This window comes from Bradyrhizobium nitroreducens (assembly GCF_002776695.1).
GTDB classification, from domain to species: Bacteria; Pseudomonadota; Alphaproteobacteria; order Rhizobiales; family Xanthobacteraceae; genus Bradyrhizobium; species Bradyrhizobium nitroreducens.
The window spans coordinates 4,042,030-4,099,700 of sequence record NZ_LFJC01000003.1 but is presented as its reverse complement, the minus strand read 5'-3'; the positions used below and the strand labels follow the sequence as shown (position 1 = coordinate 4,099,700).

Below are 57,671 nucleotides of genomic sequence, written 5' to 3'. Positions count from 1 at the left end.
TGCTCTACTTCACCTATCTGATCGCCTCGCATCGCGGTCTGCCGAACGTGCTGGTGATCATGACTGCGTTGATCGCGCTCTACGGCTTCGTCACTCGCCGCACCGTGATCGGCCGGCAGGTCTATGCGGTGGGCGGCAACGCCAAGGCGGCAAAACTGTCGGGCATCAAGACCGAGCGGCTGACGTTCCTGACCTTCGTCAACATGGGCGTGCTCGCCGCGCTGGCCGGCCTCGTCTTCGCCGCGCGCCTGAACACCGCGACGCCGAAGGCGGGTCTGGGCTTCGAGCTCGACGTCATCGCCGCCTGCTTCATCGGCGGTGCCTCGGCCTATGGCGGAGTCGGGCGCGTCGGCGGCGCCGTGGTCGGCGCCATGATCATGGGCGTGATGAACAACGGCATGTCCATCCTCGGCATCGGCATCGACTATCAGCAGGTCATCAAGGGCCTGGTGCTGCTGGGGGCGGTGTGCATCGACGTATATAATCAGCGGCGCTAGCCACGTCGGCGGTGCCATAGAGTGGGCAAAGGCGCCACGCGACGTGCCCACCATTCATCTCTGATCGAGAGAGAGACGTGGGCACGCGTCCGCCTGCGGCGACCGTTTTGCGCACCCTACGGCAGCGGTGTTTGGGTCGTGAACAGCACCGTTGCGATCGCGACGGAGAGGGTCACCGCCGATACGGTGGCCACGGTCGACAGCACCCCCATTCGCCGGAGCGCAATGGCGAACACAATGATGATGGGGGTCGCCGTCAGCAGCCCGATTTGTGCATCGCTCATCTCATCGCTCACCCTTTTGCGGAACCGCCGGATGCATCAACCTTATGACGGCGGGGCGGTCGAGACGTTGCGATAGCACAAACGCGCCCTCGGCCGGTTGCACTATTTGTCCGGCGACAAAGTCGCAATCGCGCCGGTGAGATATCTGTTCGGTGTCTCGAGTTGGAATTCAGATGTCGGCGACGGATTGCGAGCAACAGGGCACCGGCTGGGGAATCCTGGAAGATCTTCCCGGCGATCCCATGATCTGGGTGCTCATCTTCAGCGAGCTCGCCGCCTTCGGCCTGTTCCTCGGTGCTTTCGTCATCGCTCGCGCGCTTCATCCGGCTGTCTTTGCCTCCGGTCAGGCCACGCTTGACGCGCATCTGGCGGGAATCAACACCATCGTGCTCGTGACCAGCGGCTGGGCCGCTGCGCGGGCGACGGCTGCTGCACGGGCAGGCGAGAGGGGGCGTGCGCGGGGCTGGTTGTTCGGCGCCATGGCTCTCGGCGGCGTCTTCATCGCGGTCAAGCTGACCGAATATGCCGGCGAGATCGGATTAGGAAACGGCCTGGAGACCAGCCCGTTCTTCACGCTGTACTTCCTCCTCACCGGCTTCCATCTCCTGCATGTCGGCCTCGGCATCGTCATCCTGGCCGTAGTTTCCCGGGGCGCCCGGGCCGAGAGCGTCGAGACCGGGACCGCTTTCTGGCACATGGTCGATCTGCTCTGGATCGTCATGTTTCCCATCATCTATCTGGTGCACCCGTGAGTCCGGATCGTCTCGACATCGCCTGGCTTACCTTGATCGGCCTTGCGCTCGCGACCCTTCTGGTTCCCTCGCTGGTGTCGCGCCCCTTGTTCGCCAATGCCTTGCTGCTGACATTCGCCGCCCTCAAGGGCCGCCGTATCGTGCTCGATTTCCTCGATCTTCGCGCCGCGCCGGCGCTTTGGCGCGGTCTCGTCAGCGCCTGGGTTGTCATCGTGGTGCTGTTCGCCTGGCTCGCATCCGCCATCATCGCCCTGATCTGACCGGCGGTTGTACATCGTCGCGCTCGTTGCGCTTCGTCAAAGAGCACTTCCCGGCGATCGTCAATAAATCGCATCACAGAATTTCTCGACTCAAACCGGAAAGGATTGGCAATGGCTGAACGCCTGACCAAGTCGGCCGCCCGAAATGTGTTCTACGGCGGTTCGGCCTTCTTCTTCGCCATCTTCATAGGGCTGACGGCGCACAGCCATTACTACATGGCCACGACATCCACGGACGCCACGACGCTGACGTCGTCGGTCGCCCGCGGCAAGCATGTCTGGGAGAAGAACTCCTGCATCAACTGCCACACGCTGCTGGGCGAGGGCGCCTATTTCGCCCCCGAGGTCGGCAACGTCTGGGACCGCTGGGGCGGCAAGGAGGATCCGGCCGCTGCTCGCGAGACGCTGAAGGCCTGGATGCAGTCGCAGCCCTCGGGCGCAGAGGGCCGGCGGCAGATGCCGCAGTTCAACCTGACCGACCAGGAGCTCAACGACCTCGCTGACTTCCTGCAATGGGCCAGCACGATCAAGCGTCAGAGCTGGCCGCCGAACAAGGCCGGCTGAGCATGCTGCTTTCTTCTTCTCAAGACAGAGAGAACTCGAGATGAAATATCAAACCCAGAAAGTCGCGATGCTGTATTTCTACGGCGCGCTGACCTTGTTCCTGGCCCAGGTCCTGTTTGGCCTTCTCGCCGGAACCATCTACGTCCTGCCCAATACCCTGTCGGTCATTCTGCCGTTCAACATCGTCCGGATGATCCACACCAACGCGCTGATCGTCTGGTCGCTGATCGGATTCATGGGGGCGACCTACTATCTGCTCCCGGAAGAGACCGAGAACGAGCTCTACAGCCCGCTGCTGGCGAAGATCCAGTTCTGGATGTTCTTCGGCGCAGCCGGCGTCGCAGTGGTCGGCTACCTCTTCCACTATCACGAGGGCCGCGAGTTCCTCGAGCAGCCCTTCATCATCAAGGTCGGCATCGTCGTCGTCTGTCTGATGTTCCTGTTCAACGTCACGATGACGGCGCTGAAGGGGCGCAAGACCACGATCACCAACATTCTGCTGTTCGGTCTGTGGGGCGTTGCGATCTTCTTCCTGTTCGCCTTCTACAACCCGGCGAACCTTGCCGTCGACAAGATGTACTGGTGGTACGTCGTCCATCTCTGGGTCGAGGGCGTCTGGGAGCTGATCATGGCCTCCGTGCTCGCCTATCTCATGATCAAGCTCAACGGTATCGATCGTGAGGTCGTCGAGAAGTGGCTCTACGTCATCATTGGGCTAGCGCTGTTCTCCGGCATTCTCGGCACCGGTCACCACTTCTACTGGATCGGCGCGCCCGGCTATTGGCAGTGGATCGGCTCGCTGTTCTCCACGCTCGAAGTCGCGCCGTTCTTCACCATGGTGATCTTCACGGTGCAGATGACCTGGAAGGCCGGCCGCAAGCATCCGAACCGCGCCGCGCTGTTGTGGTCGGTCGGCTGCTCCGTGATGGCGTTCCTCGGCGCCGGCGTGTGGGGCTTCCTGCACACGCTGTCCTCGGTGAACTACTACACCCACGGCACCCAGGTCACCGCCGCGCACGGCCATCTCGCCTTCTTCGGCGCCTATGTGATGCTGAACCTGTCGGTGATGGCCTATGCGATCCCGCAGCTCAAGGGACGTGCGCCCTATAACCAGTGGCTCTCGATGACCAGCTTCTGGATCATGTGCACGGCGATGATGACCATGACCTTCGCGCTGACCTTCGCCGGCGTGGTCCAGGTCCATCTGCAGCGCGTCCTCGGCCAGAGCTACATGGACGTGCAGGACCAGCTCGCGATGTTCTATTGGGTCCGCCTCGGCTCCGGTGTGTTCGTTGCGATCTCCGCGCTGATGTTCGTCTGGGCCGTGCTGGTGCCGGGCCGCGAGAAGCAGGCGACCATTTCTGCCGCACTGCAGCCGGCCGAGTGAACGAGAAAGGGCGGCCGCGGTTCGCCGCGGCCGCCTCCTTCCTGGAAAGTCCGGAGAGACATCATGAAAGCTGCCCTTCACACGGTCACCTCGGCGCCGGAGCTGCCGGCCTATGTTCCGTCCGGAAACGAATGCGAGCTCTTCGAGCATGCCTGGCGGCGGCGTCTGCCGGTGTTGCTCAAGGGGCCGACCGGCTGCGGCAAGACGCGCTTCGTCGCGCATATGGCGGCGCGGCTGGGACTGCCGCTTCACACCGTCGCCTGTCACGACGATCTCACCGCCGCCGATCTCACCGGCCGCTATCTGCTCAGGGGCGGCGATACCGTGTGGACCGATGGTCCGCTGACGCGCGCCGTGCGCGAAGGCGGCATCTGCTATCTCGACGAGGTCGTGGAGGCCCGCAAGGACGTCACCGTCGTGCTGCATCCGCTAACCGATGATCGCCGCATCCTGCCGCTGGAGCGCACCGGCGAGGAGCTGGTGGCGCCTGATAGCTTCATGCTCGTCGTCTCCTACAATCCCGGCTACCAGACGCTGCTGAAGGCGTTGAAGCCCTCGACGCGCCAGCGCTTCGTCGCCATCGAGTTCGATTTCCTGCCGCCAGAGCAGGAGATCGGCGTCGTGTCCGCCGAAAGCGGGCTGTCGCCGGAGCGCGTGCGGCCGCTGGTGGGGCTGGCTGGGCGGCTGCGCGCGCTCAAGGGCCACGATCTGGAAGAGGGCGTCTCGACCCGGCTCGTGGTCTATTGCGCGACCCTGATTGCCGCCGGCACGCCGATCGCCGATGCGGTGCTGGCCGGCATGATCGAGCCGCTCACCGACGACGCCGACGTGAAGGCGGCGCTGCTGGACGTCGCGCGCGCCGTCATCGGGTGAGGCCGCGGTCATGCTCGACTTCCTCGAACTGGAGGAGACGGTCGGCCGTGCTTGGCACAGGATGGTCGGCGGCACCGCGAGCTATCCGGTCCACGACGATCATGCCGTCGCTCTGACCGACATGAGGGGCCGGCTCGCGGTGATGTTCCGCGCGCTCGGCGGCGAGACGGGGGTGCAGATCGCGAGCGCAAGCGCGCGAAAATCGGGACACCGTCTCGGCTGGAGGCAGCGCATCGGCCTTGGTGACGAGCGATTGGAGCAGCCGGGCCGCGACGCCGCGACCATCTTCCTTCCCGATCGCATCTCGATCTTTCCCGACCGCGCGTTGAACGCGGCGCTCTATCGCTGGCTTGCGGCGTGGTTCGCCGCCGCGCCGATCGAGACGATGACGGAAGCCGATCCGCTGCGGCGGGATCTTCTGGTGTTGCGCCGGGCGAGCGAGACGGCGGTCTGGGTGCTCACGCAATTTCCCGGCCTCGTCGCCGACTACGCGCAGCTGGCCGCAGCAACCGCCGAGGCCAGGCCTCGTCGTCCCTTGCCGCGCATCGAGCAGGAGGTCGAGCAGATCGTGCTGGCCCTGCTCGGAGCCGGCGGGGCGCCTGCCGGCAAGCTGTGGCCGGCGATGATGGGAACAGCCCCGCTGCCCGAAAAGGCGCCGCCGGGTTATCATTCGATCCTGCCGTGTCCGCTCTGGGGGGATTGCTGGACGCGCGAGCTCTCGCCCGCCCATGCCGGCGAGGACGAGTGCGCGCCGGGCGCGGAAGCCGCGGCCGATGATAATCGCAAGCGCTTTGCCGTCCGCGAGCGCGAGGACAATGCCAACCGACGCGATCCTTTCGTGCTCAACCGTTTCGAGAAGATTCTCGCGATGGCCGAGATGGTCAATGTCGACCGTCCCGCCGACGACAGCGAGGACGAGGATGCGCAGAAGGCCGCCGACGATCTCGAGGAGATCACGCTCAGCCGCCGCACCGGCAAGCCGGCGAGCCGGTTCAAGTTCGATCTCGACCTGCCGCCGGAAGCCCTCGACACCTCGAGGCTGAATGCGGACCTCACTTATCCCGAATGGGACTATCGCAGCGGCTCCTATCTGCCGGATCATTGCCGCGTGCTCGCGGCGGGGGCCTCCGAGCAGGGCGAGAGCTGGACGCCTGACGACGCCACGCGACGGCATATCCGCCAGGTGCGCCGTCGCTTCGAGGTGCTGCGGCCGCGCCACGAACTGATGCGCGCCCAGGCCGACGGACACGATCTCGACCTCGACGCGCTGGTGCGCGCGCAATGCGACCGTCGCGCCGGCAGCGGCGGCAGCGGTCTCGATCGCATCCATGTCGCGATGCGCCCGCAAGGGCACGATCTCGCCGTCACGCTGCTGGTCGACGTCTCGCTGTCGACGGATGCCTGGGTCGACGGCTACCGCGTGCTCGACGTCGAGAAGGAGGCACTGCTGGTGCTCGCCCACGGGCTTTCGGCCTGCGGTGACCACCACAGCATCCTGACCTTCACCTCGCGCCGGCGCTCCTGGGTGCGGCTCGAAACCGTCAAGGCGTTCGGCGAGCCGATGAGCGCGACGGTGGAACGCCGCATCGGTGCGTTGAAGCCCGGTTATTACACGCGCATCGGCACGGCGGTGCGCCATGCCGCGGCCGAACTCGCCCGCCAGCCGCAGCGCAAGAAGCTGCTGATCGTCCTCACCGACGGCAAGCCGAACGACGTCGATCATTACGAGGGCCGCTTCGCGGTCGAGGACACCCGCAAGTCGGTCCAGGAGGCGCGCCGCCTCGGCATCGCCGCCTTCGGCGTCACGGTGGACGCGACAGCACAATCCTACTTCCCGACCCTGTTTGGTCGCGGCGGCTACGCCATCGTCGGCAACATCAAGCGGCTGCCCGCCGCGCTGCCGGCGATCTACCGGCAGGTCGCCCACTAATCCAGGCGCACCGCGGCGTCCGGTCGTTCTGTGAACTATTGCTCATAACTTGAGTATATGATCGTATGTCCGGATGGGCGATAGCCAGCCGAGACCCGATCTGATCATCTTCGATTGCGACGGCGTGCTCGTCGACAGCGAGCTGTTGAGCTGCCGCTGCTTGTCCGAGGTGCTGACTGAGCACGACATTGCGCTGAGCCTGGAGCAGGCGCTCGAGCTCTTTCTCGGCCGCAGCACCAAGGCGATCGAGCAGCATTTTCGCGATTTGGGCCGGATCGTGCCGGACGGCCTTCTGCCGCGCCTGAAGTCGCGGGTGCTGTCGACATTCGCGGCGTCGCTCGAGCCGATTCCCGGCATTGCCGGCGTGATGTCCGGTCTGTCCGTGCCGTTCTGCGTGGCCTCGTCCAGCGACCTCGACCGCGTCGCGCTCTCCCTCGAGGTCACCGGCCTGCGTGCGCATTTCGGCGAGCGGCTCTACACCGCGCAAATGGTCAGGCATGGCAAGCCGGCGCCAGACCTCTTTCTCCTCGCGGCGGAGAAGATGGGGGCGCGACCTGCGCGCACGCTGGTGATAGAGGACAGCGTCAGCGGGGTGCAGGCCGGCAAGGCGGCCGGCATGACCGTCTGGGGATTTGTCGGCGGCAGCCATTACCGCGGACGCGACGGAGAGGCTATATTGTCGAGCGCGGGGGCGGACCGGGTCTTCGCGCGCATGAGCGATTTCTGGGAGGCGTGAGGCCCGCATGGCCGCCGACAACGACAAGTCGCGACTCGACGATGCCGCGCGCGCCGGCTGGCTCTATTTCATCGCCGGTCACACCCAGGACGAGATTGCAAGGATGCTGCAGGTCTCGCGCGCCTCGGCGCAGCGGCTGGTGTCGTTGTGCCTCGCCGAGCGCCTCATCACGTTCCGGCTCGAACATCCCATCGCCGCCTGCATGGAACTTGCAGCGCGTCTGAAGGAGCGTTTCGACCTCGTCCATTGCGAAGTGGTGCCGGCCGATCCGGCGGCTCCTCAGGCCACGGCAGGCATCGCCGAACGCTGCGCCAATCTGCTCGATGCGACGCTGCGCTCGGAAACGCCCGTGATCGTCGCGCTCGGCACCGGCCGGGCGGTGCGCGCGGCCGTCGAGCGCGTCACGCCGATCGATCGACCCAATCACCAGATCGTCTCGCTGGTCGGCAATATCTCCGCCGATGGTTCGGCGAGCTTCTACGACACCGTCGGCCGGCTCGCGGACCGCACGGGCGCACGGCACTATCCGATGCCGCTGCCGTTCCTGATGTCGTCCGAGGACGAGCGCAACAAGATGGTCCGCATCGAGCCGATCGCCAAGGTGAGGGCGGTCGCGGCCAAGGCGGATTTGCGCCTCGTCGGCATCGGCCAGATGGACCAGAAGGCGCAGGTTCACATCGACGGCTTCGTCACGCGCGACGAATTGTTCGAGATGATGCGGCTGGGCGCCATCGGCGAGATCACCGGTTGGGCCTATGATTCCAAGGGGCGCCTCCTCAAGGCCGGCACCAACAAGCGCCTCACCAGCATTCCGCCGGAAGTACCGGCGAAGACCACGACGATCGGCGCTGCCGTCGGCGCCGCCAAGGTCGTGGCGATTGCGGCGGCGTTGAGCGGAGGCCTGATCAACGGCCTGATCACTGACGAGACGACGGCAAGGGCGATTTTGGAGCGGTAGGGCCGGCGCGTTTCGAGCGTCAGCGAGGCATACGATCTCGCCACTCGCTCCGCTGTCATCGTCCGCCTTGTGCGCAGCTGCGCACTGGGGCGGACGATCCAGTACGCCGCGGCCACGCTTGAGGCAAACCTATAGACGTCACGGAGTACTGGGTGCCCCGCTTTCGCGGAGCACGACAGTGTGGGCGGGGCGACACCTCCCACCCCCTCCCGCATTGCAGCACTCATAAGTTGCTGGAACGGCCCCGCGCCTGCTTGACAAGTTCGGTCCCTCCATTGAACATACGCCCAACGCGTGGGCATATGCCCAAAACGCGAGTTGAGGGGAGGTCACCGTGAAACACGTCCTGGGCGCCGTCTGCGGCGCGTCTGCACTTTTGCTGGCCGTCCCCGCGATGGCCGAAACGACCCTGACGATCGCCACCGTCAACAACGGCGACATGATCCGCATGCAGGGGCTGACGAGCGAATTCACCAAGAAGAACCCTGACATCACAGTGAAGTGGGTAACGCTGGAGGAGAACGTGCTGCGTCAGCGCGTCACCACCGACATCGCCACCAAGGGCGGTCAGTTCGACGTGCTCACCATCGGCACCTATGAGGTGCCGATCTGGGCCAAGAAGGGCTGGCTGGTGCCGCTCGCCAATCTCGGCGCCGATTACGACGTTGCCGACCTCCTGCCCAGGATCAAGGACGCGGTCTCTGCCGACGGCAAGCTCTACGCCGCGCCGTTCTATGGCGAGAGTTCGATGGTGATGTACCGTACCGACCTGTTCGAGAAGGCCGGAATGAAGATGCCGGAAAAGCCGACCTGGGACTTCGTCATCGACGCCGCCAAGAAGCTCACCGACAAGGGCGCCGGCACCTACGGCATCTGCCTGCGCGGCAAGGCCGGCTGGGGCGAGAACATGGCGTTCCTCTCGGCCATGGCCAATTCCTACGGCGCGCGCTGGTTCGACGAGAAGTGGGAGCCGCAGTTCAACACGCCGGAATGGAAGACGACGCTCACGACCTACGTCAACCTGATGAAGGAAGCAGGACCTCCCGGTGCAAGCTCGAACGGCTTCAACGAGAATCTCGCGCTGTTCAACGCCGGCAAGTGCGCGATGTGGATCGACGCGACGGTGGCGGCGTCCTTCGTCACCAACCCCAAGGATTCCAAGGTTGCCGACAAGGTCGGCTTTGCCCTCGCGCCCAACACCGGGCTCGGCAAGAACGCCAACTGGCTTTGGGCCTGGAACCTCGCAATCCCCGCCGGCTCCAAGAAGGCGGAAGCGGCCGAGAAGTTCATCGCCTGGGCGACCAGCAAGGACTACACCAAGCTCGTGGCGTCCAAGGACGGCTGGGCCAACGTGCCGCCGGGCACGCGCACCTCGCTCTACCAGAACCCCGACTATCTGAAGGTCGCGCCGTTCGCCAAGCTGACGCTGGCCTCGATCGACGCCGCCGATCCGAACAAGCCGACGGTCAAGCCGGTGCCCTATGTCGGCGTGCAATACGCTGCGATCCCCGAATTCCAGGGCATCGGCACCCAGGTCGGCCAGCAATTCTCCGCGGCACTTGCGGGCTCGATGACGGTCGATGCCGCGCTCACGGCGGCGCAATCGGCGACCGAGCGCGAGATGAAGCGCGCCGGCTACATCAAGTGAACCCGAGCTCGGCCTCCTGAGTTCCGACTTGCGGCCATCCAGAGCTATGGATGGCCGCCTTCTTCCCGCCAGCGGAGAAGCATTGATGGCAACCCGGCAGACGCAGTTTCTGGCGCGCGCGCTCCTGACGCCGGCCGTCGGGCTGCTGTTCATCTGGATGATCGTCCCGCTGGCGCTGACGATCTACTTCTCGACGCTGCATTACAGCCTGCTCGATCCCGGCTCGGAATCGTTCGTGGGCCTTGAGAATTTCCGCTACTTCCTCACCGATCCCGCCTTCCTCGCATCGCTCCAGAATACGCTGGTGCTGGTCGGCTCCGTGCTGGCGCTGACGATCCTGCTCGGCATTCCCCTGGCGCTCCTGATGGACCAGCCCGTGATCGGTCGCAATTTCGTGCGGCTGATGGTGATCGCGCCGTTCTTCGTGATGCCGACGGTCAGCGCGCTGGTCTGGAAGAATTTGTTGATGCACCCGGTGTCCGGCCTGTTCGCCTGGCTCGCCAAGCTGCTCGGGATGACGCCGATCGACTGGTTCACCGACGCGCCGCTGCTCGCGGTGATCCTGATCGTCGCCTGGCAATGGCTGCCGTTCGCGACGCTCATCCTGCTCACCGCGCTGCAGTCGCTCGACGAGGAGCAGAAGGAAGCGGCCGAGATGGACGGCGCCAGCGCGCTCTCGACCTTCATCTACATCACGCTGCCGCACCTGGCGCGTCCCATCACCGTGGTGATCCTGATCGAGACCATCTTCCTGCTGACGGTGTTCGCCGAGATCTTCGTCACCACCGGCGGCGGACCCGGCCTGCAGACCACCAACATCGCCTTCCTGATCTATTCGCAGGCTCTGATCCAGTTCGACGTCGGCAGCGCCTCGGCGGGCGGCCTCGTCGCGGTCGTGATCGCCAATATCGTCGCCTTCTTCCTCGTCCGCATCGTCGGCCGCAATCTGGAGGCTTGACACATGGCACGGATGGCGACGACGCGGCGGGTGGTGGTCTCGACGATCGGGGCGTGGTTCTTCGGCTTCCTGATCTTCTTCCCGATCCTCTGGATGGTGCTGACGAGCTTCAAGACCGAACTCGAGGCCTTCGCCATCCCGCCGTCCTTCCTGTTCTTCCATTGGACCACGGAAAACTATGCCACCGTGCAGGAGCGCAGCGACTATCTCCTGCACGCGATGAACTCGATCATCATCGCCGGCGGCTCGACCTTGATTGCGCTCCTGATCGCGATCCCCGCGGCGTGGTCGATGGCGTTCTCGCCAACAAAGCGCACCAAGGACGTCCTGCTCTGGATGCTCTCGACCAAGATGATGCCGCCGGTCGGTGTGCTGGTGCCGATCTATTTGATCTACAAGACGTTCGGTCTGCTCGATTCCCGCATCGGCCTCGTCTTCATCCTGTGCCTCGGCAATTTGCCGATCGTGATCTGGATGCTGTTCACCTATTTCAAGGAGATCCCGCGCGACATCCTCGAAGCCGCGCGCATGGACGGTGCCACCATCGGGCGCGAGCTGGTCTACGTGTTGACGCCGATGGCGATCCCGGGGCTGGCCTCCACGCTGCTGCTGAACCTGATCCTCGCCTGGAACGAGGCGTTCTGGACGCTGAACCTGTCGACCTCGAACGCAGCGCCGCTCACCACGTTCATCGCATCCTATTCCAGCCCTGAAGGGCTGTTCTGGGCAAAACTGTCGGCGGCGTCCACGCTGGCGATCGCGCCCATTCTCGTCCTCGGTTGGTTCAGCCAGAAGCAGCTCGTGCGCGGGCTCACCTTTGGCGCGGTGAAGTAGAGGGGCTGCCGGATCATGGGTCAGATCACACTTCAGGGCGTGCAGAAATCCTTCGGCCCCGTGCACATCATCAAGGGTGCCGACCTCGACATCGCCGACGGCTCTTTCGTCGTGTTCGTCGGTCCTTCCGGTTGCGGCAAGACCACCTTGCTGCGGCTGATCGCCGGGCTCGAAGACGTCACCGGCGGCAGCATCCTGATCGACGGCAAGAACGTGGTCGACACCCCGCCGGCCAAGCGTGGCCTCTCGATGGTGTTCCAGTCCTACGCGCTCTATCCACATATGAGTGTGCGCGGCAATATCGGATTTGGCCTTAAGATGGCCGGTCTGCCGAAGGACGAGATCAACCGCAAGGTCGAGGCAGCCGCCGCGACGCTGAACCTCTCGCCGTATCTCGACCGCAAGCCGCGCGAGCTCTCCGGTGGCCAACGCCAGCGCGTCGCGATCGGGCGCGCCATCGTCCGCGAGCCCAAGGGATTCCTGTTCGACGAGCCGCTCTCCAATCTCGACGCCGCGCTGCGCGTGCAGATGCGCATCGAGGTGACGCGGCTGCAGAAGCAGCTCGGCACCACCGCCATCTATGTCACCCACGACCAGGTCGAGGCCATGACCATGGCCGACAAGATCGTCGTGCTCAATGCCGGCAAGATCGAGCAGTACGGCTCGCCGCTGGAGCTCTACGAACGCCCGAACAACCTCTTCGTCGCCGGATTCATCGGCTCCCCGAAGATGAACTTCGTCACCGGCGAGCTTGCCCAGCAGCAGGGCGCGGCTACCATCGGCGTGCGGCCGGAGCATCTGAAGATCGAACGCGACGGTACCGGCGGCTGGGTAGGCACGATCGCAGTCGCCGAGCATCTGGGCAGCGACACCTTCCTCTATGTCGATGCCGGTCCGCTTGGGATGCTGACCGCACGCTATGTCGGCGAGCTGAGCCTGCATGCCGGCGACCGCGTGTCGCTGGTGCCGGACCCCGCGCGCATCCACCGCTTCGACGCAAGCGGCAACGCGCTTCGGAACTAACAAGTAACGGGAATACGATCATGTACCTGGAAAAATTCAAGCTGACCGGCAAGACCGCGTTCATCACCGGCGGCGGGCAGGGCATTGGGCTGGCCTGCGCCGAAGCGCTGGCTGAAGCCGGCGCCAGGGTCATCATCGGCGATCGCGACGGCAAGGTCGCCGACGGCGCCAAGGCGACGTTGAAGGCGAAGGGCATCGACATCGAGACCGCGATCATGGATGTGACCGACACCAGGCGTGTGGCGGAGGTCGCGAACGATCTCGTCGCCCGCCACGGCAGGGTCGACATTCTCGTCAACAACGCAGGTATCGCCCGCAGCGAAACCCCGGCCGAGACCGTCACCGACGAGCACTGGCTCAACGTCATCGACGTCAATCTCAACGGCACCTTCTGGTGCTGCCGCGAATTCGGCAAGCACATGCTGAAGGCCGGAAGCGGCGCCATCGTCAATGTCGGCTCGATGTCCGGATTCATCGTCAACAAGCCGCAGGAGCAGTGCTTCTACAACGCCTCCAAGGCGGGAGTGCACCACCTCACCAAATCACTGGCTGCCGAATGGGGCGCGCGCGGCATCCGCGTCAACGCGGTGGCGCCGACCTATATCGAAACGCCGCTCAACGCCTTCGTGAAGAGCAATCCGAAGATGTACGACGCCTGGATCGGCGGAACCCCGATGGCGCGGATGGGGCAGGTCGAGGAGATCGCCTCCGTCGTGCTGTTCCTCTCGTCCGAGGCTGCGAGCCTGATGACCGGCAGCATCGTGCTGGTGGATGGCGGCTACACTTGCTGGTAGGCTCACCGTCAAAACTGACGGAAAGCGACCGGGAGTGACAATGCCGCGAGCGTATATCGGCGTCGACGTGGGGACCACGAGCGCGCGGGCAGGGGTGTTTGACGAGGCTGGAACCCTGCTTGCGACCGCGCGACATCCGATCCGGATCTGGCACGAGCCCGGTGATATCGTCGAGCAATCCTCGCAGGACATCTGGGACGCCTGCGTCAGATCAGTGCGGGCAGCGTTGGCGGAAGCCGCGATCGCGCCCGACAGCGTCGGCGGCATCGGGTTCGACGCCACCTGCTCCCTCGTGGTGCTCGACCGGCAGGGCGAGCCACTCACGGTCAGTACATCCGGCGACAAGCAGCGCAATGTCATCGTCTGGATGGACCACCGCGCCACCGCCGAGGCGCGGCTGATCAACGAGACCGAGGATGCGGTGCTGCGCTATGTCGGCGGTTCGATCTCGCCCGAGATGGAGACGCCGAAGCTGCTATGGCTCAAGCGGCACCTTCGTGCGAGCTTCGACGCGGCCGGCCACTTCTTCGATCTGGCGGATTACCTGACCTGGCGCGCGACCGGCTCGCTGCAGCGTTCGACCTGCACCGTCACCTGCAAATGGAACTATCTCGCCCACGATGCCGGCGGCTGGAGCGCGCAATTCTTCAAGCGCATCGGCCTGTCTGACTTCGTCAACGAGACATACGCCCGCATCGGCACCGAGATCGTCGCCCCTGGAACGCGGCTCGGCAACGGTCTCACCCGCACCGCCGCGGCCGAGCTGGGCCTGACACCGGGAATGCCGGTCGGCGCCTCCTTGATCGACGCCCATGCCGGCGGCATCGGTGCGATCGGCGGGCGCGACGGCTCGGGCGGGGCGAGCGATGTCTGCGACCGCCTCGCCTATATCATGGGTACGTCGGCCTGCATCATGGCGACGACGAAAGAGCCGTGCTTCGTCCCGGGCGTTTGGGGCCCCTATTACTCCGGCATGGTCCCGGACTTCTGGCTCAACGAGGGCGGCCAGTCCGCGGCAGGTGCGGCGATCGACCATCTCCTCAAGTCGCATTCGGGCTTTGCCGAGGCGAGCGCGGCGGCGCGGAGCGAGAGCGTCGATCTCATCGAATTCCTCGAGCGCCGTATCATCGCGCGCGCAGGCAGCGCCAGCCGTGCCGCGCTGCTCGCCCGTGACGTCCATGTCCTCCCAGAGTTCATCGGCAACCGCTCGCCTTATGCCGATCCGGATACCCGGGCGGTGATCGCAGGCCTCGATCTCGACACCGATATCGCCTCGATGGAGCGGTTGTTCGTCGCCGGCCTGTGCGGGCTGGCCTATGGGCTCGCCGAGGTGATCGAGGCCTTTGCCGCGCATGGTGTCCGCTCCAGCCTCATGATCATGGGAGGCGGTGCGAGCCGCAGCCCGCTGGTGCGGCAGATCATGGCGGATACGACGGGCCTCACCGTCGCGCTGCCGCAGACGAAAGAGCCGGTGCTGCTGGGTGCCGCCATGCTCGGGGCGGTGGCCGGCGGCGCCTATGCTTCGATCGGAGAGACCATGGCCAAGATGTCGGTGCTGGGGCGGAAAAGCGAGCCGACCACGCCTGATATGGCCGCGTTTCACACGCGCAAGCGCGAGGTCTACAAGCTGCTGCGCGAGGTCGATCGCCGCAGCCGTGTGGCGATGGGCGACATCGCGAGAGGTTGAAAACGAATGCTGATATCCTGCGGCGATGCACTGATCGATTTCGTGCCGACGCGAAACGCCGACGGACGCGAGGCTGTGATGCCCGCGGTCGGCGGCTCCTGCCTCAATGTCGCGATCGGCATGGCGCGGCTCGGCGCGCCGACCGGATTCGTCGGCGGCATCTCGACCGATCTGTTCGGACGGATGATCGCCGATCATGCCGTAGCTTCCAACGTCGACCTCGATCTCGCTACCCGCAGCGATCACCAGACCACGCTCGCCTTCGTCCGCATCGTCGCGGGGGAGTCGCACTATGCCTTCTACGATGCCGAGACCGCGACGCGGAACTGGACTTACCGGCGCGGGACGATTCCGTTTGCCGACATCGAGGCCGTCCATGTCGGGTCCACCACGCTGGTCAACGACCAGGGCGCGGCCGAGACCAAGGCGCTGATCGCGGATGCGCGCGCGGCCTCGACGATCTCCTTCGATCCGAACTGCCGCCCCAACCTCGTCAAGGACAAGGCGGCCTATCAGGCGCGCATGGCCGAGTTCGCCGGGTACGCCGATCTCGTCAAGATGTCGGATGTCGACTTTGCCTATCTCTTCGGCGACGAGCCCTATCAGCAGCGCGCAGGCACATTGCAGCGGCAGGGCACCAGCCTCGTCGTCATCACCCGCGGCAGCAATGGCGCCGTCGCGTGGCACGCGGGGGCCGGGCAGGTTGAGGTCGTCGCGCCCAAGGTCGAGGTCGCCGACACCATCGGCGCAGGCGACAGCTTTCAGGCGGCGCTGCTGTTTGCCCTGCACAAGCAGGGGCGTCTTGCGCGCGAGCGGCTCAAGGACATCAGTGCCGACGAGCTTCGCCGCGCGCTGTCCTTTGCCGCCAATTGCGCCGGCCTGACCTGCACGCGCCCGGGCGCCGATCCGCCCTGGAGCCACGAGATCAATTGGAGCTGGTAGCGCCGCCTCACAGCCGCGCGACGGCCTTCTCGGCGCATTTGAGAAACCTGGAGATCAGCGCGCTCTGGGAATCCCGCCGCCAGCACACCGCGATATCGATGGAATCAGCTGCATCGCGCAGTGGCCTGAACACGATGCCGCGTGGCGCGCCGAGCCTGGCGCAGGCCGGCACGATCGCAAGACCTTCGCCAGCGAGGACGAGGCTCATCGCCGAATGCACGGTCTCCACGCGGCTCACGACCGGCATCACGACCTGATGGCGTCGCAGCAGGGCTGCGACTGCGGAGGAGGCGGGATCCTGCTCCGGCGGTGGCAACGCGATCAGCGGGCGGCCCTGCAACCGCGCCATCGGCACGGCGGCGAGACGCGCAAGCGGGGAGCGGATCGGCATCGCCAGCATGAGCGGCTGCGAACCGATCCGCGCCACCTGGATCTCGGGATGGTTGATGGCCGGCATGCACAGTGCAACCGTGACGCTGCGGTCGAGCAACCGGGCCTCGCGCGTCGAGGCGCTGAGCTCGGCGAACTCCAGGTCGACACCGGGCACCGAGCGGCGCAGCTCGGGAATGAGCCGCGGCAACATCGCATTTGCCAGCACGAACATGTAGCCGACCGAGAGTCGCCCGCGCTTGCCGGCGGCGACCGCGCGCGCGGCTTCGACGCCGTCGGCGGCCAGCGCCATCGCCTCGCTCGCGCGCGTCAGCAGCGCCTGGCCCGCCTCGGTCAGATCCATGCCGCGGGTGCCGCGGCGGAACAGCGGCGCGCCGATCTCGGCCTCGAGCTTGCGGATCTGGACGGACAAAGGAGGCTGCGCCATGCGCAGCCGTTCGGCGGCCTTGCCGATGCTGCGCGCCTCGGCCACGGCGACGAAATAGCGGAGCCGGCGAAGATCCATTGGCATACCGAAAACGTATGGGTTGGCGACCAAAATCGTATTGGACGGCGAGTTAACAAAACTGTCATTCTCGCTGTCAATGTCTTCGGGCCAACGGCGGCCCGCTTCGGAGCGATGTGACGATGAACGGCGATCCCTGTCTCTTGTCCGCAACAGAGCTGCGTGGCCTCATTGCGGCAAAGCGCATTTCGCCCGTCGAGATCGTCCGTGCCGTGCTCGACCGCGCCGAGGCGCTCCAAGGCAAGCTGAACTGTTTCATCACGCTCTGCGGCGAGCAAGCGATGGCACAGGCTCATGCCGCCGAGCGCAAGATGATGGCGGGCGAGGAGCTCGGCCTGCTCCACGGCATCCCCGTCACCGTCAAGGACATCGTCAACACCAAGGGCGTCAGGACCACTTTCGGTGCCGTCCCCTACAAGGACAATGTGCCGAACGAGGACGCCGTTGCGGTGGCGCGGCTGCGCGGCGCGGGTGCGATCCTGATCGGCAAGACCACGACGCCCGAATTCGGCAGCAAGTGCCTGACGGATTCGCCGCTGTTCGGCCGCACCCGCAATGCCTGGGACGCCTGCCGCTCTTCCGGCGGCTCCAGCGGCGGCGCGGCCGTGGCGGTGGCGAGCGGCATCGCGCCGCTGGCGATCGCGACCGACGGCGGTGGCTCGACGCGGATTCCCGCCGCCTGCAATGGCGTAGTCGGCCTGAAACAGAGCAACGGCGTGATCCCGCACAGCCAGGCACTGGATGTGTTCGGCAACCAGACCTATGTCACGCCGACGACCCGCACCGTCGCCGACACCGCCCTGATGATGCAGGCGATGGCCGGGGAAGATGCTTGCGATCCCTGGTCGATCGGCGTGCCCGCGCCTGATTTCATTGCGACCGCTGCCCCGCGCGGCGACCTGCGCGGGCTGAGGATCCTGTATTGCCTGACACCGCCGGGCCGGCCGGTATCGGCCGAAGTCGCCGCCAATTTCAGGGCGAGCCTTGACCGGCTGGCTGGCCTTGGCGCCGAGCTCGAGGAATTTTCCGGAGAGGGGTTCGACATCGAGCCGATCTGGCGTGCGATCAATCACACCGTCTGGCGCACGCGCTTTGCAAAGCTCGCGGCCGAGCACAAGGACGAGCTGAGCGAGGCCTTCCTCAAGCAGCTCGCGCTCGCGACCGAAGTGAGCGGCGTCGACTACCAGGAGGCGATGTTCGCGCGCACGGCGCTGTTCCGCCGCGTGCAATCGCTGCTTGCGCGCGGGCACGTCCTGGCGATGCCGACGCTGACACGCACCGCGCTGCCGATCAGCCAGGACCTGTTTGGCAGCATCGAGATCGACGGGCGGCATTTCGACAGCGTCCGGCCGCACTGGTTCCCCTGGACCATGCCGTTCAACATGACCGGCCATCCCGCAATCAGCCTTCCCTCGGGCTTTGCCCGCGACGGCCTGCCGATCGGGCTACAACTGGTCGGCCGCTTCCGGGGTGATGCGGAATTGCTGCGTGTCAGCGCGCTGTTCGAGGCCTCCGCGGGCCTTCTGTCCCGCTGGCCGGAATGACGACATGCCCCCGCAGCAAAGAGCTTGCATCGGTCGTCCGGACATGTTGATCGTGCCGCGGATGAGCTTTGAGCCCGAGCGCGCATGAGCGTATTTGTCCTCCGACGATTGGTGACCTTGCTGGCGACGCTGGTCGGCGCATCGCTGATCATTTTCCTGGTGCTGGACGCGCTTCCCGGCAATGCTGCGCAGATGCTGATGGGCGCCGATGCCTCGCCGGACGCGGTGCGCGCCCTCACGGTCAAGCTCGGGCTCGACCAGCCGCTGGCGGTTCGTTACCTGCAATGGATCAAGGGCCTTCTCATCGGCGATCTCGGCAACTCCTACGTCTACGGCACGCCAGTCGCCGGCCTGATTGCCGAGCGGCTGGCACTGACCGTTCCGCTCGCCATCATGGCCATGACTGTTACGGTGACGCTGGCGCTCTCGGCCGGCATCTACACCGCCGCCAACCACAACAGGCTCGGCGACGTCGGCGTGATGTCACTGACGCAGGTCGGCATCGCGCTGCCGAACTTCTGGTTCGCGATCCTGCTGGTGCTGCTGTTCGCGGTGCGGCTGCAATGGCTCTCCGCGGGCGGCTTTGCCGGCTGGGAGGACGGCGTCTGGCTCGGCGTGAGGTCGCTGCTGCTTCCTGCCATCTCGCTCGCGGTGGTGCAGGCCGCGATCCTCGCGCGCGTCACGCGTTCGGCGGTGCTCGAAGTGCTGCGCGAGGATTTTGTCCGCACCGCGCGCGCGAAGGGGCTCGGCAAGCGCGAGGTGCTGTGGAGCCACGTGCTGCGCAATGCCATGATCCCGGTGATGACGGTGATGGGGCTGCAATTCGCCAATCTGCTCGCCGGCACCATCGTGATCGAGAACGTGTTCTATTTGCCGGGCCTCGGCCGGCTGATCTTCCAGTCGATCGCCAATCGCGACCTGATCGTCGTGCGCAACTGCGTGATGCTGCTCGCGACCATGGTCGTCATCGTCAATTTCGTGGTCGACGTGCTCTATGCCTTCATCGATCCTCGCATCAAGGTCCACGATCTGTGAGCGCGCCCCTGACCACGCCGGTTGAATTGCCCGTGGCAACGCGCCGTGCGCCGGCCCGCACGTTCTGGGGCCGCGCGCTGCGTCACCGCAGTTTCGTGCTCGGCGGCACGCTGAGCTTCCTGGTGCTCGCCTCGGCCCTGCTGTCGCTGGTCTGGACGCCCTGGTCGCCTTACGAGATCGATATCGCCTCGAAACTGCGGCCGCCGTCGGCGGCGCATTGGCTCGGCACCGATTCCTTCGGTCGCGACATCGTCTCGCTGCTGCTCGCCGGTGCCCGTTCCACCATCATGGTCGGTGTCATCGCCGTCAGCATCGGTCTCAGCTTCGGCGTCACGCTCGGCCTGATCGCCTCGGCCCGGCGCGGCTGGACCGAAGAGATCATCATGCGCTTCTCCGACTTCACCTTCGCCTTTCCGGCCGTGCTCTCCGCGATCATGCTCGCCGCGGTCGTCGGGCCCGGCATGGTCACCTCGATCGTCGCAATCGGCATCTTCCAGATCCCGACGCTGACCCGGCTGACGCGCGGTTCGGCGAATGCGATCTGGGCGCGCGAGTTCGTGCTGGCCGCGCGCGCGGCAGGCAAGGGCGCCTTCCGCATCACCATCGAGCACGTGCTGCCAAATATCCTGTCGATCCTGATCGTGCAGGTCACGATCCAGTTCGCGCTCGCCATCCTCGCCGAAGCCGCTTTGTCCTATCTCGGCCTCGGCACGCAGCCGCCGCAGCCGTCCTGGGGACGGATGCTGAACGATGCGCAGACGCTGCTGTTCCAGTCGCCGATGCTCGCGGTCTATCCGGGCGCTGCGATCGCGATCGCGGTGCTCGGCCTCAATCTGCTCGGGGACGGACTGCGCGATCTGCTCGATCCCCGGCTGGCGCGGGAGCGATGATCATGACGAGTCCCGCAACCGCGCCGCTGATCGAAGTCGCCAATCTCGGCGTCCGTCTCAACACCAGCCGCGGGCCGGCGCAGGCCGTGCGCGGCGTCAGTTTTGCGCTCAAGCGCGGCGAGACGCTCGGGCTCGTCGGTGAATCCGGCTGCGGCAAGTCCGTCACCGCGATGTCCCTGATGGGCCTGTTGCCGGACAGCGCCGTGGTTACCGGCAGCATCAAGCTCGATGGCGGCGAACTCGCCGGGCTGCCCGATGCGGATTATTGCCGCCTGCGCGGCAACCGCATCAGCATGATCTTCCAGGAGCCGATGACCGCGCTCAACCCGATGCACACGATCGGTCACCAGGTTGCCGAGCCGCTGCGGCGGCACAGGAAGCATTCGGCGGCGCAGGCGCGGAAAGAGGCGATCGCCTTGCTCGACCGCGTCGGGCTACCCGACCCGGCGCGGCGCGTCGACGCCTATCCGCACCAGTTTTCCGGCGGCCAGCGCCAGCGCATCACCATCGCGATGGCGCTCGCCTGCGAGCCCGACCTGCTGATCGCGGACGAGCCGACCACCGCGCTCGACGTCACCATTCAGGGCCAGATCCTCGACCTGATCGCCGATCTCGTCGAGGAGCGCGGCATGTCGATGATCCTGATCTCGCACGATCTCGGCGTCATCGCCGAGAACGTTCAGCGCATGATGGTGATGTATGGCGGCACCGTCGTCGAGAGCGGCCCGACCGACGAGGTGTTCCGCCGCATGGGCCATCCCTACACGCAAGGCCTGTTCCGCGCCCGGCCGAAGCTCGGCGCGCGCAAGGGCACGCGACTGAAGACGATCGCAGGCACCGTGCCGGAGCTTGCCGATCTGCCGTCCGGCTGCACCTTCTCCGAGCGCTGTCCGCTCGCGATCGATGCGTGCCGCGCCGCGCTTCCGCCGATGGTGGACGTCGGACCCGGGCACTTCGTGCGCTGCATCAGGACTGACGTCTCCATGGCCGCGAACGTCGGAGCGTTATCTGCATGAGCATCGCGCCTCTTCTCGACGTCAGGGATCTCGATCAACGTTATGCGCTGCCGCGCGAGAGCCTGTTCCGTCCGCCCGGCCAGGTACGCGCGCTCAACGGCGTCAGCGTACAGGTCCTGGCCGGCAAGAGCCTCGGCATCGTCGGCGAGTCCGGTTCGGGCAAGTCGACCTTCGCGCGGGTGGTGATGGCGCTGGAGCGGCCGACCTCGGGGCAGGTCCAGCTGCTTGGCCGCGATCTCAACCGCCTCCAGGCCGACGAACTGCGCCGTGCCCGGCGCGATTTCCAGATGGTGTTCCAGGATCCCTATGGCTCGCTCGATCCGCGCCAGACCATCGCGCGCATCGTCGCCGAGCCGCTGACCGTGCTGGAAGGCGCCGACCGCGCCACGTTCCGCGAACGCGTCTCGGCAGTGCTGCGCCAGGTCGGCTTGCGCGATGCGGACATGGACAAGTATCCGCACGAGTTCTCCGGCGGGCAGCGCCAGCGCATTGCGATCGCGCGTGCGCTGATCACCCAGCCGAAGCTGATCGTTGCCGACGAGCCGGTCTCGGCACTCGACGTCTCCGTGCAGGCGCAGGTGCTGAACCTGATGCAGGACCTTCAGGAGCAGTTCGGCCTCAGCTACATCCTGATCAGCCATGACCTCGCCGTGGTCGACTATCTCTGCGACGAGGTCGCGGTGATGTATCTCGGCCGCATCGTCGAGCAGGGGCGCCCCGAGGATCTGTTCGAGCGTTGCGCCCATCCCTACACGCGGGCGCTGCTGGAGGCGGTGCCGCGGGCGCGTGCCGGGGGCACAAGGCGCCGGCGCGGGGGGCAGGCGATCGCCTCGCAATCGGCGGCCACGGCCGGATGCCCCTATGTGGCGCGCTGTCCGCTCGCCGAGCAGCATTGCCGCGAGGCCCTGCCTGCGTTACGCAAGGTCGGCGAGGGGCACCTTGCCGCCTGCCACAGGGCGGAGGCCGTGATGGCGTTGCCGCAGGCGGCCATGGAAGGTTAGTGTCCCAAAGCCGGATTGGCGTTAAGCTCGAGAATGAACAGGCCGGGGAGTTACGCATGTTGAGGAAATTGTCGATCGTCGCCTTTGCCGCCGCGCTCGTCGCGGCTCCGCTGCCGGTGCTGGCGCAGAGCAAGAAGGACAGCGTCGTCATGGGGATGACGCTGGAGCCGCCGGGGCTCGACCCCACCAATGCCGCGGCTGCCGCGATCGCCGAGGTCACGCTCTACAACATCTATGAGACGCTCACCAAGATCAACGAGGATGGCTCGGTCTCGCCGCTGCTGGCGGAGAGCTGGACCGCCTCGCCCGATCTGAAGACCTACACGTTCAAGCTCCGCAAGGGCGTCAAGTTCCAAAACGGCGAGCCGTTCAACTCCGCGGCGGTGAAGTTCTCGTTCGAGCGCAACGCGGCGGCGACCAGCACCAACAAGGACAAGAGCCTGTTCCAGGCTTTCGAGATGGTCGAGACGCCCGACGCCGACACCGTCGTGATCTCCGTGAAATATTCCGAGCCGAACCTGCCGTTCCTGCTCGGGCAGGCGAGCGGCTCGATCGTCGAGCCCAAGAGCGCGGCGACCAACGTCACGCAGCCGGTCGGGACCGGTCCCTATCAGCTGGGCGCATGGGCCAAGGGCTCCTCGATCACGCTCAACAAATGGGCCGACTACCGCAACGCCTCGGCGATCAAGCTTTCGAAGGTGACGATCCGCTTCATCTCCGATCCGGCGGCTCAGGCCGCGGCGCTGCTCTCGAACGACGTCGACGCATTTCCGCGCATCGCGACCCGCGTCGTTGCCCAGTTCAAGGCTGACCCGCGTTTCACGGTGCTGATTGGCGGTTCCAGGGCCAAGACCATCGTTGCGATCAACCACCGCAAGAAGCCGCTCGATGACGTCCGCGTTCGCCGCGCCATTCTCGCTGCGATCGATCGCAAGGCCTTGATCGACGGCGCCGTCGAGGGCTTCGGCACGCCGATCGGCAGCTTCTACACGCCCGGATCGCTCGGCTATGTCGACACCACGGGCGTCAACCCTTACGACCCCGAGAAGGCCAAGAAGCTGCTCGCTGAAGCCGGCGTCACCGCGCCGGTGGAGCTGTCACTGAAGCTGCCGCCGCCGCCCTATGCGCGGCAGGGCGGCGAGATCGTCGCGGCCCAGCTCGCCAAGGTCGGCATCGTCGCCAAGATCGAGAACGTCGAATGGGCGCAGTGGCTGTCGCAGGTGTTCGCGCCCAACGGTCCGCATAATTTCGACCTCACCATCGTCAGCCATGTCGAGCCGTTCGATCTCGTCAAGATCACCGAGCCGGACTACTATCTCGGCTACAACAACGAGGCCTTCAACGCGCTCTACAAGCATATCGTGTCGACGCCGGATGAAGCCGCCCGCGCCAAGCTGCTCGGCGATGCCCAGCGCATGCTGGCCACCGATGCCGTCTCCGCGTACCTGTTCCAGCCGCAATGGCCGACCGTCATCAACAAGAAGCTGAAGGGCGTCTGGAAGGAAGTCCCGCAGTTCGAGAACGATTTCTCGACCTGGCATTGGGAGTAGGATCGCGCGATCGCGTCGAGCCTGTCGCTTCAAATCTTGGCCTCTCCCCGTCGGGAGAGGCCAAATTTTCCTGCCTATCCAAAGCAAAAAGTTGAAAAACAACCCCATGCACAGTAGCCGGGCGCAGTCATTTCAATGGCTTGCGCCTGGCGCAGCTCATGGTCGAGACGGGTGCGCCGTGGGTTGATCCGTCGGGCAAAACAGCGGCAACCGATCATCAGCGCGGCCTCACGGTTCGGAAGCCCGTCGGGCAAGGAGACCGAGCTAGTGTGCGTACTCATAAAATCTGCAGCCAAGAGTAGGCGCGCGCAATGTCCGCTTGTCCTCCAACAGCGGCGCGAAAGCGGACGTTGTCGGACTTCCGAGAAGGGCCAATAGAGCGCATCAAGGGCCTCGTGTGGCCAATGCCGGGAGGTGGATAGCCGGATCCGCTCTCGAAAGATCTTGTTAAGCGTCTTTCGTTGCGCAAACGGCACACCGCCGTGCGTTTCTTTGCAGAAACGGGTTTCGATTGTTGTCTGATTGTTTCTGCTCGCCTAGCGTTGTGGTTGTACTTCCTGGACCACGACAAGAAAATCCGCACCCTCGAATGGTGTGGACGCAATTGGAATGACGCATGCGCGAATGCATCGGGGCTGCTGCGACGGTCGGGCGACACCACGATGATTCGCTGCAGAGGAGTCCGAATCGGACGCAGCGCTCTCCATCCAGCAATATCCGGACGCGAATGCTTCGCTTGCTGCTGGCGAGCGCGGCAGCGACGGCGCTGATCGCGTTGTCCCCACGGTCGGCTTCGGCCCAAAGCTGGACCGGAACGACAAGCAACGACTGGATGGTCGGGAGCAACTGGTCCGGTGGTGCGGTGCCAATCGCGGGCAACGTCGTCAACATCAACACGACATCGCCCAATCCGACCATCCTCGGCGTAGGCGGTGCTGCTACGGGCGCGACAGGGCAACTGACCGTCGGCAATACGACCGGGTCGTTCGGCAACCTGACAATTCAGAACGGCAGCACGCTGACGAGCAATGCCGCGACGATTGCGATTGGAGTCGCAGGCGGAAGCAACGGCACCGTCACCGTCAGCGGGGCCGGATCGCAATGGACGACATCCGGCACTCAGATCGAAATCGGCGCCAGTGGCAATGGGACACTCAACATTCAGAACGGCGCCAAGGTCGTCGCCCAAGCAGGGGTTCTACTCGGAAGCTTCGCCACCGGCACGGGCACACTCAATATAAGTGGCGGCAGCACGCTCGAGACGACCACCCTGTCCCGCCCCGGTGCGGGGGGAGTCGCCCAAATCAATTTCGACAATGCCATCCTGCGCGCCCGAATAAACAGCGTCGGCTTCATCTCAGGATTTTCGTCGGGAGTTCTCAATATTGCCGCGGGTGGCCTGACCGTCGACACCCAGGCCTTTACCGTGAGCGCGAACAACGGCTTTTCCGGCGTTGGCGGATTGACCAAGATTGGCGCGGGCACCCTCAATCTCCGCGCATCCAATACCTATACCGGTGCTACGGTGATCCAGGCCGGCACGCTGGCCCTCGCCAGTAGTGGCTCAGTTGCCGCGTCAAGCCGGGTCGTCGCAAACGGAACTTTCAACATCTCGGGCATCACTGCTGCCGGCACCAACATTCAAAGCCTCGCAGGAACCGGGACTGTCGTGCTCGGCGCGAAGAGCCTGACGATCACCAACGCGAACGATGTGTTCGCCGGCGTGATCGGTGGCACGGGCGGGCTGACGCTCACTGGCGGCACCCAGACGCTGGCGGGTGCCAATACCTACAACGGTGCGACCAATGTAAACGCCGGAATTCTCCGCGCCGCGGCCGCAAACACGCTCAGCGCGGCCTCGGCCTTTACGGTGGCCTCCGGCGGCACGCTCGATCTTGCCGGCTTCAACCAGACGCTCGCCTCGCTGGACAACGCCGGAATAGTCAGCCTCGGCGGCGCGCCCGGCACCACGCTGACCGTGACAGGCAATTATGTCGGCAATGGCGGCACCGTGCAGCTCAACACCCGGCTCGGCGGCGACAGTTCGCCGACTGACCTGTTGCGGGTGCAGGGAAGCACGTCGGGCGCATCGTCGCTGCGCGTCACCAATGTGGGCGGCTCCGGCGCGCAGACCGTCGAAGGCATCAAGGTGGTCGACGTCGTCGGCGCGTCCAACGGCAGCTTCTCGCTTCTGGGCAACTACGTGCTTCACGGCGAGCAGGCGGTGGTCGGCGGCGCCTATGCCTACACGTTGCAGAAGAACGGCATCGCCACTCCCGGTGACGGCGATTGGTATCTGCGCTCGAGCCTGATCAATCCGCCGGTCTCGGCACCTTCCGGTCCGCTCTACCAACCCGGCGTTCCGCTCTACGAGAACTACGCGCAGGTGCTGCTCGGCATGAACGATCTGCCGACGCTGCAGCAGCGTGCCGGCAATCGCTATTGGGGCGGCAGCGATGCGATGGCGCGCGCGGGTTCGGTGCTGCCGGTGCCAGGCGTGGCGTCGCCGACGCCCACGGCGTTCTGGGGCCGCATCGAGGGCGGGCATTCCGATCTGCAGCCCTCCAACACCACCGGCTCGACCACCAAGGCGGACCAGTTGAAGGTGCAGACGGGCCTCGATGGTCTCGCACTGGAGAACGAGCGAGGCCGGCTGATCGTCGGCCTCACCGCGCAATACGGCCTGACGACCGCCGATGTCGCCTCGTTCTACGGCAATGGTCGTATCCGCGTCGAGGGAACGGGCGTCGGCGCCACGCTGACCTGGTATGGCGACAACGGCTTCTATGTCGACGGTCAGGTGCAGTCGATGTTCTACCGCAGCGACCTGTCGTCCGCGTTGGCTGGCAGCATGACCCACGGCAATGAAGGCGTCGGATACGCATTCAGTGCCGAAACCGGCAAGCGCATCGGCCTGGGCAACGGCTGGTCACTGACGCCGCAGGCGCAGCTTTCCTATGCGAAAGTCGCTTTCGACAATTTTGTCGACCGGTTCGGTGCGCCGGTGTCGTTGCGCGATGGCGACAGCCTGCTCGGCCGCGCCGGGCTTGCGCTCGACCATCAGAAGACCTGGAACGACGGCACGGGCATCGTGCGATCCGACGTCTACGGCATCGCAAATCTGCGCTACGAATTCCTCAACGGCACCAAGGTCGATGTCGCGGGCACCGGCTTTGCCAATGCGCAGGATCGGCTGTGGGCCAGCATCGGCGGCGGCGGCACCTACAGCTGGGCCAACGGGCGCTACGCTATCTTCGGCGAGGTTTCCTACAATGCGAGCCTCGACAACAGCTCGGACAACCGCAACTACAAGGGCACTGGCGGCTTCCGCCTCACTTGGTAAATAACGCGCTCGCAGTCCGAGGCGCGCCCGCGACAAGAGCGGCGCCGCTCAGACGGCAAAACGCGCCAACTTCTCCGTAGCGGGCACGTAGTTGCCACTTTTGAGCCGTGCTGACTTCTGCACTGGGGGTCACAAGCTCGTTGCGTCTCGACGGATCCAGTCTCGCAGGCGAAGAGACGCTCGCCAACCATTGACCTGGTGGGATTTTGAACAATCCCGCGATCTGAAACGAAACAAATAGACAAGGTAGTTCCCCAAACCGAAGCACGATGATGTCGTTGTGATGTCGGTTATCGCCGATAGAGCGGTCGCAGGGCCGCGTCCGCTTGGAGAGCCGCTCGTGACCCCAGTGCCATCGCCTTTGCGCAGTCATTCAACCGACGGATCGAAGTTGCTTTCGACGTGATCGATTGCGTCACTTTTCCGCCGGTGCGGATCGTTGCGCAGAAGGAGCTGCCGAAGGACGCTCCATGAGCCAGTGTGCAGGCGACCGCCAAGTGTTGCACACTCCAAGCATTGAAAGATGATGTAGGGTCGGCTTCTGGCCTATCGCGGCATACTCCGCTGCCGCACGATCGTGGGGCTGTATCGTTCCATTGTCATTTGCGCTGGCGGTTCGAAAGGCGAGCGGCGCACCGTCCTCGAAACGATGCGCCGCTCTTCTCATGCGGCTTCCGCGGCGATGTTGCCGATCCAGTCGCGGGCGAGCATCACGTCGGCTTGCGACAATTGATGGCCCGCCGGCAGGCCCCTGTGGGTCACGCTCGCGCCGGCTTGCGAGAGCAGAGCCGCAAGCTTCGTAGAATTGCTCGCCGGCACGATCGGGTCGGCCTGCCCCGACAACAGCAGGACGGGCTTGCCGCTGAGCTCAGCCTTCGGCGGATCCGACAGCGGCACCATGGCGCGCAGGAGGATCGCGCCGGCAAGCACATCCGGCTTCAGCAGGAGCAACGCAGCGGCGATGTTGGCGCCGTTGGAGAAGCCGACCGCGACCGGTGCGGCGATGCCGTATTGCGTCCGCGCCTCGTTGACGAACTCGCCGAGCTCTCGCGCGCGGCGGCGCACGTCGTCCTCGTCGAACACGCCTTCGGCGAGGCGACGGAAGAAGCGCGGCATGCCGTGCTCGAGCACGCGGCCGCGCGGCGAGAGCAGGGCGGACCCCGGCGAGATCATCCTGCCGAGCCCGAGCAGATCGTTCTCGTCGCCGCCGGTGCCGTGCAGCAGCAGGAGCGGAGGGGAGCCCGCGCTGGTCGCGGGTTCGTAGCGATGGATGAAGCTATTGTCGGTCATGACGCGGTCTCTTCCAACCTCGGCAGAACGTCCTCGATCTGCCTGCGGTGCTGCTCGAGGAAAGCGGGCAGTTTCAGGTCGCGGCCAAGGGTCGCGACGGGTTCATCGACGGCGAAGCCGGGGATGTCGGTTGCGATCTCGAACAGCACGCCGCCGGGCTCGCGGAAATAGATCGAGCGGAAGTAATTGCGGTCCCTCTGCTCGGTCGGATGCAGGCCGTGATTGCTCACGAGCTTCTGCGCCATCTGGCCCTGCTCAGCGTCGTCGGCCGCGCGGAAGGCGATGTGGTGCACCGAACCGCCGCCCTGATGTCCCCGCAGAAAGCCCTTGGCCTCGTAGATGTCGACGACGCTGCCCTCGGCATCACCAGGCGCCTTGAGGCGGATCACCGAACCTTCGCGCCCCGTCTCCTTGAAGCCGAACACGTCGGTGAGGACGGCGGCGGTCTTGGCCGCGCTGTCGAGCAGCAGCGTCACGCCATGGAAGCCGCGGATCGCATGCTCGGCCGGCACGTCGCCGTTGCTCCAGCTGGGCTCGTTCTCGGCGCCGGGAACGCCAACCAGCGCGAGCGCCATGCCGTCAGAATCGGTGAACGGCAGCACGGACTCGCCGAAGCGCTTCTCGAGCGCCTCGTAGGCGATACCCTTCTCGGTGAAGCGCTGGGTCCAGTAGCCGAGCGAGCGCTGCGGGACGCGGAACGCGGTCTGATGGGTTTCGCCGACGCCGCGGCGCCCGGCCGGAACTCCGGCCCAGGGGAAGAAGGTCAGGATGGTGCCGGGGCGGCCGGTCTCGTCGCCATAGTAGAAGTGATAGGTGCCGGGATCGTCGAAATTGACCGTCTTCTTGACGAAGCGCAGCCCGATATCCCGGGTGTAGAAGCCGAAATTGCGGATGGGGTCGCCGGCAATCGCGGTCACGTGGTGCAGTCCAGACATTGTCGTCCTCCAATTCGGGGAGCCTCTTGCTCTCTGGTCGGAAATATTGTTCCGCTTTGGATTGGAGACAATCCGTGCAAATATGACGGCTATGTCTACGATTTGGAAACAATCGCCGGAGGCCATCCTTGGATAAGCTCGGCAGCCTCCGGGCCTTCGTGAAGGTGGTCGAAAGCGGCAGCTTTGCCGAAGCCGGGCGGCAGCTGCGGCTGTCGCGCTCGGCAATCAGCAAATACATCGCCGACCTCGAGGAGAGCCTCGGTGTCCAGCTGTTGATCCGGACCACGCGGCACGCAAGCCCGACCGAGAACGGCCAGCGCTATTTCGAACGCGCGCTCGTCATCCTCTCGGAGGTCGAGGCGGCCGACCAGGCGGTGACGCAGGCGCAGTCGGCGCCGCGGGGCCTGCTCCGTGTCAACGCACCGATGTCGTTCGGCACGATGCGGCTCGGGCCGGTGCTCGCCGATTTCATGGCGCGATATCCGGAGCTCCAGCTCCAGATCGTGCTCAGCGACGATCTGCTCGATCCCGTGCAGGACGGTTTCGACGTGACCTTGCGGATCGCCGAATTGGAATCGTCGAGCCTGATCGCGCGAAAAATCACGCCGGTGGCGCGCATGATCTGCGCTTCGCCGGATTACCTCGCGCGTCACGGCACGCCAAAGCATCCGCAGGATCTGCGCGAGCATGCCGCGCTCACCTATGGCTTCCTGCTCACCGGCAACCAGTGGAAGCTGACGGGCGCGAACGGCGATCACTGGATCCAGCCGGCCTGGTCACTCTGCGTCAACAATGCCGAGGTGCTGCGCGACGTCGCGATCAAGGGCAGGGGGCTGGCGCTGCTGCCGGAGTTCATCGCTGCCGAGGCTTTGCGGAAGGGCGCGCTGCGGACGGTGCTGGACGACTATGCGGCGCCGCCGCTTGCGCTTTATGCGGTCTACCCGCCGACGCGGCATCTGTCGGTGAAGGTGCGGCTGTTCATCGATTTTCTGGTGGAGCGGTTCGGGCGGGATGAGGAGGGTGCGCGGACGACCTGAGGCTCCGGCGGCTGGACGACATGAAGCCGGCACGCTGTCCGATCGCAGCATCGGCCGACGGTAGGCCGCTGCCATCCGACGTCCCGCTGCCGCTCTCATGGGCGAAAAGCAGGAGTTTGCCTACGCAACAGGCACTGCAAGCCTGCAAATCAATCACCGAAAAGATTGATTTCAATATGCATTCCTGCACGGTTGATTGCACATCTCGCCATTTTCTTTCGCGTCGCTGAGGCCAACACTTCTCGTGCTCGCGGCGGAAGTGCGCAGAGCCGCAGAGTCCACGGGGATACCGATGCAAACGATCAGTGAGGCGATCTCGAATCCAAAGGTGAGGCGCGCCATCGAACTCGCGATCGGGCCGTTGCTGCTGTTCGCGCTGTGGTGGATCGCGTTCAAGGGACAGCTGGTCAACAAGGATCTGCTACCGTCGCCGATCGACACGCTGCGCGACACCGCGGCCAGCATCGCGGCCGGCAAGATGACCGGCGATTTCGTCCACACCATCGCGCGCGTCGGCTATTCGACCTTGATCGCCGTGGTCGCAGGCGTCCCGATCGGGATCGTGCTCGGCGCCAGGGCCGCGATCTATCGCTCGGTCGAATTCCTGGTCGACTTCTTCCGCTCGACACCGGCGACCGCATTGTTTCCGCTCTTCCTGCTGCTGTTCGGCCTCGGCGACTTCGCCAAGATTGCGGTCGCTGCCTTCGCCGCCTGGCTCGTCATCGTGTTCAACGTCGCCTACGGCGTGATGAATGCGCGCCAGACCCGCATCCTCGCAGCCCGCTCGATGGGCGCCTCGTCGCTGCGTATCTTCAAGGATGTCATCTTCTACGAGACCCTGCCGCAAACCTTCGTCGGCCTGCGCACCGCGGTATCGCTCGCGCTGGTCGTGATCATCGTCGCGGAGATGTTCATCGGTGCGACCGACGGCATCGGTCACCGCATCATCGACGCGCAGATCTCGTACTCGCTCACCGACATGTACGGCTCCATCCTGATCGCCGGCGCGATGGGATACGGGCTCAACCTCTTGCTCCTGATGATCGAACGCTCGTTCATTCACTGGTCCGGCAGATAGTCAGCCAATCCAAAACGAAGAGGCCATCATGCAGACGAATAGATTCCTTGCGGCGCTCGCGACGTCCACGTTCCTGCTTGGCGCGGGCGTCGCGAATGCGGCCTGCGACAAGACCGAGAAGGTGACGGCGGTCTGGCTGCCGATCATGCAGACCACGGGCTATTATGTCGCTCTCGAAGAGAAGCTGTTCGAAAAGGCCTGCATCGAGATCGTTTCCACCAAGATGGAAGCGCCGAACCAGATCATCGACGCCCTGATCGCCGAGCGCGCCGATTTCGGTCCTCCGGGCGCGGCGGCCGGCATCGCGATGATTGCGGAAGCCAAGTTTCCCGGCAAGCTGAAGGTGTTCGGCTTGCAGGGTGGGGGCATCGCGGTCGATCGCATCAATGACGGTCTGATCGTCAAGCCGGACAGCCCGATCAAGAGCTTCGCCGATCTGAAGGGCAAGTCGCTCGGTCATGTCCCGGGCATTCAGTGGCGAACCATCTCCCGCCACATGGTCCGTTCGGCGGGGCTCGATCCCGATACCGACGTCAAGCTGGTCGACCTCGCGGTCGCGATGCAGGTCCCCGCCGTGGTCGGCGGCACGGTCGATGCGACGCTGTCGCTGGAGCCGGTCGGATCGATCGCCGTCGCCTCGGGCAAGGCGGTCCGCGCGATGACCAATCCGGTTGCGCATGTCATTGCCGATCCCTTCTATTCCGGCGCCTCTCTGATGACCACGAAGTTCCTGAAAGAGCGGCCCGAGGTTGCGCGCAAGGTCGTCGCGGTGATCGACGAGGCGACCGATCTCGTGAACGCCGATTTCAAGAAATACAAGCCGATCCTCACCAGGTACACGCCGATCAAGGAAGACCAGCTGGAGCTCCTGGCGCAGCCCTATCTGCGCGGCTTCAAGGACCTCAACGAAACCGACCTGAAGTCGTACCAGGCGCTGGTCGATGTCTTCATCAAGGAGGGCGTGGTGGCAGGCCCGATCAACGTGAAGGACAAGCTTCTCGCCAAGTCCGATCTCGGAAACTGAGTGGATCATCCGATGGGGAACGTGACTGCGATCCGGAGCGTCGATCGGGCTGCCGCTGAAAGCCCGTCACCTGTTCCGTCGCTCAAGCCGCGGCAGGCCTACGTCACGGTGCGTGGGCTCAGCAAGAAATTCCAGGGCACGACGATCTATGACGACTTCTCGATCGACCTGCCGATGGGAAAGTTCATCTCGGTCTTCGGCCCGAACGGTTGCGGCAAGAGCACGTTCATCAACATGATCTCCGGCCTGATGCCGATGGATGCGGGTGAGGTGCTCTATGACGGCCAGACCATTCGGGACACGAGGATCTCGTACGTGTTCCAGAACTACAGGGAAGCGCTGTTCCCCTGGATGCGCGCGATCGACAACATTCACTATCCGCTGAAAGTGATCGGCGTGGATCGCAAGGAGAGGCGCCGACGCGTCGAAAAGCTGCTCGCGGATTTCGACGTGCCGTTCGACCTCAATGCCTATCCTTACACGCTGTCGGGAGGCCAGCAGCAGACGGTTTCGATCCTTCGCGCGCTCGTGACCGAGCCCGAAGTGCTGTTCCTCGACGAGCCCTTCTCAGCGCTGGACTACGAGATGACGCTGTTCATGCGCGAACGGCTCCAGCACATCTTCATGAAGCTGAAGACCACGATGCTGCTGGTGTCGCACGATCTCGAAGAGGCCATCCAGCTCGCCGACCAGGTCGTGCTGCTGACGCGCCGGCCGACGCGGGTGGCGGAGATCGTTCCGGTCGATCTGCCCTGGCCGCGCGACCTCGACGTCACGACCGGCGAGGGGTTCATCACGCTGAAACGCCATTGCCTCGACCGCTTCTGGCGCGAGGTCAAGCGAGACTAGTTCGATCAACCTTCGAAGATGGAGACCAACATGACGAAGCGCCGTTTTCGCGCTGCCGCCGTCCAGACGCTTGCCCGTCTGGGAGACTTCGACCACAACATCGCGCTCGCCACGCAATATGTCGAGGATGCGGTGAGGCAAGGGGCCGAGCTGGTGGTGTTCCCCGAGTGCATGGACACCGGCTATCTCTTCGATTCCGCCGAGCACTGCCGTGAGCTCGCCGAAACGATTCCAGACGGCCCGTTCGTGACGGCACTGTCGGCGCTGGCCAGGAAGCACCGCATCTACATTGCCAGCGGCGTCACCGAATGGGACCCGGACAAGGAGAAGATCTTCAACACCGGCATCATGTTCGGCCGCAACGGCGAGACCGTCTGCCACTATCACAAGCAGTTCCTCGCGACCCACGATCAGAACTGGTTTGCGTTCGGCGAGCGCGGCTGCCCGGTGGTCGAGACGGACCTCGGCAAGATCGGGCTGCTGATCTGCTTCGACGGCCGCATTCCCGAAATCTTCCGCGCGATGGCGATGCAGGGAGCCGAGGTGATCGTCGACATGGCGAATTTCTTCGCCATGGACCAGGCGGACATGTGGGGCCCGGCCCGCGCTTACGAGAACGGCCTGTGGCTGGTGGCCGCGACCAAGGCCGGCTATGAGCGCTCGATCTATTATCCAGGCGGCAGCATGATCGTCGATCCCAAGGGACGCGTGCTCTCAAAGGTGCCGTACGATACGCACGGCATGGCCATTGCCGACGTCGATCTCGATGCCGCGCACGACAAGTCGATCTATGCGGCGAACGACAAGATCGCCGACCGCCGTCCCGAGACCTATGGCCTGATGGCGTTGCCGTACGAGAAGACGCCGGTCTATCGCCTCGCGGAGCAGCCGCTGATCCCGGCGAAATCCGTTGCCAAGGTCGCGGCCGTGCAGATGCACGTGACCAAGGACACCCCGGCCGCGGACGTGTTCGACATGGTCGATCACGCCGCCAAGCTCGGCATCAAGGTGCTCACCCTGCCGGAATATGCGTTCTGCCCATCCGCCATCCCGAACGCCGCGGAGGCCGCGGCGCTGGCCGATCAGACGACCTCGCTGCTGGCCAGGACCGCCGCCATCGCGTCCCGTTATCATTGCCTGATCGCGCTGCCCACGGTGGAGCGCGCCGCGGCCGGACTGTACGTGACGACATTCCTGATCGGACCCGACGGAAAGGAGATCGGGAAATATCGCAAGACCCATCTGACGGCCGAGGAGCGCAAATGGGCGAAGGCGGGCGACGACTATCCGGTGTTCGAGACGCCGTTCGGCCGGGTCGGCGTCATGTCCGGCTATGACGCGGTATTCCCCGAAGTCTCGCGTTGCCTCGGCATCGCGGCGGCAGACATCATCCTGTGGCCGGCCTCGCTGCGCGAGCCGTTCGAACGGGAGCTGCTGGCGATCCCGAGGGCCGAGGACAACAGGGTCGCGGTGGTGCTGGCGAACCGCGTCGATTCGCCCTATCCGGGCGGCAGCCTCGTCATTCCGCCGACCGGCTTTCCGCTCTGGGACATCAACGTGGTCGCGCCGCGCGTCCTCAAGCTCGGGGCCGTGATGCCCAAGCACATCGACCTCGCGGTCTGCCGGCAGAAGCTGATGATCCCGAAGGTCGATATGTTCGCCAACCGGCTGGTCGAAACCTACGCGCCCATCATCGCCGCCTGACGGTTGCTGTGCCTGCTGATATGCCCGAAACTGGCGAGAGTCAGATGCCGAAGCTCGCGAACGGGCATATCAGGACGGCCGAAATGGCAAAGGCTGCGCGCACGCTGCGTTACAATTGGGACGACGTGATCTTCTTCCTGGAGGTCGCACGTACCCGCAATCTCGTTCGCGCCGGCCAGAAGCTGAAGGTCGACCATACCACCGTCAGCCGGCGGGTGAGGGAGCTCGAACGCAGCCTCAACACCACGCTGTTCAAGCGCAGCAAGTCCGGCTTCGCCCTGACCGAGGCGGGCCTGCGGCTGCTCCAGTTCGCCGAAGGCATGGAGAACAACGCCAACGCCATCATCGAGACGGTGGTCGGCTCCGAGAAGGCGGACGCCGCCGGAGCGGTGCGCATCGCCGCCATGGAAGGCATCGGCAGCATGTATCTGACGAGCTGCATGGCCGCCTTCAGCAAGGCGTGGCCCTCGATCCAGGTCGAGCTGATCACCGATACACGCCTGCTCGACATGACGCGCCGCGAGGCCGACATCTTCATCAGCTTTTTCCGGCCGAAGGGACGGCGGCTCTCGGTCAAGAAGATCGGCGAGTTCCGGATCTTCCTCTACGCCTCCGATCCCTACTTGCAGCGTGCGGGAACCCCGGCGGATCTGAAGGACCTCGACAACCACGACTTCGTCGATTTCATCGACGAGCACATCCACATCAAGGAGAACCGCTGGCTGTCCGACATCCTGCGGCCGGCTCATGTCGTGTTTCGCAGCACCAGTCTCGTGTCCCAGTACATGGCTGCATCGAACGGGGTCGGAATTGCCATGTTGCCGTCCTATGTGGCGGCCCACAACAAGGATTTGCGTCCGATCCTGCCGAGCTATTTCTCCGTCCGCGACATCTGGCTCTCCGTTCACGAGGACCTGCTGCACATTGCCCGCATCAAGGCGGTCATGGGCTTTCTCGAGAAACGCGTCGCGGCCGATGCCGACTATCTGATGTCGGCGGCACATCCTGCGTCCGCCAGAGCACGTCCTAGCTGATCGGGAGCTGCTCGGCCGGCCCAAGCAAATCACTCAACGCACTCATCGATGCCTTCTGAAGCGCGGCGAGGTCTTGCGCGGCGCTCTGGCATTCAGACGCGGACAGCGCTGGTGCGGTCTCCTCGAGCTCGCGGCTGCGCTCGAACAGGCGGACGAGGCCGAGCGCGCCGGCGGCGCTGCCGAGCTGATGCGCGAGCCGCGCGAGGTGCTTGCGATCGCCGTTCGCTGCGGCCTTGGCGATGTCCGCGATCAGCTTGTCGCTGGTTTCTTGCAGCAGATGATGCAGCTTTGCGATCTGCGTCGGACCCAGCAACTCCTTCTGGTCGTCGAGAAAATGCCGGTCGATCAACGCGCCCGCGGCGAGTTGGGCTGTGGCCGGCGCGTCCGGGGTGTCCTCGATTGCCTCCCGGAGCGCGTTGATCAGGATCGGCTTGCTGACGACCTTGGCGATGCCGGCTGCGGCGAGCCGCTCCCGCGCGCTGCGCGACACATCGGCGGTCACGGCGATGATGCGCGGCATCCTCGGCAGGCCGAGCTTGCCGATCCGCGATGCCGCTTCCACGCCGTCCATGTCGGGCATGTGCAGGTCCATCAGGACGACGTCGAATGATTGATCGCGGGCCAGCGCGACGGCCGAGGCGCCGTTCCTAGCGATCGTGGCGCGGTGCCCGAGCCGGTTCAGAATCGCCTCGCCGACCTCGCAATTGACGGGATCGTCGTCGACCAGGAGCACGCGCAGCTGCCGCGACGGCGGCGGCAACGCGCCTTGCGCGATGCCGCTCGCGGCCAGCCCCAGCGGCACTTCGAGGGCGAAGGTGCTGCCCGCGCCCGGTGTGCTCTCGACCGTCAGCTCGCCGCGCATCAGGCGGCTGAGGCGGCGGGCGATGGCGAGGCCGAGGCCGGTGCCGCCGAACCGTCGTGCAACGCTGTCGTCGGCCTGGACGAAGTCCTCGAAGATCCGCTCGTGCATGTCGGGGGCGATGCCGATGCCGGTGTCGCGAACGGTGATGCGCAGCAGGATATGATCGTCGTGCTGCTCGGCCGCCGCGTTCACGGCGATCCCGCCCGATGGCGTGAACTTGATGGCGTTGCCGATCAGATTGAGCAGGATGCGATTGAGGCGGACCGGATCGCCGTGCGCGGCGGTGTTGACCGTCGCATCGCATGCGAGGTCGAAGGTCAGGCCCTTGTCGACCGCTTGCGGACGCATCAGGTCGGCGGCGGCCTCGATGAGCTGGTGGAGACGGAAGTCGCGCGTCTCCAGCATCTCGGTGCTGGCCTCGAGGCGGGCATATTCCAGCACCGCATCGACCAGCGCGATCAGCGTTTCGCCCGACGCGGCAGCGGTCGCGAGGTGGCGCCGCTGCGCGTCACCGAGGCTGCCGTCGTCGAGCAGTTGCAGCACGCCCATGACGCCGTTCAGCGGCGTGCGCAGCTCGTGGCTGACGACGGCGAGGAAGCGCGATTTGGTCTCGTTGGCCGCGACCGCCACGCTGCGCGCTCGCTCGGCGGCATCGTGCTCGGCAAGCGCGTGGTCGCGCGCCTTTTCCAGCTCCGAGGTACGCTCCACCACCTTGCGCTCGAGCGTCGCGTAGGAATAGCGCAACTGCGCGGCCATGCGGTTGAACTGGTCGCCGAGCGCTTCCAGCTCGTCGCCGGTCTTGATCGCGAGCCGCAGGCCGAGATCGCCGCTGCCGATCCGCCGCGCGCCCTGGGTCAGGAGCTGGATCGGCCCCGTCATGCGCCGGCTGAGAAAGAGAGAGACCAGCACCGCACCGATCAAGAGGACGACGAGCAGGAAGGTCGAACGGCCGATCGATGCATAGATCGGCGCATAGGCCTCGCTGAGCGGCAGCTCGACGAACACCAGCCAGCCGAGCGAGGGGACCGTCGCATAGGTCGAGAGCACGCGTTGACCGGTCAGATCCTCCTTGACCAATCCTCCCGAGGGCGGGCCCACGCCATCGAGCGCGGAGCGCACGTCCGGATGGCCGGAGAGATCGCTGCGCTGCAGGGCCCGCCACAAATCGGGATGCGCGATCAAGACTCCCATGCGATCGACCACATAGGCCTTGCCGGTGTTGCCGACCCTGATGCCGGCAACGAGGTCCCAGATGAAACGCAGATTGACCTCGGCGACGATCACGTTCGGATTGCGGCCGACGCCGCGCGTGGCGAGCGTCATGAACGGCTCGGTGTCGGCGAAGAAGTAGACCGGCCCGTAATAGGCGCGGCTTTCATTGGCGCCGCGAAAGGCGGGCGAGGCGGAAAGGTCGGTCTTGCTGCCGACCTTGTCTGCAACACGGCGGGACACGCGCAGCTGCTCCAGTCCTCGCGAGTCCAGCTCGGCGATTTCCGCAATCGCCGGCGAGAGGCGCAACAGACGGATGGCGTTCAGGCGCTCGTCTTCGTTGGTCGACAGCTCCGGCGGCAGGCGTGCGAGCCATCTGATCTGGTTCTCGATCTGGCCGACGAACTGGCCGATCTGAATCGCGGCGGAGGCTGCCTGCTCGCGCTGGGTTGCCGCCAGGAGCTGCTTCTGCTCGCGATAGGAGAACCAGACGTCGAAGCCGGTATTGATGGCGAGCGCCGCAAAGGCGAGGGCGACGATCGAGTAGAGATATTTGCGGAACAGCCGGCCGGGAGGCGTGCGCAAAGGTCCCTGGTCGGGCGTCTCGTTCACTCGCGAATCTCGTCGGCGCGCGCGAGCAGCGTGAACGGGATGGTCAATCCGAGTGTGCGCGCGACCGTGCGGTTGATCAGCAGCTCGTATTTCCGCGGCGATTGCACCGGCAGATCTCCGGCCTTGGTGCCGCGCAGGATGAGATCGACATAGTCGGCCGAGCGCACTTCCAGTGTCGGTCCATAGCTCATCAATCCGCCGGCATCCATGAAATAATGGAACGGATAGATCGTGGGCACGCGATACTTGTCGGCCGCCGCAATGACCGCCTGCCGGTTGACGACGAGGAAGCTGTCGACCAGCGCAATCATCGCCGCCTTGGGCGGTTCGGAGAAGCGCCTGACGGCGTCGTCGATGTCCGCAACCGCGTTGACGGGGGCGGCGACCGCAGACACCCCGGACTCGGCCGCCTCCTGCTCGATCGAGTCGAGGAAGAAGCGCCCGCCGCGAGGGGTGGTCGCGGGGTTGAAGAGGATGCCGACGCGGGCGATGTCAGGCACGGCTTCCCGGATCAGCTGCAGCCATTTGCCGCCCATCTCGGCCGTGCTGCTGGTGAAGCCGGTGACGTTGCCGCCGGGATGCGCCAGGCTTTCGACGAAGCCGTTGCCCACGGGATCGTTGGCGGTCGCGAACACGATTGGAATGGTCTTCGTTGCGGCAAGGACAGCTGCGGTCTCAATCGTCGATCCCGTCAGGATCACATCCGGCTGGAGTGCCAGCAGCTCCTGAATGGCCGCCTTCAACCGGTCGGGCGGGCCGAAGCTCGAACGGAGCTCGAGGCGGAAGTTGACGCCCTCGACCCAGCCGCGCTGCCTCAAGCCGGCGATGAGGCCGCCGAGGCGCGAGGTCGGGCTGTCGATCATGCTCCGCCTTGTCAGCTCGTCGTCGAGCGGCAATGCGGTCAAGGATGCGACGATCCGCATGCGATCCGACGTTGCGCCGAGCGCGATCCATCCTGCGGCACCTGCTCCCGCAAGGCGAATGAAGCCGCGGCGATCGACCGAGAAAGCGGAACGCCGTTCGGTCATGGAATTCTTTGCATATGGCTTGCCCCGGTTTGTTGCTTAGCGCGAACGGCCGGTGTCCACAATTGATCAAAAAATGCGCTTGTGAATGTTCATTCGCAGCGTTTGGCAGCCCGATACCGTATTCCTACGCAGCCAAAGAGTCGCTGTTTCGAACCTTGTCTCCTCGGTGGCGCCTTGTAACGCCTTGTGGCGTTGCAACATTTTCCGTCTCGGTTGCGGTGACGGTTCGGGGGAGCCGATTTCGCAGCTGCCGATTTTTGAAGCGTTGTTTCAAGTTGTTTCGAAGGTTTTCGATGCGCAAGATCTATCTCATTCCGGCCGTCGTCGGCCTGCTCACCTCCGTTGCTGCCGGGCCGCTCGCGGCTCAGGGCGCCGTGCCGAAGCAGAAGGCCGCGCCGGCCCCCAGGGCCGCTGCGGCTGGTGCTCCCGCTGCGGCCGGCACGCCCGTTGCCGCGGGGGCGCCGTCGGCCGAGGCGCCGGGCGCGGAGGACAAGAGCAAGGCGATCGACGGATTCCGCTCCGCCAAGTTCGGCATGAACGAGGCCGATGTACGCGCGGCGATGGCGAAGGATTTCAACGCCAAGCCCGACGCCATCAGGGCGCAGGACAACGCGGCCGAGCTGACGCACAGCATCCTGCTGTCCGTTCCGGAGTTGCTGCCGAACGGCGGCACCGCCGAGCTGTCCTACGTGTTCGGCTACAAGTCCAAGTCGCTGATCCAGGTCGGCGCGGTCTGGTCGAAGGGAACCGACGCCGCGATCACGCCGGAGAAGCTGTTCTCCAACGCCAACATCCTGCGCGCCCATTTCATGGGTGAAGGCTTCAAGCCCGATTCCATCGCGGTCAACATGCCCGTCGCCGGCGGCATCGTGATGTTCCGCGGCAGCGACGCCAAGGATCGCTCGGTGATCCTGCTGCTGCAGGGCACGTTCGAGAACAAGGAGAACAACCAGCGTGTGCTGACCCCGACCAGCCTGCTGCTGTTCTACGTCGCCGACGCCAAGAGCCCCGACATCTTCAAGCTGCCGCCCGGCCAGTTCTGATGCCCGGATCGCACGACATTCTCCCACCCGGTTGTGGATCGGCGCCAATGCCGATGAAGAGGATCTGACATGCGCGGACCATCTGCGGCGCGAGACGATGACGAGCTGACGACGTTGCGGAAGCTTTCGCGCTTTCGTTCGATGTCGCTGCTCTGCGCAATGCAGATGGTCTTCCTGCCGGTGTACAGCGTCCGCGTCCGGGCGCAGACGGCCAACGTCATCCTCCCGGACGGACGCACCGGAACGTCCCTGCAGACCTCCGGCAGCGTCACCAATGTCACGACGTCGACGGTCTCGGGCAACAGTGCCTTCAACTCGTTCTCGCAGTTCAGCGTCGGGCAGGGCAACACCGTCAATCTGCAGCTGCCGACGGGGACGCAAAATCTCGTCAACATCGTTCGCGACGCGCCGGTCTACGTCAACGGCACGCTGAACTCCTACATGAACGGCGCGATCGGCGGTAACGTCTATTTCGCCGATCCCAAGGGTTTCGTGGTCGGTCGCAGCGGCGTGGTCAATGTCGGCAGTCTCAACGTCTCGACGCCGACGCGCGAGTTCACCGACAGCCTGATCGGCGCGGGCGGGCAGATCAACCAGTCGGCGGTCGGCAATTTGATGGCGGGCTCGTTCCCGGTCTCGCCTGACGGCAACATCCGCATCTACGGCCGCGTCAATGCGATCGACGGCGTCCGCCTGACCGGGCAGAACGTCTTCGTCGGCGGCGCCAGCCAGCGCGACATCGCCAATCTCGACCACGCCGCGAAGTTCGCGGCCTCCGTCAATTCCAAGGGCCTGCGCAGCGCCAGCGCGATCACCGTCAGCAACGGCTCGATCCATATCGGCGCCGTCAACAACGCCCGCGTCAACGGACGCCTGACAGCGCGCAGCAAGACCTCGACGCCGAGCAACATCACGGTGCAGGCCGGCAACAACATCGAGATCGGCAAGAACGCCCGGCTGAACATTGCCAGCAAGACCGGCGATGCCGGCGAGATCCGCCTGAAAGCGGCGCAGAATCTGACGGTGACGGGTGGGGCCAGGTTCAACGCCAGCGCGAAGACCGGCAATGCCGGCCTCGTCGATTTCAGCGCGAACGGGGTGATCGACATCGGCCAAGGCATCAAGGTCAACCTCGCCGCGCCGAACGGCAAGGCGGGCACGCTTCTGATTGATCCGACCGACCTCGTGGTTGGTGATGCCGCCCAGGGCGATACCGGCGTGACGCTGTCGAACAGCTCCGTCGCGGCTGCGATCAACGGGCTCAGCGCCGGTGCCACCTACCTCATCCAGGCAGACAACTCGGTCACGCTGGCGGCCCACGCGGTGGTCGATACCCGTCGTCTCGATGCCAATGGTTATTCGACGGGCAATGCCAACGACATCCGGATAGAGGCGCGGATAATCGATATCCAGAACGGCGCGCAAATTCTCGCGCAGGCCGTCAACGCCGCCAGCACGCATTACACCAGCGGCAATGTGACGCTCGCGGCGACGGCGAGCGACAGCAAGCTGTCGGGCCAAGCCACTGCGACGTCGGGAATTACGGTCGACGGCCGGATCACCGGCGGTGACATCACGATCGCATCGGTCTCGACGGCGTCGTCCAGCTTTACGAGCTCGGTCCCTGGCCTCTTTACGCTGGTGGGCACCACGCTCGCGGCCTCGATGCTCGGCATCAACGGCGGCTACGTGGCCGCGAGCGCCACCGCGACGGTTAATATCAACGGCAACGCCAACATCAACGGCACCGGCAACGTCTCCATCGCCTCGCATGGTTCGGAGACGGCGCAGGATCCGGCGATTGCGAGCACCTTGATCGGCGGCTCGCCGATCGGCGCCGCCGCTGTCGTCGGCAAGATCGACGGCAATGTCAGCACCAATGTTGCCTCCGGCGCCACGATCAGCGCAGGCGGCAACCTCGGCATCCACGCCATCAACGATGCAACGTTGGCCGTTACCGCGGTCGCAGCGACCTCCAGCGCGCAATTCGTCGAGACGGTGGCCTATTCCACCGGCTCGGTCTCGACCACGGCCAATGTCGGGACCGGCGCGAACCTTTCCGTCGGCACCGTGAATGCATCCGGCAACTCGCTGACAGTGCGGGCGATCAACAACAACTCGTTCTCGACCGGCGCCACGTCGGTTGCGCTGAGCACGCCGACCGCCAGCGGTGGTGTTGGCGGGGCGCTCGCGATCAGCGACGTCACCACATCCGCAAACGCGAAGCTCGGCTCGTCGCTGGGCACCAGCGCGTCGTCGCGGATGAACGGCTCCGTTCTGGTCGAGGCGACCTCGAACACGACGAGCAACTCGACCATGGCGTCGACCATTGTCGGTACGCCGGCCCTGGTCGGCGCGATCCAGGAGTTCTTGGTCTCCAGCCCCAGCCTGACGGGGATGATGGCTCAGCAGATGGTCTCGCTGATGCCGGTGGACTTCAATTTCAAGGCCGCCGGTGCGCTGTCGCTGGCCAACAGCACCGAAAACGCGACGGCATCGATCGGCCAGAATCCGAGCGGCGGCGCGCCGAGCCTTTATGTCAGCGGCAACGTCGCGGTCGTCAGCACTCTCATCGATCGGGGCGTGCGCAGCAATGCGACGGCTTCCGCGATCACCAAGGACGTTACCAGCGGCGAGGGCGTCGCGATCAGCGCGGCGGTCGCCTGGGGCAATTTCAACCACAATTCCAACGCCTATATCGGCAGCGGCACCACCGTCAACGCGGCCAACATCGCCGTTGACGCCACCACCTCGATGCCGATCACCAATACCTGGCTGAAGTGGGACGGACTGACCGAGGTCCTCGGCCATCTCAACGGCAATCTCGGCGTTGGCGGCAATATCCTGACGAGCTATGCCAACGCTACGGCCGACGCCGGCGACACGATCGGTATCGCCGGCTCGCTGAACCATTTCGTCGTGAACAACAACACGACGGCGTGGGTGGCCGGCAGCGCGAGTCTGACCGCGACTTGCACCACCGCGGCCTGCGGCAGCAGCTGGTCCGCGACGGTCAACAACGGTGACGTCCACACCTACGACACCAGCATCCAGATCGCGGCGACCACGACCACGGCCTCGATCGACGCGGCCGGCAATGTCGGTACGCTCGGCTTCCTGCCCGGCAACACGTCGGGCGGCTCCTCGGTCGGCGGCGCGCTCAATCTCGTTCAGTTCAACACCAGGACCATCGCCGGCATCTCGGACGGCGCGACGGTGCGGGCGGCGGACGATATCGCCGTCAACGCCATCACCTCCGATCAGTTCATTGCGGTTGCTCCGACGTCCGGCAAGGCTGCGGGCGCCCTGGCGCTCAACGGCATCACCTCGCTCGGCTTCCTCAACAACACGACTCATGCCTCGATATCGAGCCAGGCAACCGTCTACGCTCCGACGGTCGGAATCCTGGCGCAGCAGGACCTGTCGGTCATCACGCTGGCGGGGGCAATGAGCCGGAACACCAGCGGCGGTTCGGCCGTCGGATTGGCGGTCGCCTATCTCGGTGCAAACACCGACACGTCGGCCTATATCGGCGACAATCATTCCGATATCAGGCCCGGTCCCTTCAGCGCCGACGATCCGTTCGCCGGCAATGGCGGCGGCAGCGGGGCCGTCAACGTCGACAATCTCACGATCAGTGCGACCACGTCCGGACGCATCACGACCGCAGCGGTCGCGGCTTCGATCTCCGAGCCGCAGGCCTCCAGTTTCTCGGACAAGGCGGGAGCCGCCGGTGCAGGTGCGACCGGCGGGGCCGCCGGCGTGGCGACGGCCGCGAGCAAGATCGGCTCGAGCTCGGGCTCGAGCACCGACGGTTTCAGTATCGATCTCGCCGGCAGTTCGTCGATCGGCGACGTCGCGCTCGGCACCAGCGCCTATATCAGGAACACGACGGTCAACAAGTACACGACGGCTGGCACCGTCACGACCAGCACGATCGTTCAGGCCCTGAACGACACGATGCTCAACAGTGGCTCCGGTTCGGCGGCACTCAATCTGGCCGGGGCATCCGCCCAGGGAGCTGCGATCGGCGGTGCCATTGCCGCGGCGATGTCGAACAACGCGACGCTCGCCTACATCTACGGCACCACCATGAACAACCAGAGTTCGGTGACGGTTCAGGCGCTCAACGGCGGCTCGGAGACCATCGTCGCCATCGGCGTGGCGGGATCGAAATCCAACGCGGCCTCGCTGTCGGCCTCGGTCGGCATCATCACGGACAGCGCCAACGCCTATATCGAGAGCTCGACGATCACGGGCCAGGCGACCGGCGTCAATCGCGCGCTCGAGGTCGACGCCTATCAGACCACGAACATCGCGATCGGCGGCGGCTCGCTCTATATCTCGGGCGGCCAGGCCGGCGTCGGCATCGGGCTGACCTATGCGTCGATCGGCGATCCCACCGGCGGCAACGCGACCGACGCGCATATCCGCAGCACAGGGATCTCGAACTACGACAGCCTGCTGGTGCTGGCCGACAGCGCCAGCGTGATTGCGGCTGGTGCGGCCTCGGGCGGGGGAGGGGCCAGCGCCAACAGCCTTGCCGGCGCCGTCGTCGTCAGCGAGATCACGCCGACCACCACGGCCTACATCAACAGCGGCTCGACGGTGAGCATCAATGTCGGCCGCGTGACGGTGCTGGCGGACAGCGGCGCGGTGTCGGCGCTTGACACCGCGCTCGGCAATCTCGTCAGGAAGTCGAACAACAATCATCTCGCCACGGATACCTGCACGGTCGCCGGCGGCACGGGCGGGCAGAACTGCATCGACTTCAGCGCGGCTGCGCTCAACGACGGCACGGGCAACGGTCCGGGCGCCAGCATCGTCTCCGTTGCGGGCCTGATCCAGGCCGGCAAGAACAATGTCGGCGCCTCGATCGTCTACAACACCGTTGCGACGACGCACTCGGCCTATATCGCCAATGTGCTGATGACGGCCGGCAGCAACGGCAATGTCAGCGTGAGCGCGGTCGATTCTTCCAAGATCCAGGCGGTCACGATCGGCTTCGGTCTCGCGACCGGACAGTTTGCGGGCGTGGGAGGCACCACGATCAGCTCGATCGGAAACACCGTCTCGGCGGCCATCGGCAACAATTTGTCCAGCACGACGCAATCGAGCGTCACGGCCAAGAACATTTCCGTCAACGCGACCGACAATTCCAGCATCACCGGAACCGCCGCGATCGCGGGCGCCTCGACGCAAGGCAGCGCCGCGGGCTTGGCGCTGGTCTACAGCAGCATCGCCAACAATGTCAGCGCCGGCGTCACCGGCTCCAAGCTGACCGCATCCGGTAGCGTCGCCGTCGGTGCGAATTCGAATGCCGCCATCTTGACTGTCGCCGTCGGCATTGCGATGTCCTCGCAGGTTGGGCTCGCCGGTTCGGTCGCCACCAATCTGATGGGGACCAACGTCACCGCCAACATCACTGCCGCCGGCACCAACGGCATCAACGGAGCCGATGTCACGGCCACCAACAATGTCGGCGTGGTCGCTGGCAACAACGATAAGGCGGCCGTGTTCGCCGGCGCCCTGTCGATCAGCAAGGGCGCGGCCGGCGGCGCGGGTTCGCTGGTGACCAACCAGATCACCGGAACCACCGCCGCCTACATCGCGGGAGTGAACACCAGGGTCGACGCGCTCGGGACCAGCAGCACCGATACGCTGTCGGTCAACAACGGCACGCTCGTCCATGCCTTCGATCTCGGCACGGCCCACGCGCCGACCGACACCACGCCCGACCTCACCGAGAACCAGGACGTCCTGCGCGGCCTTGCCGTGGTCGCGAGCTCGCACCAGGCGGCCGTGACCAACGTCGCGTCGGTCGCCGCGAGCGGCGGCATCTCGATCATGATCAACCCGATCACCAACGTGATGAGCGGGGCGACACGAGCCTATATCGACAGCGCGTCCATCGACACGCGTCTGACCTCGTCGACGCTCAAGCCGCAGATCGAGGTGGCCGCGTCGAGCTTCTCCTATTCCGGCGCGTTCGGCGCTGGCATCGCCTACGGCAGCAGCGGCGGCGGTGGCGCGACGATTGTCTCGACGACGATGTCGCGCGAAACTTTCGCCTATGTCACCAATGCCACGGTCGGCGGCGTCCAGTCGTCGAGCGAGACGGTCGGCGCCGTGACCGTGAAGGCCAATGCAGAACAGGATGCATCCTCGATTGCGATCGGCTTCAACACCGGCTCGGTCGGCCTGAACGTCTTCCAGGCGACCACGGAAGCCTATGTCGACGGCGGCGCGCTGACCGCTTCGTCGCTGACGGTCAACGCCAACAACAGCACCGGCATCTTCTCCGCGAACGGCTCCGGCGCCTATGGCAGCCAGGCCGCGATCGGCGCCGCGTTCCTGGTCCAGGTCTCCTCGAACCGGACGCTGGCCTATGTCGGCGATGAGTTCCGCTATCAGGGCAACGGCGCCGCGCACACCACCGCGCTCAATTTGAGCGGCGCGCTCGACGTCGAGGCCAAGACCAAGAACCGCTTCGAGGCCTATGCCATCGGCGGCGCGCTCTCGACCGGCACCGCCGCGATCGCCGGGATGGCGAACATCGAGATCGCCAACAACACCACCATCGCCGGCGTCTACGACACCACGCTGCAGGGGGTGACGGGCGGCGCGGCCGGCGCGGTCACGGTCAACGCCAACGAGGACGTCGCGATCAAGGAGATCGCGGGCGCGCTCGCGGTCGGCGCCAGCGGAGGAGGGGTCGGCGTCGGTGCCGCCGCCAACGTGATCAGTTTCAAGAGCCGGACCGTCGCGGAGAGCTGGAACAGCAATCTGAACTCGTCAGGCGCGATCAACGTCAATGCGCTCAGCACCAAGGAGGTGCTGTCCTACGCGGTCACCGCCGGCATTGGCGGCAGCGTCGGCATCGGCGCGACTGTCGGCGTCATCATCATCGGCACCAACACCGCCGACGCCGACACCCAGGGCCAGCAGACCGGCCAGCTCAATCAGGGTGGCAACGGCACCATCGCATCCGTCAACAGCGGCACCAGCAACACGCATGGCAGTGGTGCGGTCGCCAGCGGCACCGCCGGCAATCCGAACAGTGCCAATGTCAGCTCGACTTACGATGTCAGCAGTGTGCTGAGCGGGGGCAACGACGCCGTCGTCGCGCAGATCGCGGGCGGCAACGTCACGGGCACGCAGGTCAATGTCGCTGCCACCAGCGCCAATGCGGCCAAGATGTATCTGCTCGGCGCCGGCTTTGCGAAGAATCTCGGCATCGGGGCCGGCATCGGCTACACCAGCGTCAACAGCACCGTGCTCGCGAATCTCAGCGACTACGGACGCAACGGCTCCGGCGTGCTGGTGGCGGCAGATACACCTTTGGCCGTCTCGTCGCCGTCCGTCACTGTTACGGCCGTCGTCAAGGACGCCAATACCGGCCCCTATAGTGGCAAGACCATCGATACCGAGGCGATCGCCGGCGGTGCGGCGCTCTACTTCGGCGCTCAGGCCGCCGTGGCGGTCGGCAATGTCAGCAACTCCGTGGTGGCCCTGCTCGGCGGCCAGATCACCGGCGCGAGCGGCACCGGCAATGGCGCCGCCGTCATGGCGCAGGATTCGACGACCCAAGTGGTCTTCACCGGCGGCGTCACCGGCGGCGCCGTGGCGGTCGGCGCATCGGTCGCAACGGCAAGCCGAACGAGCTCGGTCGCCGCGCGGGTGCTGAACGGCTCCACCGTCAACGTCGCGACTCTGGCAGTTGGAGCAAGCGGGGCGGGCACGTTGACGACGACGGCAACCGCACTCGGCGGCGGCATCGTCGCCGGCGTGGGCGCGGATGCGGAGGCTCATGAGAACTCGTCCGTGCTGGCGGAGATCGGCAGCAGTGCCTCGATCACGACGTCCGCGGCCGGCGCCGGTACGCTGGTCTCGGCGTCCATCACGCCCAATCTTGCAAGCGAGGCGATCGGTGTTTCGGTCGGCGGCGCTGCCGTCGGCGTTGCCATCGCCAAGTCCACGGTCGGCGCCACGGTGACGGCCGATGTCGGCGACAACGCCAGCTTCTCAGGCGGTGCGCTCGCGGTGACCGCCATGGCGCTGGTTCCGACCAGTGGCACCACGACCTGGGCCAAGGCGCTCGCAGGCGGCGGCGGTTCGCTGATCGGCGCGCAGGGCAGCCTGGCCGTGGCGTCCGAAAACGCGACGGTCAACGCCTATGGCGGGACGGGGATCCGGCTGCCGAACGCCAACGTCACCATCGCAGCCGAGAACGACAGCGCCCAGTACGCCGAGGGGACCGGCCTTTCGAGCGGGTTCCTGGCGCTCGGCGCGACCGTCGCGCAGACATCGTCCAGCGCACACACCTATGCCTATCTGGGTGCGCCGGCGGACATGGATAATCTCAACCACGGCAATTATACCGGCATCCTCCGGATCACGGCCACCGGTACCGATACCAACGTCTCCAACGCGACGGTCGGCGCCGGTGGCACCTATGCCGGCGCCGCGGCGGTCGCCACCACGAGCTCGACCGCCGTGACGAACGCGCGGTTCGACGGCGGCACGGCGGACGACACGATCTATCTCGGCGGCCTGACGATCAAGGCGACGCACACCACGAACTACGCGGCCAGCGGCGACGCCTATCAGGCGTCCACGGCGGGCGTTTCCGCCGGAAAGGCGAGAAATGAGGTCGATTCCACCACCACGGCGGACGTAGGGACGCATCTGATCATCAACTCGGCGGCCGGCGACATGGTCGTCATCGCCAACGACATCGTCAATCAGGCCGGAGGCGGCGCGCGATCGGGCTCGGGCGGCTCGTTCTCGGGAGCGGCGGCGCTGAGCGAGTCCTTCGTGACCCAGCGCGTCACCACCAATATCGGCGCCGGCACGGTGCTGAGCCTCAACGACGATCCCAGGACCTCGACCGCGGTGATCAACATCGAGGCCTACAACACGCTGAACACCAACGATACCGCGAGCCTCGCTACCGCCAGCTTCTTCGCCGGCGGCGGCGCCGAATCCAACATGACGGCGAATGCCACGCTCGCGGTCAACATCAACGCCCGCGAGCTGTTCAGCGCCGGCAAGATCTATGTCGGCACGGCCGCGAAGATGGCGGCGGCCAACAACGCCAATGCCAGCCTCTACGGCGCGATCGCGGGCGTCGGCGCCAGCACCAACAGCTGGGTTCACGCCAACCAGTCCGTCAATGTCGGCGACAACGCGAAGATCGTGGCCTGGCGTGACATCACCATGTATGCCGGCCTGTCCGGTGACGGCACCGTCTTCAGCAGCATCCAGGCGACGGCAACCACGGTGGTCTACAACAACACCGCCATTCCGATCTCAACGCTCTATCGCGGCACGGCCAATGCCGACGACACCACCAGCCTGACGCTGGCCCCGACCTCGAGCGTGCTCGGCGCGCGCGACATCTATCTCGGCGCCACGCAGGGCCAGGTCACGGCCACCGGCAACGGCAGCAACTACAATCCGTATCTCGATATCTTCAGCGCCAAGAACAGCGACAACCACAGCCACACCAGCGGAACCGGGGATGTCGCGCTCAACGGCCTGGTGGTGGCGGGCATCAACAACGACGTCACGATCACGATCGAGCTCGGCGCGGGCACGCCGACCCTGAGCACGACGAGCCCTTACTCCGCGCTGACCCTGGAGTCCGTCTCCGACGTCAATCACTTCAGCCCGGTGATGAGCTGGAACCATCAGACGGTCCAATACGCCATCGTCGGCAACTTCAATCCCTACCAGCTGGTGGTCAACCAGCTGGCATCGCTGACCGGCCTCACCGAGGGGCAGGTCCGCGCCCAGCTCGCGGCGGCGACGCCGACGGCGCCCGCCAGCATGTCGCCGTCCGGCACCGATCCGACCGGCGACATCCAACGGCAGATCGACACCTTGATCAAGCAGGCGCCGTTCACCTCCGACGCGCCCGGTAACGCCTTCGCGTTCGGCGACATCCTGGTGTCCGCCGGCAACGTCTCGATCCTGGCGCAGAAGCTCACCGGAAACAGCGGCACCAATCCTGCCGCGCCCGCGGTGATCGCGCGCAGCTCGCCATTGATCAAGATCGAGAACAAGGGCCTCGACTTCATGAGCCTGGGCAACCTCACGGTCACCGAGGTGACCGGAGGTAACATCACCTATCGCCAGATCGACCATGTCGACCCGGATTCGCACTCCAACGTGACCTTCACCGCGATGCCGAGCGCGACGCCGGTCATCGACGTCTCCGCCACCTACAACCGTCTGGATCCTGACTCCGGTCAAGGCATCGACCAGAACGGCAACGTGCTGACCCGCACGCCCGACATCTATTTCAACGGCGCCGTCAACAACGCCAACGGCCTGCTCAAGATCATCAACAATCTCGGCAGTGTCGTCGCATCGCAGTCGCTCAGTGCCGCGACCGTCCAGATCGTGGTGCCCAAGGGCACCTTCACCTTCCTCGGCGGTATCGGGAGCTTCTACGACAGCGGCAGCGCGGTCACCTCGCAATGGGCCACCACTGAAGACAGGCCCGAAGACGCGCTGACGGCAGTGATGACGGCGGCGACCTATCTCGGCGCCTACGGCGACTACTATACGGCTCCGCATATCGCTTCGGGAACCGATCACCCCTATTTCTACTATTGCTGCACCGACGGCAGCCACGGCGTGTATCAACCCGTCGGCAACGCCGACGCCAGCACGATCTTCACCGCGCGCATGCTGATGACGTTCTACGACGGCACCTCGCTCTATTCGTCGATCTTCCTGCCGATGGGCCAGGGCGCGCCCGGCAACGGCAATCCCAACGCCGGCAGCGTACCGAGCGTCAGCACGCTCCAGCAGATCGAGGGGCCGACCAGTCAGGTCATCTCGACTGCGCCGTGGGAGAAAACGACCTATGACGGGCGGAACGTCTACGCGGATAGCGGTCCGTACAAGACGCCGTTCAACTGCGCGGGCTGCTCGGCCTTCTTCCAGGTCATCAACATCCAGCCGGATGCGATCACGGCGAAGACCGCGGATACGCCGGCCACCGCGACGTCCACTCGGACGATCACCGGACAGGCGGTGATCATCTCGGCGTCGGTGATCAACATCAACGGCACCATCCAGGCCGGCTCCAGCAGCAATTACTCGGTCAACATCGGCGCCGCGGCGTACGATGCCATCTATGGCAGCAACGGCCTCAAGAACCGCAACGGCGGCGCGGACTTTGCCGCGGCCCAGGCCAATGCGCGCAACGGCGTCTATTACGACATCTCGGGCTCCGTGACGGCGTCGGCCAGCGGCGACGCCAAGATCGGGGTCAGGTACAACGCTCTGACCGACCAGCTCATCCTGAACGGTGTTGCGCAGGGTGCCGGCGGCTACGTCTATCTGAACGGCAAGATCATCTCGACATCGACCGACAACACCCAGACGCAAGGAAACATCGAGATCAAAGGTGGCGCCGGCACGGTCACGGTCAACAACACCAGCGGGCTTGCGCTCGTCACCAACGCCATCAATACCACCGCCACCGCCCAGAGCGTGGTCGAGATCGTCGACCAGCTCCAGGGCAAGACGACGTGGTATGTCTACGATCCCAAGGCCGCGAGTAACCAGCAGGTAACGAAATACGAGACCAACAGCGTCACTGCGGCCGCGATCGACCCGTCGATGCTGACAGCCCGGACTGGCACGGCCGGTATCCAGTACGCGACGCAGGCGAACATGCTCTACCAGTGGGTCGACACCGCCACGGTGGATCGACCGACGAACAGCACGCAGTTCGACTACGGCTGGCACTTCACGCCCAATCAGACCACCGGGGAGAACTGGACCCGCTCGATCAGCCTGGTTTCGGGTACGCAGGCCAGCAACTACCAGAAGGTCACCACCGCCACCGGCAGCTATCACTGGGCCGACGGCGTAGACTCGCACGGCAACATCAATCCGCTCAACACCCACCCCGAAAAGTGCTGCGGCGCGGACGCCCAGTACAATTGGTACCAGGCGATCTATGATCATCTGACGCTCACTCTGACCAACACCGTCAAGGCGTCGAACCCGATCAACATCAAGTTCACCGGCGGCAGTAGCAGCGACGTCGTGGTCAATTCGACCTCCGGCATCGTCATCAACGGGTCGATCAACAACCAACAGGGCGCGACGACGCTCGCCGCCACCGGCGCCAACTCGACGATCACGGTCGGCGCCAATGCCAACAACCCGGTGATCTCGGGGACGAGCGTGACGCTTCGGGGTGACGGCGGCATCGGCACGCTCGGCACCACCAAGGCGCCCGTCCAGGTGCAGCTCTATGGCGGCAGCCTGACTGCCAGCTCGATCGACCGCGACATCGCGATCTCGGGCATCGGCGCGCTGTCGATCAACCAGGTCAAGGTGAATTCCGCGGGCGCCACGCCGCAGGGCAACGTCTTCCTGTCGGCGACCGGCGACATCAACTCGGCTTCCGCCTACAACGTCGCCAACCCGGTCGTGATCGGCAAGAATATCGAGATCAACTCCACGTCCGGTGCGATCGGCGCGACGAGCGCCGTCGTCAACAACGCCTCCACCCTGACCAATATCAATCCGCTGGTGATCCAGGCGACGGGGACGGTTCAGGCCAGCGGCGCCGTCGATGGCGGCGTGCTCGACAGTGCCTCGGCCACCGGCACCTACATCATCCAGTCCAAGGGCGACCTGCGCCTCGGCACGATCCAGTCGACCGGCGGTCCGGTGTTCCTGGAGGCTGCCGGCTCCGACGGCAACCAGGCCAGCATCCTGAACGGCCGAGCGGCGGTCGGCCTCACCCAGGCGCAGAGCCAGCATCTGCAGGACGTCTGGACCAGCCTCGACCTGCTCAGCGGCAACGCCGCCACCAACGCCGTCAACAGCTACCAGGCGATGGTGACGTCGGCCTACAACGACTACTTCCAGCTCAGGAACATCGCCTTCCCGAACGGCAGCACCTATGCGCCGACTTCGGTCGGCCTGACGGTGCTGCGGGCGCAGGTGGCTGCCAAGCTCGGCATCGATCCCGCGAACGTCTCGACGACGGACATGAAGGTCGAGGCCACTACGCGGTTCCTGCGAGATCAGTTCCTGCTCGGCAAGATCACCACCGACGAGCTCAAGAGCTCGCTGACGACCTTGCTTGGCAGTGCTCCTTCGGATCCGCTGGGGACGGTGTTCGGCAGCTCGCTGTCGACGACGCTGTTCACGAAGCTGTTCGAAGGCGTCTCGACGGCCAATCAGCGCATGCCCACCAACACGGCGCTGCTGACGGCGCTGAACACCTACAATGCGAACTATAGCTACACGCTCGCATCGACCGAGCGGGTCTACGGCGTCATCACAGCGGGCGCGCAATGGACGCAGAGCCAGCTGGCCTATACCGTGTCGTCGTCGTCGATTGGCGCCGCGCCGCCGCCGATCGACGAGAACGTCATCGCCAATGTCAGCGCCAACCAGATCATGCTCTACGCGCCGCGCGGCTCGGTCGGCAATTCGGCGGCGCCCCAGACCTTCACCTTCACCAGCGTCGATGCCTCGTCGCTGACGCCGGAGCAGAGGACATTGCTGTCCTCGGCCGGTCCCGGCCAGCTCACCGTCGGCGCGGTGACGGACCCGACCACTCATGTCACGACCTATACCGTCAGCCTGTCGCAGCAGAACCTCGTTGTCGTCGACAACCCGATCGCGATCTCGGCGAAGGCGCTGACCAATATTTATCTGGGCAGCAAGAACAGCCTCTCGCTCGGCGGCGTCACCGCGAATTACGGCCCGATCACGGCTGCGCAAGCCAACGGCATCCAGGTGACTGGCCGCGGCGACGTCAAGCTCGACGCCGTCAGCAGCATCTCCGCCAATGTGGGTGGGGCCGTGATCTCAGGCGATATCGCCAACCTGACCCTGATCGCCGAGCGTGGCAATGTCGGCGCTCCCTCGGGAACCGCCGGGAGCAATCCCGCGACCAACCCGAACGCGATCCAGATCGCGTTCGCCGACCCCGCCAACGACCAGCTCGATCACGTGTCGTCGGCGCAAGGCATCTACGTGAAGCAGACCACCGGCGATCTGATCCTCGGCAACATCTCCGCCGCCAATGCGATCCAGCTCGCGGCGACCGGCAGCATCTACGCCGAAGCCGACTTCACGGACCGGAGCGCGATCCACGTTCTGGGCACCGATCTCGACCTGCGCGCCGGCGGCAGCATCGGCTTCAACGGCGGGGCCTTCCAGCCGCTGCAGGTGAACATCTCGGGCGCAGTGACCGGCTCGTCGGTCGGCGATCTCAGCATTCTCGCGGTGACCGGTGATCTCGCGGTCGGCACCAGCGGCCCCTATGGGACGCTGACCGCCGGCGGCGCCCTGACGCTGAACGTGGCGCGCGGCGCGCTCACCATCAATACTGGCATCACCAGCGACGGCCTGATGCAACTGCTCGCCAACCGCGGCATGAGCTTCGCGGCCGGCACCAGCGCGGCGCCGGTGGTTGCGACGAGCAGTACGGGCGGCGTGACGCTGGTCGCCGCGACGCTGTCGATGGGGGCCTATTCGGCCATCAACGCGCCCGGATTGATCTCGGTGACGACGACCGGCGACGCGACCATCGGCCAGCTGAATTCGTCGCTGTCCTATGCGGCCGCTTCGAACACGCCGTCGATCGTCGTCACCGCGGGCGGCGTCGCCTCGCTCGGTGCGATCATCGACAATGGCGACGGCCAGACCAAGTTCGTCGCCTCCGGCGCGGGCGCCGAACTGTCGCTGAGCGCATCGAACGGCATCGGCAACGCGACCAGCCGGTTCATCCTCAACGCCACGCGACTGTCGGCGAGTGCCAGCGCCGGCGACATCTACGTGAAGGTTCTGACCGACACCGAGGTGAGCCTGCTGTCCGCAGCGAAGGGCAATGTCGATATCATCGGCACTGGCGAGCTGACGCTGGCCCAGGTGCTGGCGGGCACCGCGACCGGCGCGAGCGGATCGTTCAGCGCCGTCACCAACAACGGCAGCATCGTCATCGGCACCGCCGACAGCAGCGGCTCGCAGATGGTTCATGCCAGCGGGAACGTGACGTTCAAATCGCTCGCAGCCGTCGGCAACAGCGGCGATGCCGGCAACATCGACGTCACCGCCGACACCGGCTTCATCCTGGCCCAGACCGTGGTTTCGGGCGGCGTGACCACGCTCGGCTCGGTCTCGGCCCATGGCTCGGCGAGCCTGCTTGCCGCCACGACCATCACGGGCAACAATTTCGCCGCCACGACCGGCTCCGGATTGCTGACGGCCAACGGTGGCCCGATCAACTGGAATGTCCTCAATGCCGGGACGACGCTGGGCGCGACGGCGGGGCAGGGCAGCATCACTTTCCAGACCGCGCAGAGCGGGGGCACGCAGACCCTCCGCGCCCGCGACAACGTCACGTTCAACGCGCTGACCACGACCGGCATCAACGGCGATGCCGGCAACATCAACGTCACCGCCGACACCGGCTTCATCCTGGCCCAGACGGTGGCGTCCGGCGGCGCGACGGGCCAAGGCTCGGTCTCGGCTCATGGTTCGGCGACCCTGCTTGCCGCCACGACCATCACGGGCAACACGCTTGCCGCCACGACCGGCTCCGGCCTGCTGACGGCCAATGGCGGCCCGATCAACTGGAACGTCCTCAATGTCGGGACGACGTTGGGCGCGACCGCGGGGCAGGGCAGCATCACCTTCCAGACCGCGCAGAGCGGGGGCACGCAGACCCTCCACGCCCGCGACAACGTCACCTTCAACGCGCTGACCGCGACCGGCATCAATGGTGATGCCGGCAGCGTCAACGTCAACGCGGACAACGGTTTCATCCTCGCGCAGACAGTGACATCGGGCGGCGCGCCGACGCTGGGCTCGGTCTCGGCCAACGGTTCGGCCAGGTTGATCGCGGCGGGCGCCAACACCGGTCATAGCCTCACGGCCTCGACCGGCAATGCGGTCCTCAGCGGCACGGTCGTTCGTTGGGATAATCTCAACGCCGGCGGCACGCTCGACGTCACCGCGACGACGGGAGGGATTACCGTCGGCACCGCCATCAGCGGCGGCACGCAGACCCTGCACGCCGTGAACGACATCGTCTTCAGCCAGCTCACCACGACGGGAATCCCGGGCGATGCGGGCGACCTCAACGCCACGTCCGACACCGGCTCGCTGCGTGGCGGGTCGATCTCCGCCCACGGCGATACGCATTTCCAGGTCGCCGGATCGGTCGCGTTCGACCGGATCAGCGGCAACGTCGTCAAGATGCGGTCGTCGGGTGATCTGACGATCAACTGGGTCAGCGTCGTGAGCGAGCTCGATCTCGCGGCCGACACGATCAACGTCAGGGGCGAGCAGGTCCGGTCAAATCCGGCGATCCCGCTGGTCATGAACATCACCGGCTACAACGGCGGCGTTGCCAAATATGCCAACGTCTCGATCGACCCTGACAGCATCATCGTCAATCAGTTCAGGGCGGTGGATGCGAATTTCTGGACCGACGCGCACACCGTCTCGATCCTCAACGGCTACGTGCCGGGCCAGCTGATGCTCACCACGGCGACCCAGCAGGTGTTGCTCAA

37 protein-coding genes (2 of these 37 only partly in view) are annotated in these 57,671 nt (G+C 65.4%); 31 read left to right on the top strand and 6 right to left on the bottom strand.

What is annotated here, in order from left to right; all coding sequences use genetic code 11:
* On the top strand, positions 1-497 hold the 3' portion of the coding sequence (gene mmsB, locus TSA1_RS19695; protein WP_100177806.1) for a multiple monosaccharide ABC transporter permease. Its footprint begins 694 nt before the window's first position; only the last 497 of its 1,191 coding nucleotides appear in the window; its start codon lies beyond the left edge, outside the window; the stop codon is at positions 495-497.
* Positions 498-613: 116 nt separating this feature from the next.
* Here the strand turns inward: mmsB and TSA1_RS39770 are convergent, their stop codons facing one another.
* Positions 614-781, bottom strand: a complete 168-nt coding sequence (locus tag TSA1_RS39770) for a hypothetical protein (RefSeq protein ID WP_100177805.1) — start codon at positions 779-781, stop codon at positions 614-616.
* Between the two features lie 173 nt (positions 782-954).
* Here TSA1_RS39770 and TSA1_RS19685 point away from each other — a divergent pair, with 173 nt between their 5' ends.
* The 15 genes from TSA1_RS19685 (at position 955) to TSA1_RS19615 (ending at position 16,127) form a co-directional block, all read left to right on the top strand.
* Positions 955-1,533 (top strand): cytochrome c oxidase subunit 3 family protein, encoded by a 579-nt coding sequence (locus TSA1_RS19685; RefSeq protein ID WP_100177804.1) that lies wholly within the window; start codon positions 955-957, stop codon positions 1,531-1,533.
* Positions 1,530-1,793, top strand: coding sequence for a cytochrome C oxidase subunit IV family protein (locus TSA1_RS19680; protein ID WP_100177803.1), 264 nt, complete (start codon positions 1,530-1,532; stop codon positions 1,791-1,793). The genes TSA1_RS19685 and TSA1_RS19680 overlap by 4 nt, the downstream gene beginning before the upstream one ends.
* Before the next feature lie 111 nt (positions 1,794-1,904).
* Positions 1,905-2,357, top strand: coding sequence for a c-type cytochrome (locus TSA1_RS19675; RefSeq protein WP_100177802.1), 453 nt, complete (start codon positions 1,905-1,907; stop codon positions 2,355-2,357).
* A gap of 40 nt (positions 2,358-2,397) precedes the next feature.
* Positions 2,398-3,744 carry a cbb3-type cytochrome c oxidase subunit I gene (locus TSA1_RS19670; protein WP_097659318.1) on the top strand — a complete coding sequence of 449 codons (1,347 nt, stop codon included), beginning with the start codon at positions 2,398-2,400 and terminating at the stop codon, positions 3,742-3,744.
* A 63-nt stretch (positions 3,745-3,807) separates the two neighbouring features.
* Complete coding sequence (locus TSA1_RS19665; RefSeq protein ID WP_100177801.1) at positions 3,808-4,617, top strand: CbbQ/NirQ/NorQ/GpvN family protein; 810 nt, start codon at positions 3,808-3,810, stop codon at positions 4,615-4,617.
* A 10-nt stretch (positions 4,618-4,627) separates the two neighbouring features.
* Positions 4,628-6,547 carry a nitric oxide reductase activation protein NorD gene (locus TSA1_RS19660; protein ID WP_100177800.1) on the top strand — a complete coding sequence of 640 codons (1,920 nt, stop codon included), beginning with the start codon at positions 4,628-4,630 and terminating at the stop codon, positions 6,545-6,547.
* Between the two features lie 73 nt (positions 6,548-6,620).
* The gene (locus TSA1_RS19655) at positions 6,621-7,283 is read left to right on the top strand and encodes an HAD family hydrolase (RefSeq protein ID WP_100177799.1); all 663 of its coding nucleotides are present in this window, start codon (positions 6,621-6,623) and stop codon (positions 7,281-7,283) included.
* 7 nt (positions 7,284-7,290) lie between these two features.
* Positions 7,291-8,241, top strand: a complete 951-nt coding sequence (locus TSA1_RS19650; RefSeq protein ID WP_100177798.1) for a sugar-binding transcriptional regulator — start codon at positions 7,291-7,293, stop codon at positions 8,239-8,241.
* Positions 8,242-8,575: 334 nt separating this feature from the next.
* Positions 8,576-9,889 carry an ABC transporter substrate-binding protein gene (locus TSA1_RS19645; protein WP_100177797.1) on the top strand — a complete coding sequence of 438 codons (1,314 nt, stop codon included), beginning with the start codon at positions 8,576-8,578 and terminating at the stop codon, positions 9,887-9,889.
* Positions 9,890-9,974: 85 nt separating this feature from the next.
* Positions 9,975-10,847 (top strand): carbohydrate ABC transporter permease, encoded by an 873-nt coding sequence (locus TSA1_RS19640; protein WP_100181223.1) that lies wholly within the window; start codon positions 9,975-9,977, stop codon positions 10,845-10,847.
* A gap of 3 nt (positions 10,848-10,850) precedes the next feature.
* Entirely contained in the window at positions 10,851-11,681 is an 831-nt protein-coding gene (locus TSA1_RS19635; protein ID WP_100177796.1) for a carbohydrate ABC transporter permease, read from the top strand.
* A 15-nt stretch (positions 11,682-11,696) separates the two neighbouring features.
* Positions 11,697-12,704: an ABC transporter ATP-binding protein gene (locus TSA1_RS19630; protein ID WP_100177795.1), complete on the top strand. Its 1,008-nt coding sequence runs from the start codon at positions 11,697-11,699 to the stop codon at positions 12,702-12,704.
* 20 nt (positions 12,705-12,724) lie between these two features.
* Positions 12,725-13,498: an SDR family NAD(P)-dependent oxidoreductase gene (locus TSA1_RS19625; RefSeq protein ID WP_100177794.1), complete on the top strand. Its 774-nt coding sequence runs from the start codon at positions 12,725-12,727 to the stop codon at positions 13,496-13,498.
* A gap of 40 nt (positions 13,499-13,538) precedes the next feature.
* Positions 13,539-15,185 (top strand): FGGY-family carbohydrate kinase, encoded by a 1,647-nt coding sequence (locus tag TSA1_RS19620; protein WP_100177793.1) that lies wholly within the window; start codon positions 13,539-13,541, stop codon positions 15,183-15,185.
* 6 nt (positions 15,186-15,191) lie between these two features.
* On the top strand, positions 15,192-16,127 hold the full coding sequence (locus TSA1_RS19615; RefSeq protein ID WP_100177792.1) for a carbohydrate kinase family protein: 936 nt from the start codon (positions 15,192-15,194) through the stop codon (positions 16,125-16,127).
* Between the two features lie 7 nt (positions 16,128-16,134).
* Here the strand turns inward: TSA1_RS19615 and TSA1_RS19610 are convergent, their stop codons facing one another.
* Positions 16,135-17,022: a LysR substrate-binding domain-containing protein gene (locus tag TSA1_RS19610; protein ID WP_100177791.1), complete on the bottom strand. Its 888-nt coding sequence runs from the start codon at positions 17,020-17,022 to the stop codon at positions 16,135-16,137.
* 122 nt (positions 17,023-17,144) lie between these two features.
* On the opposite strand from TSA1_RS19610, the gene TSA1_RS19605 reads away from it, so the two are divergent.
* The 7 genes from TSA1_RS19605 to TSA1_RS19575 all read left to right on the top strand — a co-directional run bounded on the left by TSA1_RS19605 (position 17,145) and on the right by TSA1_RS19575 (position 27,401).
* Positions 17,145-18,566, top strand: a complete 1,422-nt coding sequence (locus TSA1_RS19605; RefSeq protein WP_174718982.1) for an amidase — start codon at positions 17,145-17,147, stop codon at positions 18,564-18,566.
* 84 nt (positions 18,567-18,650) lie between these two features.
* Complete coding sequence (locus tag TSA1_RS19600) at positions 18,651-19,601, top strand: ABC transporter permease (RefSeq protein WP_100177789.1); 951 nt, start codon at positions 18,651-18,653, stop codon at positions 19,599-19,601.
* Positions 19,598-20,491, top strand: a complete 894-nt coding sequence (locus tag TSA1_RS19595) for an ABC transporter permease (RefSeq protein WP_100177788.1) — start codon at positions 19,598-19,600, stop codon at positions 20,489-20,491. Before TSA1_RS19600 ends, TSA1_RS19595 begins: the two co-directional genes overlap by 4 nt.
* Before the next feature lie 2 nt (positions 20,492-20,493).
* Entirely contained in the window at positions 20,494-21,507 is a 1,014-nt protein-coding gene (locus TSA1_RS19590; RefSeq protein WP_100181222.1) for an ABC transporter ATP-binding protein, read from the top strand.
* A complete protein-coding gene (locus TSA1_RS19585; RefSeq protein ID WP_100177787.1) occupies positions 21,504-22,508 on the top strand; it encodes an ABC transporter ATP-binding protein in 1,005 nt (334 codons plus the stop codon). Before TSA1_RS19590 ends, TSA1_RS19585 begins: the two co-directional genes overlap by 4 nt.
* Positions 22,509-22,564: 56 nt before the next feature.
* Complete coding sequence (locus TSA1_RS19580; protein WP_100177786.1) at positions 22,565-24,058, top strand: ABC transporter substrate-binding protein; 1,494 nt, start codon at positions 22,565-22,567, stop codon at positions 24,056-24,058.
* Between the two features lie 727 nt (positions 24,059-24,785).
* A complete protein-coding gene (locus TSA1_RS19575; protein ID WP_161497248.1) occupies positions 24,786-27,401 on the top strand; it encodes an autotransporter family protein in 2,616 nt (871 codons plus the stop codon).
* Positions 27,402-28,064: 663 nt separating this feature from the next.
* Here TSA1_RS19575 and TSA1_RS19565 read toward each other — a convergent pair.
* Entirely contained in the window at positions 28,065-28,691 is a 627-nt protein-coding gene (locus tag TSA1_RS19565; RefSeq protein ID WP_100177784.1) for an alpha/beta hydrolase, read from the bottom strand.
* The gene (locus TSA1_RS19560) at positions 28,688-29,626 is read right to left on the bottom strand and encodes a ring-cleaving dioxygenase (RefSeq protein WP_100177783.1); all 939 of its coding nucleotides are present in this window, start codon (positions 29,624-29,626) and stop codon (positions 28,688-28,690) included. Before TSA1_RS19560 ends, TSA1_RS19565 begins: the two co-directional genes overlap by 4 nt.
* A 128-nt stretch (positions 29,627-29,754) precedes the next feature.
* Between TSA1_RS19560 and TSA1_RS19555 the strand changes: the two genes are divergently transcribed.
* The 6 genes from TSA1_RS19555 to TSA1_RS19530 all read left to right on the top strand — a co-directional run bounded on the left by TSA1_RS19555 (position 29,755) and on the right by TSA1_RS19530 (position 36,352).
* On the top strand, positions 29,755-30,663 hold the full coding sequence (locus TSA1_RS19555) for a LysR family transcriptional regulator (RefSeq protein ID WP_174718981.1): 909 nt from the start codon (positions 29,755-29,757) through the stop codon (positions 30,661-30,663).
* 292 nt (positions 30,664-30,955) lie between these two features.
* The gene (locus TSA1_RS19550; protein ID WP_100177782.1) at positions 30,956-31,741 is read left to right on the top strand and encodes an ABC transporter permease; all 786 of its coding nucleotides are present in this window, start codon (positions 30,956-30,958) and stop codon (positions 31,739-31,741) included.
* 28 nt (positions 31,742-31,769) lie between these two features.
* A complete protein-coding gene (locus TSA1_RS19545) occupies positions 31,770-32,765 on the top strand; it encodes an ABC transporter substrate-binding protein (RefSeq protein WP_100177781.1) in 996 nt (331 codons plus the stop codon).
* A gap of 12 nt (positions 32,766-32,777) precedes the next feature.
* Positions 32,778-33,614, top strand: coding sequence for an ABC transporter ATP-binding protein (locus TSA1_RS19540; RefSeq protein WP_100181220.1), 837 nt, complete (start codon positions 32,778-32,780; stop codon positions 33,612-33,614).
* A gap of 30 nt (positions 33,615-33,644) precedes the next feature.
* Positions 33,645-35,318 carry a carbon-nitrogen hydrolase family protein gene (locus TSA1_RS19535; protein WP_100181219.1) on the top strand — a complete coding sequence of 558 codons (1,674 nt, stop codon included), beginning with the start codon at positions 33,645-33,647 and terminating at the stop codon, positions 35,316-35,318.
* Positions 35,319-35,362: 44 nt separating this feature from the next.
* Positions 35,363-36,352 (top strand): LysR family transcriptional regulator, encoded by a 990-nt coding sequence (locus TSA1_RS19530; protein WP_245448357.1) that lies wholly within the window; start codon positions 35,363-35,365, stop codon positions 36,350-36,352.
* On the opposite strand, the gene TSA1_RS19525 is transcribed toward TSA1_RS19530, so the two are convergent.
* Entirely contained in the window at positions 36,345-39,035 is a 2,691-nt protein-coding gene (locus TSA1_RS19525; RefSeq protein ID WP_100177780.1) for a hybrid sensor histidine kinase/response regulator, read from the bottom strand. The genes TSA1_RS19530 and TSA1_RS19525 overlap by 8 nt on opposite strands.
* Positions 39,032-40,063 carry an ABC transporter substrate-binding protein gene (locus TSA1_RS19520; protein ID WP_100177779.1) on the bottom strand — a complete coding sequence of 344 codons (1,032 nt, stop codon included), beginning with the start codon at positions 40,061-40,063 and terminating at the stop codon, positions 39,032-39,034. Before TSA1_RS19520 ends, TSA1_RS19525 begins: the two co-directional genes overlap by 4 nt.
* Positions 40,064-40,356: 293 nt before the next feature.
* On the opposite strand from TSA1_RS19520, the gene TSA1_RS19515 reads away from it, so the two are divergent.
* The gene (locus TSA1_RS19515; protein WP_100177778.1) at positions 40,357-41,106 is read left to right on the top strand and encodes a hypothetical protein; all 750 of its coding nucleotides are present in this window, start codon (positions 40,357-40,359) and stop codon (positions 41,104-41,106) included.
* Positions 41,107-41,175: 69 nt separating this feature from the next.
* Positions 41,176-57,671, top strand: the 5' portion of a protein-coding gene (locus TSA1_RS19510) for a leukotoxin LktA family filamentous adhesin (RefSeq protein WP_100177777.1). Its footprint extends 490 nt past the window's final position; the window shows 16,496 of its 16,986 coding nt (coding positions 1-16,496); its start codon is at positions 41,176-41,178; its stop codon lies off the right edge, out of view.

What these genes read in the sequence shown, in the direction of transcription:
- TSA1_RS39770 (WP_100177805.1), bottom strand. Translation starts at nt 781, where the DNA reads ATGAGCGATGCACAAATCGGGCTGCTGACGGCGACCCCCATCATCATT.
- TSA1_RS19685 (WP_100177804.1), top strand. Translation starts at nt 955, where the DNA reads ATGTCGGCGACGGATTGCGAGCAACAGGGCACCGGCTGGGGAATCCTG.
- TSA1_RS19675 (WP_100177802.1), top strand. Translation starts at nt 1,905, where the DNA reads ATGGCTGAACGCCTGACCAAGTCGGCCGCCCGAAATGTGTTCTACGGC.
- TSA1_RS19670 (WP_097659318.1), top strand. Translation starts at nt 2,398, where the DNA reads ATGAAATATCAAACCCAGAAAGTCGCGATGCTGTATTTCTACGGCGCG.
- TSA1_RS19665 (WP_100177801.1), top strand. Translation starts at nt 3,808, where the DNA reads ATGAAAGCTGCCCTTCACACGGTCACCTCGGCGCCGGAGCTGCCGGCC.
- TSA1_RS19660 (WP_100177800.1), top strand. Translation starts at nt 4,628, where the DNA reads ATGCTCGACTTCCTCGAACTGGAGGAGACGGTCGGCCGTGCTTGGCAC.
- TSA1_RS19655 (WP_100177799.1), top strand. Translation starts at nt 6,621, where the DNA reads ATGGGCGATAGCCAGCCGAGACCCGATCTGATCATCTTCGATTGCGAC.
- TSA1_RS19650 (WP_100177798.1), top strand. Translation starts at nt 7,291, where the DNA reads ATGGCCGCCGACAACGACAAGTCGCGACTCGACGATGCCGCGCGCGCC.
- TSA1_RS19640 (WP_100181223.1), top strand. Translation starts at nt 9,975, where the DNA reads ATGGCAACCCGGCAGACGCAGTTTCTGGCGCGCGCGCTCCTGACGCCG.
- TSA1_RS19635 (WP_100177796.1), top strand. Translation starts at nt 10,851, where the DNA reads ATGGCACGGATGGCGACGACGCGGCGGGTGGTGGTCTCGACGATCGGG.
- TSA1_RS19630 (WP_100177795.1), top strand. Translation starts at nt 11,697, where the DNA reads ATGGGTCAGATCACACTTCAGGGCGTGCAGAAATCCTTCGGCCCCGTG.
- TSA1_RS19625 (WP_100177794.1), top strand. Translation starts at nt 12,725, where the DNA reads ATGTACCTGGAAAAATTCAAGCTGACCGGCAAGACCGCGTTCATCACC.
- TSA1_RS19620 (WP_100177793.1), top strand. Translation starts at nt 13,539, where the DNA reads ATGCCGCGAGCGTATATCGGCGTCGACGTGGGGACCACGAGCGCGCGG.
- TSA1_RS19615 (WP_100177792.1), top strand. Translation starts at nt 15,192, where the DNA reads ATGCTGATATCCTGCGGCGATGCACTGATCGATTTCGTGCCGACGCGA.
- TSA1_RS19610 (WP_100177791.1), bottom strand. Translation starts at nt 17,022, where the DNA reads ATGGATCTTCGCCGGCTCCGCTATTTCGTCGCCGTGGCCGAGGCGCGC.
- TSA1_RS19605 (WP_174718982.1), top strand. Translation starts at nt 17,145, where the DNA reads ATGAACGGCGATCCCTGTCTCTTGTCCGCAACAGAGCTGCGTGGCCTC.
- TSA1_RS19600 (WP_100177789.1), top strand. Translation starts at nt 18,651, where the DNA reads ATGAGCGTATTTGTCCTCCGACGATTGGTGACCTTGCTGGCGACGCTG.
- TSA1_RS19590 (WP_100181222.1), top strand. Translation starts at nt 20,494, where the DNA reads ATGACGAGTCCCGCAACCGCGCCGCTGATCGAAGTCGCCAATCTCGGC.
- TSA1_RS19585 (WP_100177787.1), top strand. Translation starts at nt 21,504, where the DNA reads ATGAGCATCGCGCCTCTTCTCGACGTCAGGGATCTCGATCAACGTTAT.
- TSA1_RS19580 (WP_100177786.1), top strand. Translation starts at nt 22,565, where the DNA reads ATGTTGAGGAAATTGTCGATCGTCGCCTTTGCCGCCGCGCTCGTCGCG.
- TSA1_RS19575 (WP_161497248.1), top strand. Translation starts at nt 24,786, where the DNA reads ATGCTTCGCTTGCTGCTGGCGAGCGCGGCAGCGACGGCGCTGATCGCG.
- TSA1_RS19565 (WP_100177784.1), bottom strand. Translation starts at nt 28,691, where the DNA reads ATGACCGACAATAGCTTCATCCATCGCTACGAACCCGCGACCAGCGCG.
- TSA1_RS19560 (WP_100177783.1), bottom strand. Translation starts at nt 29,626, where the DNA reads ATGTCTGGACTGCACCACGTGACCGCGATTGCCGGCGACCCCATCCGC.
- TSA1_RS19550 (WP_100177782.1), top strand. Translation starts at nt 30,956, where the DNA reads ATGCAAACGATCAGTGAGGCGATCTCGAATCCAAAGGTGAGGCGCGCC.
- TSA1_RS19545 (WP_100177781.1), top strand. Translation starts at nt 31,770, where the DNA reads ATGCAGACGAATAGATTCCTTGCGGCGCTCGCGACGTCCACGTTCCTG.
- TSA1_RS19540 (WP_100181220.1), top strand. Translation starts at nt 32,778, where the DNA reads ATGGGGAACGTGACTGCGATCCGGAGCGTCGATCGGGCTGCCGCTGAA.
- TSA1_RS19535 (WP_100181219.1), top strand. Translation starts at nt 33,645, where the DNA reads ATGACGAAGCGCCGTTTTCGCGCTGCCGCCGTCCAGACGCTTGCCCGT.
- TSA1_RS19530 (WP_245448357.1), top strand. Translation starts at nt 35,363, where the DNA reads ATGCCGAAGCTCGCGAACGGGCATATCAGGACGGCCGAAATGGCAAAG.
- TSA1_RS19520 (WP_100177779.1), bottom strand. Translation starts at nt 40,063, where the DNA reads ATGACCGAACGGCGTTCCGCTTTCTCGGTCGATCGCCGCGGCTTCATT.
- TSA1_RS19515 (WP_100177778.1), top strand. Translation starts at nt 40,357, where the DNA reads ATGCGCAAGATCTATCTCATTCCGGCCGTCGTCGGCCTGCTCACCTCC.